Genomic DNA, 57671 nt, shown 5'->3' with positions numbered 1-57671 from the left:
CGCAAAATATCTTGCGCCAAAACGGGAATACTGTAGGGGCCATCCGGTTTGTCAGAGCGGCCAAAGCCGCGTAGATCCAGGGCATGAACCCGAAAGTACTTCGCAAAGACTGGAATTTGGTATTCCCAATCCTGTAGGCTGGATCCCAGTCCATGAATCAGGATCAGGTCCGGGCCGCCCCCGTGAACTTCATAGTAAAGTCCGGGATTCTCTGCTTCCCCCGCCAGAAAGGCCATGTTCTATTGGCGTCGGGGTCTTTGCGAAGGTGCTTTTTGTGAAGGTGCTTTTTGCGAAGGTGCTTTAGGCGCGACAAATTCGGGTTCTTCCGGAAACTCATAGGGTATTACTTTTGCGACCACACTCAGCATGGGGTGATCGTAATAATGAATTTCTTTACTGCGCATACGCCGGGATTCGAACAGATTAAAGTCTTTGAGGACTTCCCGTTCAATGACGTTGGGTGTAGAGCTCTGCATGCCAAAGAAGGACCCAAAGTTACTGTCACCCGATTCACCGTACACCATTTCTTCCTGAAGCATGGGCTGCTTGTAGTGTAAGTTGGCTTCCAGGTGCAAATAGCGAGCGACAGAGAGGCGAAACGTACCGGAGAGTCGGTGGTAATTGGGTCCGACGGGTAGCATTTCCAAGGCCATGTTGGGGTTGTCGGTGTTGCCACCCACCAAACGATCCGGGCTTTGCATGCCATCAAACACAAAGACGGGAACGGAGTCCTTTTTACCATGTGTCGGTTGACGCCATGCAATATGCAGCAACAATTGGTAGTCGCTGGAGTTGTGTATATTTTGTGCAATTCCGCCAAGTTGGTATTGATCCCGACCCAACATGACAAAAGCCCCTTTATTGTAGATGACGGTGCTTGCCTGTTCCGGGCCTAAGTACTCTTCAACCTCATTTTTGCGGTCTCGATGTGACTTTTTCTTGGGTTTTGGCTGCAGTTCCGGCGGTTTTGTCGTGGTGTAGGGAACGTCATTATAAAATGCCAAGTCGATGACATTTTTGAATTTGGTTGCGGGATAGTCCGCCGGCCAAGTTTCGGTGCCCAACCCCAGTTGTTGCTTATTGGCGAATACCACCACTTCCACCTGATACCAGGGCGGGCCTTCATCGGCTTTTTTGGATTGGGATCGGCGCGCCGCCTGGGCATTAAGACTGCTGCACACAAAAATGACGGCTAAAATGATCAGAGTTGCTGCTTTCAGTTTACAATATGGCTTCATGAACGTTCACTTAATTTTTAGATCTTTATAGTATATAGGGCAATTAGCAATCTGAGAACCAAAGCATGGCGGTTAGACGAGTTTTGAGAATGGGTAGCGCTCTATTGCTGGAAAAATCGGCAGAAGTGCGCGAATTTGGCGGTCCGGAGCTGCACAGCCTGGTCGATGACCTATACGATACCATGAAAGCGGAGGAGGGGGCCGGTATCGCCGCACCACAAATCGGGGTATTACTGCGGGTGGTGTTATTTGGTTTTGCACAAAATAAGCGCTACCCGGACCGGGACCCCGTACCGGAAACTGTGTTAATCAACCCCGTGATCGAACCCATGAGCGAAGCAATTCAACTGGGTTGGGAAGGGTGTCTCAGTGTGCCGGGCTTGCGCGGTGAAGTTCCTCGCTATCAACAGATTCGTTATTGGGGCTATGACCTGCAAGGCAATAAAATCGAAAGGGAAGTGGAAGGGTTTCATGCTCGCCTGGTGCAACACGAGTGCGATCATCTGGACGGAATTCTGTATCCCCAACGTATCCAGGATATGACCCAGTTTGGATTTTTAGAGGAAATTGCCGATAAACTGGGATGTTAGATGCAGCGGCTGTCTTGCTGATCGTGCTTTGCACAAATTGGACAAAAATCAGTCAATAATAAGCTAATCAGTCACCTAAAGAGTCCCCTATGTCAAAATCCGTAGATGCCAATGTGGATACCAAAGTTCAGCAACAAGCCGCAACACTGCGTCAGCAACTGGAATATCATAATTATCGTTACTACGTTCTGGACGATCCCGAAGTGCCCGACGCCGAATATGACCGTTTGTTCCGGGAGTTGCAGGCGCTGGAAGCGCAATACCCGGCGTTGGTGACACCTGAATCACCCACGCAGCGTGTCGGCGGTACTGCCTTAAAGGAATTTGGTGAAGTCAAACACGAATTACCTATGCTGTCCTTGTCCAATGCCTTTGCGGAAGAAGAAGTCGGACAGTTTGGCCGCCGCATCAGTGACCGCTTGGAGCAAAGTGACGCCGAACACATAAAATACACCGCAGAACCCAAGCTGGATGGCCTGGCCATCAGCATTTTATATGTTGATGGCAAAATGGTGCGCGCGGCCACTCGCGGTGATGGCAACACGGGTGAAGACGTGACCCTGAATATTCGCACCATTAAATCCATTCCCCTGCAGTTGCGCGGTGATGATTACCCCCGGACTCTGGAAGTGCGTGGCGAAATCTTCATGAGTAAAAAAGGTTTTCAAGCCTTGAACCAGGCGCAAGCTCAAAAAGGTGAGAAAACCTTTGCCAACCCACGTAACGCCGCCGCCGGTAGCTTACGTCAACTGGACCCTAAGATTACCGCCACTCGTCCATTGGAGCTGTATTGTTATGGTGTGGGTAAAGTGGAAGGGGTGCAATTGCCGGATTATCACAGCGCCATTCTGCAACAATTACAGCATTGGGGGCTGCGGGTGTCACCGGAAATAAAATCCGTCACCGGCATTAAAGGCTGCTTACAGTACTTTGAACAAATCAGCAAACGTCGTAACCACTTGCCTTATGAAATCGATGGCGTGGTCTATAAAGTGGACAGCATAGCCCAGCAACAAGAGTTGGGGTTCGTCTCTCGTGCTCCGCGCTGGGCTATTGCCCACAAATTTCCGGCACAGGAAGCGGTGACCGTAGTGGCGGGTATCGACGTGCAAGTGGGGCGTACCGGTATTCTCACGCCGGTTGCGCGCTTGGAGCCGGTGGATGTGGGTGGTGTGACCGTCACCAATGCCACGCTGCATAACGAAGACGAAATTCAGCGTTTGGATGTCAGGGTCGGTGACAAGGTGGTGATCTATCGTGCCGGAGATGTCATACCCAAAGTGGATCGGGTCATTCATACGCAGCGTCAACACAAAAATGCGCCGTTTAAAATGCCCAGCCGCTGTCCTGTGTGCGACTCTGCTGTGGAGAGGGCGCAAGGCGAAGCTGCCACCCGCTGTACCGGCGGTTTGTATTGTCCCGCACAGCGCAAGGAAAGCATCATTCACTTCAATTCCCGTCGTGCCATGAATGTGGACGGCCTGGGAGACAAACTGGTGGAACAATTGGTGGATAAAGACTATATCCACGATGCCGCCGATTTGTATTCTCTCACCAAGGAACAACTGGCGGGTCTGGAGCGTATGGCGGACAAATCCGCAGAAAACATTCTCGCCGCATTGGAAAAAAGTAAATCCACGACCTTGGCACGTTTTCTCTATGCCCTGGGTATAAAAGACGTGGGCGAATCCACCGCGCTCACTCTGGCCAATCACTACGGCTCCCTGGATGCTTTAATGCAGGCCGACCATGAGTCATTACAACAGGTGTCTGATGTGGGACCGGTGGTGGCAACCAGTATCGAGACTTTTTTCAAGCAAGATCACAATCGCGAAGTCATCGATAAAATGCTTAAGGCGGGAATCCACTGGCCCGACCCCGAACCACGCAACGAGGCCGACGCCACCCTGGCAGGAAAAACCTTTGTCATCACCGGTACCCTGGCAGGGATGAAGCGTAACGAACTCAAAGATCTGCTCGTCGCCAAAGGCGCTAAAGTCTCCGGCAGTGTCTCTAAAAAAACCGACTATGTGATCGCGGGTATCGAAGCCGGATCCAAGCTGGATAAGGCGCAGGAATTGGGCATAGAGATATTGGATGAGGACGGGGTGATGCGGCTGTTGGAGGAATAATTTTTATTTATCGTTATTTACTGTCCATTAAAAAATAGGTGCCATCCTTTAAGGAAATCGTTTTGTTTACACAGGCCTTTCAGGGCTGAGTTCTATTCTGCATTTGATCGAAGGCTAAAGCCTCCGGCTTTAGCCGCCGGTATGCGGATAAAAACAAAGAGTCCTGAAGGTGCGGCATATAAAACACGATTTTGCGTGGGGCAAACTCCAGCCACGATAAATAAAAAAGGGTCCTAAAAAGCAGGACCCTTTTTTATTTATGGCGCGCCCGGAGAGATTATTCGGCGCATCCATGCGCCTCACCCCTTCGGGGCCGCCGCTTTGCGGCGTTCAAAATTGTTCCAGACAATTTTGTCGAACTAAGGAGTTCTGCATCAAACCCCAACCACGATAAATAGAAAAGGGGTCCTAAAAAGCAGGACCCCTTTTCTATTTATGGCGCGCCCGGAGAGATTATTCGGCGCATCCATGCGCCTCACCCCTTCGGGGCCGCCGCTTTGCGGCGTTCAAAATTGTTCCAGACAATTTTGTCGAACTAAGGAGTTCTGCATCAAACCCCAACCACGATAAATAGAAAAGGGGTCCTAAAAAGCAGGACCCCTTTTCTATTTATGGCGCGCCCGGAGAGATTCGAACTCCCGACCAACTGGTTCGAAGCCAGTTACTCTATCCAGCTGAGCTACGGGCGCTTTGATATTTTAGTTAAATCAACTGCTTAAACGTTTAGTCTAGCAGTTTCCGCCGGAGGATTATAGCAGGATGCCTGACTAATTCCACCTTGTATTTGTTCGTCTTGCAGAATTGACGTAATCGTAGTGTGGTTATAGGGGTTTTCAAAACCCAGTTCTTTTTTGGTTTTTCAGTATTCGTTATTGTGCCGCTTTCAATCAGCTTTACTTAGAGTTGAGAATCGGTAATACATATTTAGATTGTAGATTGGGGTCTTCGAAGTTTTTTACCTGTTGGAACCACTCATAATCGTTTCCCTGATCCCTGGTATAAGCGGAGTTAGGCAGCCAGTAACCATAGATAAAATCGATGGTTTTTGACAAGTTGTTTTCGGTTCCGGCAAATACATCAAACATGGCGACCGTTTGTTTGGGGAATGAATACAAGACCATGCCTTGTGGAACGGGTTCGGGTGAGTGGATCGCCGCAGCGGCGATATAGTTGACGGTTTCTTCCGTAAAGTTTCCGGATGGGCTATCCATGAGGCCATAGTATTCACCCTCAATTCGGTGCTGTAGTTCGTTTTGTCGTCTCAGTAACGTTGTCCAAGGTTCATAGAGGATGTCGCAGTAGTCTTCATTGGAGACGAAGGGTGAGGGTATATCTGCTTTAAAACCCAGCAAATATCGAGGTGGTAGTTCTGCAATGATGGGTGATTGATCCATACCTTCCGCCAGGTGTTCAAACAATTCGGGGGAGAGTCGGGGTTTTTCTTTGAGATATATATTAGGTCGGTCTTTGCGAAAATTCTTGGGAGACTGTGAAAAATAGGTTTTGAATGAGCGGGTAAATGCCTCATGGGAAGCGAAACCAACCCTAAAAGCAACTTCAATAATACTACGGTCGGTGTTCAGTAATAGCTGTGCCGCGCGGGTTAGTCGACGACCACGTATGTACCCCCCCACTGTGTCGCCAATCAAGCTTTTAAAGGTGCGTTGAAAATGCCACGGGGACATATTGAAGCTATCGGCCAAATTCAAAACATTGATCTCTTCAGCCAGGTTGTTCTCAATCCTGTCTATAAGATTACTGATATGTCTATGATTTATTCGCATATTGTGGATTTGTTCAGAATGATCCGGGCTCGTAAAATTGAGCACAAATAATCAAAAATTTGTTGATAGAACGTCCTACCATCTGGGAAACATCGTAAGTTTAACTTTCCATTGGAGGCGTGTCATGTCAACACAGGTTAAGTCGGGAGCGGATTTCTCAAGGTTGGCCGGAATTGGGGGTGTACTTTATTTATGTATTATTGCCAGTGGTTTGTTTGCCGAGCTTTATGTTCGATCCGGTTTGGTTGTGGCGGACGACATGCAGGCAACCGTATCCAATCTCATGGCAAATGAGTTTTTGTTCCGTTTGGGTTTCGTGAGCGATTTGTTCATGCTGTTGTGCGATTTGGCCCTGGCTTTGGTGTTGTACCAACTGCTTAAGCCGGTGAGCCGAACTCTGGCCTTGGCTGCGGTATGTACTCGGCTGGCCATGGACTGCATATTAGCATTAAATTTACTAAATCATTTCCTTGCTTTGTTGTTGATAAATGACTCTGTAGTGACAACGGTTTTTAACACGGCACAAATACAGGGGTTGCTGGGTTTGGTTTTGCAGGCGCATAGTGTGGGCTATTCCATCGGTTTGGTGTTTTTTGCAGTACATTGTTTGGTATTGGGGTATTTGTTGTTCCATTCCCGGTTGTTTCCAAAAACATTGGCGATGCTAATGAGCTTTGCCGCACTTAGCTATTTAGTGGACAGTTTCGCCAAGTTTTTGGTGGCTGGTTACGCAACGTCAGACTATCCCATCATCATGTTACCGGCATTGATCGCGGAAGTATCTTTTTGTCTTTGGTTGCTGTTCAAGGGTGTATACGTGCCTACCCATGCTTCCATCAACCGTCTCAGAACGGCTGGGTAGTCTGTAGCAAGGTTGGGCCGATTCGATTTCATCTCGGTTTACAATCAGAAAAATGCAAGTGAATCGAGAATGATACGGCACCAAAATAATAGTAAGTTAGGTTGACTAATATGTAAACCAAGTTTACTATATGTGAATGACGACAGACTCAGAGCAAGCAACGGCCCGGCTATTGTTGGACGCGTTCCGAGCATTTGAAAACGAGTTAGCAGGCGTCTTGGTGGCCCATGGGTTTGATGACGTCACTACGGGTAATTTCAACGTATTGCGACACATAGACCCTCAGGGTTTGCGGTTAACCCGGTTGGCAAAAGACGCGCAGATTACTAAGCAGGCCATTGGTAAAATGGTTAGGGAGCTGGAGCATAAAGGCTATGTGGAAGTGCTTGGCGACGAGTCGGATGCCAGAGCCAAGTACGTTCGCTTCAGTAAAAAAGGCGAAAAATTGATAAGTATTGCCATACAAGTGGTCACCGATATGGAGCGGCAATATCAATCTATTCTTGGCACCAAAAACTATAACAGTCTGCGCCGCTCGGTACGCAGGATTTGTGAGTGGCATTTACACAAGGAGACTTAATATGTTGCGACAACTGGCCTCTTCCTTATGGGTCGATGAGGTTTCGTTCCGCATGATCGGAATAGATTTTGGCAACCGTATGACATGTGTGCAGTTGTCGGACGGTTCTTTTTGGTTGCATTCGCCCACTAAATACAATCGTTCCACCCACGACCAAATCACGGCCTTGGGGCCGGTTCGGTATCTGGTTACTCCCAGTTTGATGCACAATCTTTTCATTATGAGTTGGAAAAAGCGCGATAAGGATGCCAGGGTTCTGGCACCTGCCAAAGCGAAAAAAGTGGCAGCGGATATTTCATTAGATGGCATGTCGGCGCAGGAAATCAACCAATTACACAATGGTGAAATCAGTTGTATTCCTATTGAAGGAATGCCGTTATTGCAGGAATATGCGTTTGTGCATCATGCCAGTAAGACTTTGATTTTGACGGATTTGGCCTTTAATTTTCAAGGCCACCTCAGTGGTTGGCCCAAACTGTTTTTAATTCTCTATGGGGCACACAGAAAGTTCGGGCCTACCATTACCATTCGTACCCTGGTTAAGGACAAGCAGGCATTCGGCGAATCCATGCGCCTCGTGATGTCTCATGATTTCGATCGCATTATCGTCTCCCATGGGGAGGTGTTGGACAGCGGAGGGAAAGCCGCGATGGAAAAAGCTTTTAAAAAATATTTGGCACCTGTTACACCTGAGTGATTTTTTCCTGACATCACATGTGGTTTTCCGTTTGTCGGCCTGTGATTCGTTCCTATCTCTGTACAGCTGGTGGTATATTATAGTCCTGCTCAGGGATTATGATTGGAGAGCCCGTGGAACAAAATTGGAAAATTGCCATCCAACGTCAACGCGAGGAACTGTCGCGTTTGTTGCAGCAGCCCTTGACTCGTTTGGCACTGCAGTGTGAAACAGTCTGGCCGCACCGTGACGGCCTGAATCAGGTTTTACTGGATGGTTTCCCTAACATTCCCCATTGTACGTTTCTCTATGTTTTAGACACTAAAGGGATTCAGGTCTGTGATAATGTGGCTCAGGAAGGCTTGTTGCCGGAACACTTTCAACGCGATCGGTCCCAGCGGCCCTACATGAAGGAAGCGGTACCCAGTTGGGGGTTCTTATTGTCCGAGGCCTACGTGAGTATGCGTTCGCACCGGCCGTCGTTGACCGCATTACACCTAATTCGGGTCAACGGCGAAGCGGTGGGTTATTTGGGCGCAGACTTCGACTTGCGAGACCTGCCGGTTACTTCGGTGCTTTACGAAGAACCGACTCATTGGCAGCAAATTAAGGGTGACCCATCCATTCGCAGTACCGTGTTTCAGCAAATGCGCGTGGAAAGTAAGTTGGATAAAAACCGGGAGCAGGCTTTTTCCATTTTGGAGGAATTGTTTACCGAACGTGGTGTTTTTCAGGCGGTGATTCACTTTTCCAGCAGTCGGGCCACCGTGTGGTTTTTTGACGATCCTTATCGTTATCGCATTTTAAATCACGAGGCCTTGGCTGACCCGGATATATGTCTGGCGTATCCTCTGCAAAGCTACCCTGCCGATGCCGTACTGCCCAAAGATTGCATTGAGCCGGTACTGGTGAATATGCAGCGTTTGCGTATGGAAGATGAAACGATCTATTTGCGTTCTGCATCTATCAATATTTTCAATGGTATTGTGAGTCTGACCTTTTCCTGCGATGGTTCCCACTATATGCGGTATGACGAATTTCTGGATAAAGATGCAGAGTTTTGGTTTGGTGCTTAGGTTAAGGGGTTTTAGATTAGCTGTTCGGCCAATAAGGACGACGAAATTGCCGCACAAAAACGGTGCGTAATTCGTTCCATGTCCGGGTGCTGTGGTAAATAGGGCCGCAGGGTATTGACAGTGTTGCTTGGATAGTTTGTTATAGTTTTACGGGAGCGTTAACGTAGGAGGAGCCACCATGTTGGAACTAAGGCCAAGCTGTGAACATTGTAACAAAGCACTACCGCCGGATTCTACGGAGGCCATGATTTGCTCCTTCGAATGTACTTTTTGTCAAAAATGTGTCGACGAGGTGCTGGACAACGTCTGCCCTAACTGCGGTGGAGGGTTTTGCAAGCGGCCAATTCGACCCCGGTCCGACTGGAAGGACGGTAACTGTTTGGGGAACTATCCGGCTTCGGGTACGGTTAAGCACCGACCGGTGGATCCACAAGACCAACAACGCTTTGCGGACCCAATTCGGGCAGTCCCCCCCAGTCAGAGATAACCGACTCATGGGGCACTCCCACGATCAACATCATCACGATCATTTGGGTCAGCACCATCATTCCGCAATCAGCAATCTTAAACTGGCGTTTTTTCTCAATCTGGGTTTTACGGTCATCGAGTTCATTGGTGGTATGTGGACCAACAGTACCGCAATCCTGGCTGATGCGGTTCACGATTTAGGTGATAGCTTTGCCTTGGCTCAGGCTTGGTATTTTGAGTCAGTCTCCGGTAAAGAAGCGACCAAGAAATATACCTATGGTTATCGGCGGTTTACGCTGTTGGGAGCGGTAATCAGTGCTTTAGTATTGTTGTTAAGTTCTTTTTATGTGCTGAGTGAGGCCATTCCCCGAATTGTTACACCAGAGAGCTCCAACGCCCAAGGGATGGTTATGTTGGCCTTACTGGGGGTTGGTGTCAACGGATTTGCTATGTTGCGCTTGGCGAAAGGACAAAGTGAAAACATCAAAGTGGTAGCGCTGCATCTATTGGAGGATGTGTTGGGGTGGGTGGCTATATTGGTGGTGGCCGTGATTCTGTTGTTCAAAGATGTACCGGTTTTGGATCCGATTTTGGCGGTGTTAATTACCGTGTACATTTTAGCTAATGTGGTGAAGCGTTTGAAACAGATTTTGCCGGTGTTTTTACAGGCCACACCTGATTCAGCCAGCATTACTTCCATTGAGCAACAAATCGAAAGTTTAGAGTGGGTGGATTCGGTGCATCATTTACATCTTTGGTCCTTGGATGGCGAGCGAGCGGTGTTGACCGCCCATATAGTAACGGGTAGCGTTTTGACCTCTGAAGAATACGCCAATCTGAAACAACGATTGAGAAGCATTGTGGATACTCACGGAGTTTATCACTCCACTTTCGAAATTGAATGGCCGGATGAGACCTGCCGTTTGGAGCATTTGACATGACTGGCTTGCCCTGTACCGGTTTTGATTTGTATAGGTGGATTGGTTAACGTGTCCTTTTTACAAAAAAACCACGCCGGGATCATTGGATGGAAGATACATTAAGACAATCATTGGCAGCAAAAACGCTGCTGCAGATGGGGTTGCGTGTTGCGATTGTTATCGTGCTGATGACAATGATTTCCTATTATCATGTGAGCCAGGTGATTACCGATCAAGCCTTGGAATATTTGTACCAATACAATGTGGAGCGTGCCAATTACAACAGCGAGCTTTTCAAACAGGCGGGAGAAAATCACCGACTGGTCAAGCAGGATATTTTACAGCAATTGCGGCAACAAACCGGCTTATCCAGTGACGATGAAAAACGATTTTCACAATTATTTGAAAAATTTCCTGATGGTACTGTTAGAAGCCGTAAGCAAGGGTTTAATGGATTTACCGACGCATCCGGGTTTATAGGGAAGGATGTCAAACTTTCTCCTGCATTGCGACAAAAGGCTTTGCTGTTATACGACATGAGTGATAAGTACGGCCCGGTGTGGCATCAACGGTTTCAAAATATATATTTCACCACGCCGGAAAACTTTATTTTACTTTATTGGCCGGAATATCCCAACTGGGCACACGATCTTCCCGGTGACATGGATTTGTTGAAAGAGGAGTACGTGTGGATTGCTGATGAAGAAAACAACCCGGACCGAAAACCGGTATGGACTGGATTATTCTATGATATTGGTTCGGATGTGTGGATGGTGTCGCTGGAAACGCCGGTAGACTACCAAGGAAAACATATTGCCACCATCGGTCACGATATAATGCTCAATGAGCTTATGGAACGGACGATGAAAGTGGATATCGAAGGCGCCTATACCGTTATTTTTAGAGACGATGGGCGCTTGATTGTACACCCTCATAAATTGGAAGAAATTAAAAGGGCAAAAGGAATGTTCGATATTGCCCAATCGGGGGATAAGCATCTGAAAGCGATTTACCATCGGGTGAAAAATGTAAATGCCGCTGAAGAGGTCATAGATAACAGTGACTACGATGAGTATATAGTCAGAAACAAAATTCAAGGGCCTGGCTGGAATCAAGTCACCATTTATCCAAAAAGCTTGGTGAGCAGCAAAGCCTTTGCCACAGCCCGATTGGTTCTATTGATTGGTGCACTCTCTCTAATTCTTGAAGTATTGATACTGTGGCAGGTTATTCGGAAAAATGTGTCTATCCCAATGCAAGGTTTTTTGAATCAAATCAAAGCAGGTACTGGAACAGATCTAAATATAGAGTTGGATGATAGGCGCAACGATGAGCTGGGTCAGTTTGCCAGTGCATTTAATGAACTTATCCGTGCTGTTAACGATAGGAGTCGGGAATTAAAAGAGAGTCAGCATAAACTACAGCAGTCCTTGGATGCGCAAACCGTGGATGCGCGAAATAATCGTATGCTATTTGAAAACTCTCCCATTGGTCTCGCGTTGACTGATATGGAAGGGAATCTTGTGCACGTTAACCAGGCTTACGCGGATATAATAGGCAGGAGTATCGATGAATGTTACTCGCTAAATTGCTGGGATATAACCCCGGAAAAATATACCGAGGACGAAAAGCGGCGATCGGAATCTTTGCGAAAAACCGGAAGTTATGGTCCCTATGAAAAAGAACATATTCACAAAGATGGGCGCTGTGTGGCAGTACGGCTTTCCGGTTTGATTATTCGTCGCGATAATCAGGACTACATTTGGTCAAGCGTTGAAGATATCTCGCAACGCAAGGAAAGCGAACTCAGACTGGAGCAGTATCGTGATCAACTGGAGCAGCGAGTGGAGGAACGCACCGCGGAATTGCAGGATGCCATTGCGAGGCTGGAGGATGAAATACACTTTAGGAGGAAAACTCAGGCGTCTATGCAAGAAGCAAAAGAAGAGGCCGAGGCTGCAACCCGACTGAAGTCTGCGTTTCTGGGGCGTATGAGCCATGAATTGCGTACACCATTAAATGCGATCTTGGGGTTCGGGCAGATCCTGCAGGAAGAGCAACTCGACGAGGAACAAATGGATCATGTTAATGAAATCGTGTCTGCAGGGGGGCATTTATTGGATTTGATTAATGAGGTATTGGACTTAAGTAAGATTGAAGTCGGGAAAATAGATGTCAATTTGCAAGCCCTTCGACCGGGGGATATTATTCGTGATTCTATCGTTATGGTCAGCGCGATGGCAGAGCTCTCGCGTATTTCCATACACAACCATATTGATGAAACGAGTTGCGAGATAATTGCCGACAAACTACGATTGAAGGAAGTTATCGTGAATCTCCTATCTAATGCCATAAAATACAATCACAAAGGCGGAAGAGTGGACATTTATTCAAAAGTCATGCCCGGTGATACGCTGCGTATTGAGATCGTAGATACCGGCAATGGTATTGATCAGAAATCGCTGGAGTGTGTGTTTGAGCCATTCAACCGGCTTGGCGCGGAATACTCGGAAATCGAAGGGACCGGGATCGGCTTGACGATTTGTAAGAGTTTGGTTGAGTTAATGCAAGGAGAAATCGGTGTGGTCAGTGTACCACAGCAAGGCAGCACGTTTTGGTTGGAATTACCATTGGCTGTTGAATCGGGTACAACGCCTTCCCTCGACGTTCAAACGGAGTCTGTAAACAGGCAGACGCCCAACGTAAATACCGCCAGGGTAATGCAAGTTTTGTATATAGAGGATAATCCCGCCAATTTGCGTTTAGTGGAGTCGACGATTCGTAAAATGGATAGTATTGAATTGCTTTGTGCTACCGATGCTGAGTCTGGTATTGAGTTGGCGCGAAAACATAAGCCGGATCTTGTCATATTGGATTTGAATCTTCCGGGCATCAACGGTTACGAGGCCTTGGCTCGCCTGCAGTCCATGCCGGAGACCACAGATCTTAAGTGCATCGCGTTAAGTGCATCTGCTATGCGTGAACACATAGAGAAAGGCCTTAAAGCCGGGTTTCGGCAATATTTGACCAAGCCAATAAACCTGGTGCGGTTTCGTGATGCGCTAGGGCGAGAATTGGGTATAGCAATCGATAAGCAAGACAATGATGATGAAGAAATAGTTATGGCTATTAGGTAGTGTTCCCAGAATCGTGTTGGCGCTCTGTGTACCTACATCACGTTTGCTGTCTCAGCCTTGCTTATTTGTTGCAATAGTTTGTCTGGGTTTTCGCTAAACAGATCAATGCTGTGTTGTACGCCTTTTTTGCGCATATAAGCGAGTGCGTAGGGTAGTAGTAATAGGCGTTGGGCCTGATTTTGAGTAATAAGACGCAAATCCTTTAGGCGAGCCGGGTTGTAATGAGTAAGAAATTCTTTGCTTAATTGTAAAGCTGCGGCTTCGTTGATAGTCTCTGTAAAGCTTCGAGCATTCAACCAGGCTGCATTTGGCGCTAAGCGTCGCTCCAATTGACGTTGGTAAACCCGCGCCGGCTTGTGCAGCGATAAGTGCAATATCTCAGAAAAAGGGGAAATCAGGGAGGTCAGGCCGGGAATGATATATATTAGTCCCCGTGTGGGTGTGAAACTGTTGTCGCTTTCTATGTAATGAATTGCTCTATCTATGGCGGTGGCGCTGACTAAGGATGGCACCTCTAATGATTCAACACCGATGATACGGGCGCGGAGCAAATAGTAGGTAAATCGTCCGATGACCGCGTTGAATGTAACAGACTGGCCTATTTCTTTTTCGTGATTGGATAGCAGACGCCAGGGTAGTTTAACCTTAAACAGGTTTCTGATTCTGTGATGTAAATATTCCTCAACATTACGGCAATATTGTAATAGATCGGCGTTGTGGCGGAATGGATGGGCTAAGCCATAGTGTTGGAACCCCATTTTTATGTGAAAAGCATCGCTCCAGCTGACGCCGTTTTCCCGCAGTAAATCCATTAATAGAGTTTCAATGATGCGAAAATCGTTTTCAGTGTAGGATGTTGTTCTCAGTTTCTGTTCCGGGTGTAAGGGGATGGATATTTCCTCGACTCGCGGTCCATCCAACTCCGGTCCCAGGCCGGATAAATCTGCAAATCTTATCTGTTGATTTGGTTGGTTAAAGGCGGGGTAGGGGTGGAGTTTGGCTTTAAGTGCACCACTGGCTATTATTGCAGCCACGAACGCGATAAAGCGGCGTCGACTCAGTTTGATTGGTGTGTTGTGTGAATGTGGCACTCCACACTCCGTAGTATCGAATTATTTTCAGCGTCACTTATTTCACACTAAGCCAGGATGCCGGTGAGTACCATGATCAGGGTCAACTAAAGCCCCAACGGTAAAGCGGCGCACAATAAAACACCTCATGCGCCGCTTGTGTATAATTTAAGCGGTTTTTTACTGAACTAAGGTTTTAGTGAACTAAGGTTTTAGTGAACTAAGGTTTTAGTGAACTAAGGTTTTAGTGAACTAAGGTTTTAGTGAACTTAAGGTTTTAGTGAGCCGCAGCCGCTTCGGCATCCACCACGCCATGTCCAAAAAATGAGGTGCGGCCACCATCACCGTAACACCGTTCGCGCATATCCAGCGGTCCGAGCGGCTCCCAGTTAGGCGGGCAACTCAGGGCTTGTGCCGTGAGTTCCACCGTGGCTTTGACGGCAGCAGGGCTGTACTCAGGGTGTCGTTGTTTCACCAGTGCAGCAACGCCGGTGGCATGGGGCGCTGCCATGGACGTACCGTTTAGATAAATGTAACGGGCCCCTTGGTCCACGACGGTGATGCCGGGAAACACCGCGTTCAAAGAATCAAAAAAATCCCACAGTCCGTCCTCACTGGTACTGGTCATGGCGGCTAAGATAGCATCCTGGGCTGTGCCAGTGGCTCGAAAATAGTCACCGCCGGGGGCGGCGATATCGACGCGAGACATGCCGACACTGGAGTAGTCGGCAATCCACAGGTCATAACCGGGGTAACCGATAGGGCCGGTGGCTGCGACGGTCATCACTCCGGGCAGTTCTGCCGGCGCCACACGGCAGTTATTGCGCACATAGCGGGTTTCGGCGGTTCCCGGAGGCCAGTCCGGGCTGATGTCGTCAATGAGGGGATGTTGCAAGTCTGCTTGTTCATTTCCTGCAGATGCTACAATCAACACGCCTTTTTGTTGGGCGTAGCGGGCGGCGCCTTCTAACTCAGAGAGAATTTTTCGTTGCTCTGCTTCGGACTTGCAATAATACAAATACGGATCGGCAAATAAACTCAGATTCACCACATCCAGTCCCAAATCACCGGCATAGCGCAGTGCTGCTGCCACCGAGTCGGCAAAACAATAGCCTGCAAAGGTGCATACCTTCAGGGCAACAATGGTAGCTTCCGGTGCCACGCCGGCGATGCCTATATCATTGAGTGGAGCGGCAATCGTGGAGGCTACGTGAGTACCGTGACCGGCCAGATCTTGTACCGCAGCTTTGTTACGGCAGTCTCCGTTAGCGATTTCATTGGGATGGGCTGTTGGCGTGTGATTGTAAATAAAGGAACAGGACTGCTCCAGGTCCAGATTGGCACGAATGTCTGGGTGATTGATGTCTACTCCTGTGTCAATGACGCCGACTCTGACGCCTTTGCCAGTGGCTTGGCTATAACTGGATTCACCTGCTTTAATCAGGCTCATATCCCATTGGCAGGTGCCCAGGGGTTCCTTGTTAGCGGGGTTGAATACTCCGCCGTACAAAGCGGTGCAGGTATTAACAATTTCGTCGGTACCGGCTGCTGCCTTGATGTTGGGACTTATGCCGGCTATAGCGAGTACTGTCAGGCAAAGGGAAACTACGGACAGTAGTGAAAAACGATTCTCCATAATCCATCTCCTTAATGACCGTTATCGAAATGAGGGTAAAAACCCAGGTGCGGGTTGTTGCCACGGATTGATGCCACGGATTGTTGCCTCGAAAACCATGGACAACCAAGGGAGACTAACATAGAACTGAGTAACTCCGGTGTAAGGGGCGCGACATAAGGCCGGTGGAGAAACCTCAATTTGATTGTTATGCGATCAGATTGAATGTTTTGCGCACAATAGGACGATTGTTCTTATTAAAATTTCGTATCTATCGTTCTAATTAGTGATAAAGCACCTAAACTTAAAGCCAGTAACAAAAGCGTGTGGAAGAGTGGATATGAAGCGGTAGAGCAATAGAGGGTGACGGGGATATGAGGAAACGGGCTAATAGCAATACAACAGTTTTTCCGGATCGTGTCTGTGACTGGCTACGGCGCCCCCTATGGCAACGGATTAATATTCTGTTGGGCTTGGCATTGTTTACCTGTGCTTTCGTCTTGTCGTTGCTGTGGAATGTACCCGTCATATCCGGTGTAAAAGGCGGCGATCTGGCGTTTTCCCTGTTTTTTATGGCGGGCGGTATTTTGGGCCTATGGGCTGTGTCCGTAAAAAGTTCTCGATAAGGTAGATAGGTCTGTTTTTTTCCAGTCATATGCATTAAATTGCGTCTTCTTTAGTCATAAAAATGTAGTGCTATGGAAATCCCCCAGATTGAGATTGGTGATATTCCGCTTTGCCCGGTTGCCGATGATGCTCTACAGGGCATTCCCCGCCAACAAACCAATGCGTCACGTTGGAACGGTGCCTCCTGGCAGGCGTTTCTTGGTCAGTTGGTTCAGGCCCAAATTGAGGTTGAACAAAATCCGGAAGGCTTGGGCGTCTATGTGACTGATGCCAGCGGAATTGCTTACGGCAAACCTCATGGTGTCGTTTTGGCTCATAGCGCCGATCAAATCGCGCAAATACTCAAGGCTGCTCAGATTCATGGGGTGCCTGTTACGGTCAGAGGCGGGGGGTTAACCACTGAAGGTGAGTCAGTCGCCTATGGCGGCTTGTTGTTGGATATGACCGGCATGAGTCGGGTCTTGCACATTGATACTCAAGCGCAAACCGTGCGTACGCAGGCGGGTATTTACTGGCATACCCTGGCCGAGTCCTTGCGGCGCCAAAATATGGATTATTTGTCGGCCCCGCTGAATATGACATCGTCCGTAGGAGGTACTTTGGGTGTGGGGGGCATCGATGTGAATTCGGCCCGCTTGGGATGCAGCGCTGATCAGGTCGAGTCTTTACAAGTGGTAACACCGACCGGTGACATAGCCGAGTGTTCGGATTCGCAAAATCCAGAGCTGTTTCAACGGGTGATTCTGGGATACGGTCAATTTGGTGTCATCACAGAAGCCACGCTGAGAATTCGTCCTTATACCCCCTTGCGTATGCACTATTTTTATTACCGTGATTTGCGCACAGCGATAGAGGATTTACAACAGGTCGACCGTGACGGGGTTTGCGATTACACCGGCATACTAACCATGATGGATAAAGCCATCACTTTGCTGGTGGCCTTTGATTCCGATGAGAAACAACAGGTTTTTGAACAAACCTATCGTTCCCGATTGCGTGGTTATGGTGAATTAATGTTTGGACTGCGTTTGTCAGCCTATTACACGCTACGTCCATGGCGTTTTCGTGAAGCATTGTATTTGTTGCAGCGCAAACGAACCTTGTTTCCCGATTTGCAACCAAAACATCACATGCGCAATGGCACCATGCTGGATCGAACCGTGGTGTTTTCCCGCGCCGTTTGGACCCATTGGGGTGGTCGTCAAATGGTGATACCGGACTTGGCGACCAGTACAGAAAAATTTGTCGATGCAGTACTTCGGGGTAACGCAGTATGCAAGAAGTATTTCCCGTTTTATACCTTATATTGTGTGGGCATTAAACTTCGTGACGATCACAAAGCGCATTACGAGCTTTCCAGCATTCCACCCGATGCACAGGGGTGGGCTTACGGTTGTGAGTTTGAACCCATGTTGCATGATGACATATACAGCCGCGATACTCTGCAATCCTTCAAGAATGAGATCTACGATATCGGTGTGGAAATGAAAACCAGCTACTATCGCTTTGGCGGAATGATGAAAGGTTATATTCGTCGCGCCTTGGGGGATGCCGTGGTTGAACGGCATTTACAAATGAAGCGTGAGGCAGACCCGGCAATGATTCTCAATCGGGATGTCATTTTCTAATGAGTCTGGGGATAGATCACGGCGTCTGTCACGGTTGTAGCTTGTGTGTCAGTGTGTGTCCTTCGTGGCAGGACAGTCGCGATATTCGCATGACGCCCAAGTATTGCATTCGACTCATGCAAGCAGGCGCGGTCGTCGCGGAGTCTTTTACACATCCTGCGTTTGCCGTCGCAGCCCGTCATTGCATTTTATGCGGAGCCTGTCATGCGGCTTGCCCGCGCCAAATCGACTTGTATCAAATGATGGTGGATTTGCGCAATGCGGTACTGGAGAATGGTCAAGGGGTTGTGTCATCCAAGCGTGTTTTCGAAGAGGAACCGGTGGCGCAACTATTAATTCCCGGCCCGGCCCTGGCTGCCCATGCGGATTTGTTGCGCTTGGTAACTGACTTACTGAATAGCCAGAGGCAGACACGTTGTGCATCGGATTTGGGCGAGGATATTATTCAGTCTTTGATATTGGGTTTACCGGTAAGCGAGGCCAGAGTGGCCGAATTCAGTACATCATTGCAGCATGCGCGAACCCTGGTGGTGGACAATGGTTTGTTGTATGGTTTTCTAAAGCGGGTTCTACCGGAGCGGGACATCATCAGTTTGGCCGTGGCTTTGGGACGACTGGATAAGCCGGCGACAATCGGAGCCGGAGATTTTTACGTGCTCAATGCACGCATCTATCACGCAGATTATCGCATCTTACGCCCTTACTATGACAACCTGCGTAATCACTACGGGTGCAGGATGAATCTGGATCTGCAAAGGGTAGCCCAACCCACGCGAGCTGGGTTTGCCAATACGGAATTGGCGGCGGCTGATCGAATTGATTATCTACTCCAAGGCTATGACATCAAGAGGATCATCGTCGAGGAGTTGGAAGATATGGCAGAATTTAAAACGGCACAATCGGTGCCGGTGCACCATTTGGCTGAGGTATTCGCGTGACAGAAGCAAAACGCCAAGATCAACAGGCGACGCATAAAGTGGATGTGCTTATCGTGGGAGCCAGTTTGGCAGCCGCGGCGGCAGCTAAACGTTTGGTGGATGCGGGTCTGGAGACTTTAATCGTGGAGAAACGTGAACTGCCACGCCATAAAATCTGCAGTGGTATATTGTCACCGCGAGGATATCGGTTTCTTATCGAAAATTTCGGGCCTTTGCCTCGTCAGGCCTTGCATGATCCTACTTGGTGCCGAGGAGTCACTTTTCATTTCCCCAGCATGGTATCCATGTCCATGGATTTTTTCGGCGGTACGACACCGCACTTGCATCGTAAGTATTCCGATTATTGGGCCATACAGCGCAGTGGTGCCCGGGTAATGGACCAAACTTCCTTTGTCAGCTTGGTGGATTCGGGCGATGGGGTCAGCGTTAAAATTCGGCCCCAAGGTGGTGAGGACCAGTGGGTGCAAGCGCGTTTTGTGATTGGTGCGGATGGCCCCAGTTCGCCGGTATTGCGCTCCGTGTATCCTAATTACCCTAAGCAGATTCCATGGTTTTTTGTGGGGCAGAAGTTTCATGAAATCATCGAGTGTCCTTTGGATGAGGACTACTTTCATTTTTGGTTTCATCCCCAGTTAGGTCATTACACTTGGAGTCATGCCCGTGATGGCAAACAGATTGTAGGTGTAGGTTTTAAGCGTGGCGATAGTTTTCATAAGCGCCACGAATTTGTACAGCAATACCTGGAAGACAAACACGGCGTAAAACTAAAACCGGCGGGAGCGGATCATGAAGGCTGCGCCGAGAACTTCGGTCCATCCTTAATCAATCGCTATGTGTTTGGCCAGGGGAATGTGTTGATTACCGGCCAGGCCACCGGGTTTTTAAATATGATTGGTGAGGGAATGAGTTGTGCGTTGCACTCCGGTGCCATCTCCGGAGAGTCCATCATCGAGGCGTTGCGATTAAATCGTCCGGTGCAGGAGCTTTATCGTAAAATGATTGCCTCGGAAGTTAAGCGAACCACAGATCAATGGAACCCTTTAAAGATTGCGTTTGCCAAGCCCCACGAAGCGGATTTTCCCAAAGCCTTAATGGCTCTGTCCTGGGGGGATCGATATAACGTGCTGCGCGATATTTGGCGATTTGTTGTGTTGTATAAAGAGTTTAAGTGGGGGCGTCAAATCGCTGCTCGCAGTATGGAGCGGTGGCTTTACGGGAACTACCAAGACCATCGTTGGTTGTAACAGTCGGTCGGGCAATGACAACTGCACCAAAACGTTTATTGTATTTCGCAGATCCTATGTGTTCCTGGTGTTGGGGATTTACGTCGGTAATAGAACAAATCCGGAAAGAGTTTGGGGAGGGTGCGCAAAGCACTGAGGAGGGTGCAGTGTTGGAACTCATTACCGGTGGACTCCGACCGGGAGCTGCCGAGCCCTTGGATCCGGGCTTACGGCAGGAGATCCTGCATCATTGGCAGGCGGTGCAACGCCATACCGGACAAGCATTTAACTTTGACAATGCGCTACCGGCGGGTTTTGTCTATGACACAGAACCGGCCAGTCGCGCCGTAGTGCTTATCAAACAGCAGTGTCCGGCATCGGTTTTGGCTTTTTTTTCTTCTGTGCAAGAGGCCTTCTATGTTCATAAACAGGATGTGACCCGGGAGGCTGTGCTGAGTGAGTTGGCAGCGCCGTACCTGGATGCGCAGGAATTTGCGCGTTGTTTTCACTCTCCAGCCCTTACGGAGGCAACCTGGCAGCAGTTTGAGCTGTCTCGACGTTACGGAGTGCGGGGTTTTCCCACTTTATTGCTCGACAACGGCGCTGAAACCCATCTGATTTGTCATGGGTATTTGCCTTACTCAGACGTCAAATCCCGCCTCGATAGCTGTTTGGCCATCGAAAGTTATTAACCACCTGACCGTTGCTGGTCAGTGATGAATTTTTTCAACCAGTTGTTCCAGACGTTGGGCGACGATTTCCCACATGACCATCGGTCCGGCCGTTTGCAGAAACTGCTGCGCGGATTGGTTGCTGAATTGTTGTACATAATCCGCTAATTTATTTTGTTCTTGTTTCAGCGCTTGTAACTCTTCTTGGGCACGCGCATCTCCTGATTTTTCGGCTTTTTGCGCCAACTCATCAATATGTTGAAGGCGGGACATGTGGCTTTTAATGTGTTGTTCCACCAATAGGTTTGTGTGTGTCATGACGGCCTCTCATACAGTGATCCAATAGCCATAAAGGTTATTTAAATATACCTTATTCAGACTGCGAGAGGTCTGATCTGGGTCAATGACAAGGAGTGCGACTAAGTCTAAATATTAAATATAGGGGGTGTCAGCGATTTCACCGCGGAGGGCTTGTTGGTGAAAAATAGTGAAATTGCCTCAAAGCTGAACGAAATTGCGGATTTGTTGCAGCAACAACAGGCAAATCCTTTTCGGATTAGTGCCTATCGCCGCGCTGCTGCGGAAGTCGCGTCTTTGCCGCAGGCAATTACCGATATTGTGCAACAAAAAGGATTTAATGGCCTGTTGGATATTCCTGCGGTGGGTGCAGGTATCGCACGTTCTATTTATGAATATGTGGCTTTGGGGCGAATGAGCCGCTTGGAAAGTTTAAAGGCGGGGCAGGACCCAGTGGCCTTGTTTGAAGAGATTCCCGGCATAGGGCCGAAGCTGGCGCATCAGATTTTGGAAACCTTACATATCCATTCACTGGAAGCCTTGGAGCTTGCAGCACATAACGGTCGCTTAGCCTCCGTTCCCGGCTTTACCCGCAAGAAAGTATTAATGGTACAGGCCTGGCTCAGCCAGGTGTTGGGACGAAGGCGAATTCCGTCACATTTGCCCATGAAGGAGCCGCCGATTGAGTTGTTGTTAGCGGTCGATCGCCGTTATCGGGCCCGGGTGAGTGCAGGAGATTTGCCTCAGATTGCTCCGAAGCGGTTTAATCCCCAGGGCAAGGTCTGGTTGCCTATAATGCACAGCAGTAAAGAAGGCTGGCATTTTACTGCTATGTTTTCCAATACAGCGCTGGCACATCAGCTGCAAAGAAGTAGGGATTGGGTGATTATTTACTTTTACGACAAAGATCACCATGAAGGACAACATACTATTGTTACAGAAACACGGGGAGTCTTGCTTGGTCAGCGAGTGGTACGTGGTCGCGAAAGCGAATGTGTGGATTATTATCTACATAAGAGTGCGTAGCCATAAGACGGTACCAATGCTTTTTGCGCGTTCCGTTCTATAGATGATTCCATCCAAATTTTTACAATCCATGGCGTAGATAGCGTGTTTCTTGCATCGGGGTTCCTATTACCCTGTGTCTGGAATGATTGGAATTTGAACAAGCGTTGAGGTGCAAGCATGGCAAAACTTCCCGATGGTCTGAAGTTGAAGGATCAGCAATTCGAAAAACTGGCCGGGCTTTGGAGTTTGGCCAAAGAAAAGTTAAAAAACTCTGAGGGCAGTTTAAATCACTTTAGTGTGACAGAGTTGGAGACGCAGCGATTGCGAGTGGATGTATTTGGTTTTTCCTATTTGTTGGTTTTTAGCCATAATTTTCAATTCGGTCGAATTTTATATGCGCAATGGGATGATCAAGGTAACTTAGGCGACGGTTTGTTATCGGTTGCTTTTGATCCCAAGGGAAAATTGGGTGAACCCTATAGCAAATATACCGTGAAAGATTTTGCCGAAGTCAATTTTTTGATATTGGATTCTATTACTTCCATCAGCCGCATCAAACGTTAACTGTTATAACAAAGACGCTTATGTTCAAAGCATAACTGCCGTATTGTTTTCAACACGGCAGTTTTCTTTTTGGTAAAGACTCGATTGTTACGGCAGCAATACTCTGGGTGGTTTTTTCACTTTTATCTTTCCAGGCCCGGGTACATACACTCGGGGACCGATGCAAGCGCTGGTAAATGCCACCAACATGAATAGGACGAGAAAATAGCTTAGGGTTTTTTTCATATGACTAGCCTCTGTTTCTTTGAAACAATCTTAAAACGCTGGATTGGAAATAATCCGTCGCGTTCCTGTGAAAATACAGCATCTTGTTTAGGAATGTAGATGAATTTAACAGGAACTTCCAGCGACAGTTTCACTGGAAAAGGCCCGTTGCCGGCAACGGGCCTTTGGTGTTCTTTAATGAGTCGAGATTGTTGCAGTCTGTGTTACTTGAACGCTGAGTTTTTGTAAGGATTGCGCCAGTAGGGCGATGAGTTCGTAACGTTCGGCTTTGCTGATGTAAATGGTTTCCGGTTCCACTGTTTGAAGTTGTAATTTCTTATCGTACATTCCACACCTCCGGTTTTTTGAATATTATCGGGCATGTTGGATACTCTGCCGCAACTTGCGTTGCATGCAAGGATTACACCAGTATGTCTCGATTCATATTCGGTTTGATTTTGAGTGATATTTGTTCAAATCATAGAGGCATGTGTCCAATTTGTGACACGAGCGACAAGAGATTGACGCTGCTTTGGGAGGCAGATCATCAACGTACAAGAGTCCTCAACGTACAAGAGTCCTCAACGTACAAGAGTCCTCAACGTAAGAGCCATCAACTCAGTTGTGGTCTTCAACACAGAAAAGGTCTTCAATTTAAGACTCGCAGGGGGGAGTCAAAATGGCTTATGACGAAGGTGTAGCCCAACGGGTTCGTGAGATTCTACAGGACTATTCGGGGGTAACAGAGAAAAGAATGTTTGGCGGGATCGCATTTATGATTAACGGTAATATGTGCAGCGGGGTGGTGCAAAGCGAGCTCATGTTACGGGTAGGGCCGGATGCCTATGAGCAATGCTTAACACGGCCCCATGCTCGGATCATGGATTTCACCGGCAGACCGATGAAAGGTTTTATTTATGTGGGAGAATCCGGTTTTGAAAATGATGGAGATTTGCTGGCTTGGATCGAAACAGCGGTACAATTTGCGGGGAAGCTACCGCCTAAATAGTTCCTGCTGAGTGGGGGCTGGGATTGGATTTCCCGGGGAAGAGGAGGTTTTGTGGCTAGCATCCTGGTAAGAAACGTTGTAGCGTGGCTTGTCTTGGCGCTGGGTGCATGTGCTTCCGGCCCAAAGGTTATTACGGCTCTTGAGGTGGAGCGTCAGGTTTCTCAACAGCCGCAACTGGCCGCATTGATAGGGACGAAGCCGCGAAAACACAAAATATATTTGACCGGCGTGGGATGGCATACCGGTTTGGTTTTGGACTTGGCGGATATGGACTTACTGGCTCACATGCCTGTATTTCAGCAAGTACCGTCACGTTTTCCCGGAGCCCAATATCTGGAATTCGGCTGGGGAGATAAACGCTTTTATCAGAACCCCGGCCAATCTTTGCGCTTGACGGCCAATGCTCTGTTGGTGCCAAGTCATAGTACTATGCATGTGGTGGCAATGCGTGCTTCACCGCAACGACATTTAGGTGGAGCTGGAGAGGTAATAGAGTTATGTCTGGATGATAAGCAATTCCTCGCTTTGGGATTGTATCTTGACCGAAGTTTTAAAACCGGTCCGTCCGGTGTAGTGGCCACTTTGCCGGGCCCCGGAACCAGTTGGTTTTTTGATGCCGAGGGCGATTACCATTTGCTGAATACGTGTAATACCTGGACAGCCAAAGCCTTGGCCGGAGTGGGTATGCCCCTACAACCCGGCTTATATTGGAGTGCTACTTCGATTTTGGACTATGTAAAGCAAGAATTGAAATCCTTGGACGCTTTTGGCGCACCTTATCCGGGGCGAAAATCGATCTATTCATGCCATTGAGTTTGCGAAAAACAAAGTGCGGTAGGCTTTGTTAACAATCGCGATAGGTTGAGAGGTAGACTATGCGAAATATTATGCGAAATATGTTGTTTTGTTATTGTCTGCCTGCCTCCGCACCTTTATGGGCTCATGAAAAAATTTTTTTGCTTCACTTTCAAAATTCTCCCCTTGGTGTAATCAAGAAGTTCATGACTATTATTTTTCCAAGGGATTGAAACTGTCCAATGTGCACTGAGAATCTCAAACCAAAGACGGTCATTGGCACAGTCAACGTAAGGTGAGACTGGATCTGACGAAGGTAACCTTGCAGTGCTCCGTTCCGCAGAGCGGAAGAGAAAGTGAGGTGTACATTACTTTGACGAATGGCAAAATATTACAGAAAAAAATACACGTTTGGATAGCGATAATGTCCCTGTGACGACGGACAGTCAGCTGGAAACCTGGTGCAGCGAAAAATCCCCTGTGAATTTACAATCCCAAAGTCTTCTTCCTGATCGATGGCGGGTGAAAACAGTGAGGAAAGGCAACAATCTATTAACATGTGGGGTGTGGCGGGCTGGTTTTGAATGAAAAGAATTTGTCTGCTCGGTTACCAAAGGCGGTAGGCTGGAATACGATGAGTTTTTCCCAATAATATTATTTAAAAGTATATAAAAGACAGGTGATATATTATAACGTTATTAGCTGTAGTGGTTATTTATTGTTCAGTTTCTGTTATGGTATGAGTCTGGGTTGGGGACTCTAGCCGTCATTGGTTTTATTCAAAATACAAATCTACATGCGGTTTCCTTACCTCCAAGAACTTGTGATGTAATTCTGAGGTGGTTTCACAATGAAATATATTTCTATAATCTTTCTGCTATTCACGCTTAGTGCCTGTGCCCCTGCCCACCGTTTGGGAACGGTGGTTATTGAAAACAATACGGGAGAGCGAATTTTTGCTCAAACCCGGTTCATGCATGACAATAGCTTGAGTAGTTTTTATTCCTTGCAGCCCAATGCAGGAACGGAAATCGCCACTTTTGATATTGCCCCGGGGACGGAAGCAGATGTGTTGGTTCAATTGGAAGAAATGCAAATTACTAAATCCGGTTGTGATGTGAATTTAGATAAATCCCACATAAAGAAAATGGCACAGCTGGAAAAGCCGGGGTATTTTATTCGCATTACCAAAGATGTGTTCAACCGTTGTAAAAAGACAAACAGTACTTGGGAAATCTACAGCATCTCCGGTTAATTTTATCACCGCGCAATCGCGCAAACCCGGGTGACCCGCCCGGGTGCTCTGCTTTTTTTTATTGGCGTTTTATCCGATACTGTCCCAGGTAGTTTGTAACTTACGCGCTGGAATCGGCGGCTATACTTATCGTTACAAGTAGAAGCGGCTTGTTATTCAAGTTAGGTTACCAATTGACGTTAACAAAAGACGTTACCAGAAGCAGTGGAGATGCCCGTGCAAATTGGGGAAACAGTCAGAGATTATGTGTTGGAAGAGAAAATCGGGGCCGGTGGTGTTGGCGAGGTATGGCGTGCGCGACACCTTGCACTGGATAAAATTGTCGCAGTAAAATTTATGTTTGCGCATTTGGCGCAAGACCCCGATTTTCAGGACAGGTTTTTACGCGAAGCGGTCACGATGGCCAACCTGGATCACCCTAATATCGTTTCTGTTTCTGACTATTTTTCCAGCGAAGGGCAGCACTGTCTGGTGATGTCCCATGTGGATTGTGGTTCCTTACGAGATTGGATTCGGGAAAAGTCGCGTTTCAGCGAAGCCGAAACCTTACAAATCGCCGGCCAAATGCTCAGTGCCTTGGATTTTGCCCATCGGCGCGGTGTGATACACCGAGATGTTAAACCCTCCAATATTCTCATGGATCTCAATGGTAATGCCCACCTAACGGACTTTGGCATAGTCCTGCTTACCAGCGAGCAGCGGTTAACGACCACGGGTACGTTCATGGGAACTGTAGAGTACATGAGTCCTGAGCAAATTCAGGCCGTGAAGGGCGTTACGGGCAGGAGTGATCAATACAGCTGTGCTTGTGTGCTGTATGAGATGTTAACCGGACAACCGCCTTGTGGCAGCCGGGATGGTGGTGATACGGAATTTACCATTATGAAACGCCACACTGATGAAATACCCCCGATAATCAGGGAACTCAATCCGGATGTGAGTGAAGCAACCCAGGCGGCGATTATGCAGGCTTTAGCCAAGGATCCGGCCAACCGTTTTCCGTCTTGTGGGGATATGATCCGGGCGCTGGAGTTGTCCCAGGTGCAACCTCATGTGAGTGGCAGCACGGTACCACCGGGAGTCATTGACCGCGCTGTGTCTGACCAAACTTCGGCTATTGTGGTACCCAAGGCACTTTCAGATAAAGCCATTTCCAATAGAAAGTCCGATATTCACGTCCCTAAACTAACACCTGACAGTGGTGACACGATGGTGTCGGTCCAGAATAAAGCGGTATATCCCACTACGGAAAAGCTCAGCCCCGCTGATGTGGTGCAAGCCCAAACCCAAACCCCATTGGCGCCTACCCAAGTGGTGCAGGCTGAAGCGACAAAAGCGGTGGGCAAGAAAAGTTATGCCTTATGGTTGGTGTTGGCGATTGTTGCCGGCTCGGCCTTGTCCTTCCTCAGTTTAAAAGACACTTTCACCGTTAGGAGTTTGTTAGGTAAAGCTGAGAAAGCCTACGCCATGGGTGAGTATGAGGCGCCGCAAGGTAGCAGTGCTTTGGACTATTACAAAAAAGTACTGCAATTGGAGCCGGATAATAAAAAAGCCATCAACGGTATTCGACGCATGGCTGATTATTATTTAAATTTGTCCAAAAAGGCAGTGGGTGAGCGGCAATATGCCAAGTCCGAGCGTTACGCGGATGATGCGGCCCGCTTGGCTCAATTGCATCCGCAATTAAACGGAATCACCGACCGCGTGGCGGCAGAGCAGAAAATTCGTGTGGCGGAAATGGCGTTGGAGGAAGTGGAATCGGAAAAGCTAAAAATTAAGGCCATGGAGCAAGAACAGCTGGACCAGTTGGAACAGGAAAAGGAAAGACTGGCTTCCGAGAAGGAACGGTTATCCACAGAACGCATTATTATGCAAAACGAGAAACGATTGCTGACTCAAAGCCGGCTTAATACTCAACAACCAGTGCCACAAGCCCGAACGGTTTCCGGTTCCAAAGACGCCGCTGCACGCAGTCCTGCCGCCAAAGAAGCCAAGTTAATCAAACCCATTACGATGAGTGTAGTTAAAAAGAAAGCTACTACAGCGTCTGCGTCCAAGGGTTTGAACACAGCTAAGACCAAAATCCCACAAAGAAACCAGACAGTGGCCACAGCTAAACCTGAACCTAAGCCTGAACCTGTACCGGCATCGGTAAAGACTGAGGCGGAAATTAATGCGGAGCTGAAACAGCATTATAATACCGGCCGAGCAATGTTAAAAAAACGTGATATGACCCTGGCGGATATTCGGGAAGCGCAGGGCTTGCTCAAACAAATGCAGGGCCTGTCGGCAGAGCACAAACTGGTCAAAAGTCTGTCCACCTTAATAGTGAGGGCCTGTTACTTGCTGGGTCGCAATACCTTAAAACAGAAGCAATACGAGACTACACAGGAGTTAATTAAGTTGGGACTAGGATTGGATGCCGACGACAAGCGAATGAAAAAATTGCAAAAGTTACTGGATCGGCAAAGACAGTAGGGTTAGGGCGAATGAGTTCCGCATAGATGAGGATTTCACCTATGCGGATGACATCGAAGAATTTATCGAGTTTTTATTTTGGCTTTTTTTCTTAGGCTATTGATATAAGATTCCACGCTTTTGTTTTGTACCCGCATGCGCAGTTGATCTTCCATATCCTCGAATTTCGGTGTGTCGGTGGCGCGGCTGTCTTCCAGCAGAATGACGTGCCAGCCAAACTGAGTGTTCACGGGGGTCTCTGAGAATGTGCCTTTTTTCATGTTTGCGACGGCATCAGCGAAAGGCTTAACCATCTGTTCCGAGCGAAACCAACCCAGGTCTCCTCCCATGGGACCGCTGGGTCCGGTGGACTTTTCTTTGGCCAGTTTTTGAAAATTACCGCCTTTCTTTAATTCGGCAATCACATCCTCGGCTGTTTTTTTGTCGCTCAGCAAAATGTGGCTGGCTTTGAACTCGCGATTGTTCAGGGTTTTAATGAAGTTTTCGTATTCCGTCTGTAAGGTTTTCTTAGGAATTTCCTCTTCAGTGGTTTTTCTCAACATTTCACCGGCAATTATATTTTGGCGGGCGTTTTCCAATAGCGTGCGAATGTTTTGGGATTTGTCCACTTTCTTTTGTAAGGCATCTTGATAGATGAGTTCACGGTTAATGAGTTCGTTGAGTACCATGTCGCGTTGCGTGGTCGGATCCAGGTCTTTTGGTAAACCCCGTTGCTTAATATACGAATCATAGGTGCTGAGTGTGATTTTCTTGCCGTTAACCACAGCCATGACATCTTTGCCCAGGTCAGCACTGTGAGCCAGTTTACCGCCGATGAATACGCCGGTCGCCACGAAAAAGCTGACCAGATTAATGAAAAGTTTGCGCGAGTCCATATAGGTTCCTTTTGGTTGCCGAACCAGTTACGGCAGTACCAGTTTAAATGGTTTTACAATGACAGATTCATAGACGCCTGCTGTTTTGTACGGGTCCGCATTTGCCCAGGCTTGGGCCTCCTCCAGAGAAGGGAATTGCGCAACAACCAGACTGCCACTGAATCCGGCTTCGCCGGGGTCATCGCTGTCAATGCGCGGATGCGGGCCTGCCAACACCAGTCGGCCTTGGTTTTTCAGTTCTTCAAGGCGTTGTAGATGTGCCGGGCGAGTGGCTTTGCGTTTTTCCAGACTGTCCGCACAGTCTTCGCTGATAATGGCGTATAACATTCTTATTCGGGTTCCGGTTTTAAATGTTTATGCATGTAAATGCCTTGGCCCATGATAAATAACAGCGTTAAGCCGAGATTTCCAAAAGTTTTGAAATCCACCCAAGTATCCGTGTCATAGTTGAACATGACATAAAGATTGGCGAAGCCGAAGGCGATGAAAAAGACTGCCCAGCTGATATTCAGTCGGTTCCAGACAAATTGGGGCAAGGTTATTTGTTTGTCCAACATACGTTGGATCAGGGTTTTGTTACCGATAAAGTGCGAACCCAGAAACACCAGGCCGAAAAGCCAGTTTACGACGGAGAACTTCCATTTTATAAAGGTTTCGTCCTGAAAGAGTATGGTGGCGCCGCCGAAAACGACGACCAGCACCAGAGTGATAACGTGCATCTTTTCCAGGCGTCGGTGTTTGACCCAGAAAAAAATCATTTGCGCGATAGTGGCGATAATCACAGCCCCTGTTGCTACAAAGATGTCATACATTTTGTAAGTGACAAAAAACAGGATTAAAGGGAAAAAATCAAACAGAAATTTCATGTGTCCGCTTACTGTGTATTATTGATGATGAGTCGCATGGGTTACGCCCCGGGCCGAAGGCGCATACTGTATCACATCCCACCAATAATGCGGTAGAAAATGCCGGTTTCGTATGCAGAGCCTGTCTTATTGAGGTATGATTGCGCGCTTATGTCTTTGAAATTTGACCTGCACAGCCATTCCAATGCATCCGACGGTAGCCTGAGTCCAGAATCACTGGTCCAAAGAGCGAGGGAGTGCGGTGTGGACGTATTAGCCTTGACCGATCATGACATTACTGCCGGCTTGGAAGCGGCTTCACGTAGTGCCAGGCAGTGGGATGTTCAGCTGATTCCCGGCGTAGAGATTTCGGTTTCGTGGTCCGGTATAACCATACATATTTTGGGCTTGGGAATAGATCCACAGAACCCGCGTTTGCAGCAAGGTTTACTCGAATTGCGAAAATTCAGAGATTGGCGTGGTGAGGAAATTAGCCGGCGCTTGGAAAAAGCAGGAATACCAGGGGCTTTGGAGGGCGCAAGACGTCACGCTTCAGGTGCAATCATCAGTCGTACCCATTTTGCCCATTTTTTAGTGGAGCAGGGGCGGGCTAAGGATATTCGGGACGTGTTCAAACGCTTTTTGGTAAAGAACAAGCCGGGTTATGTTCCGGGCCAATGGACAGATTTGAATTCAGCGCTGGAATGGATCCACGCGGCCGGTGGTTTGGCTGTTATTGCCCATCCGGCACGTTATAAACTCAGTGCTACCAAGCTGAGATCCCTGTTGGCGGAATTCCGGGATTGTGGAGGGGAAGGTTTGGAAGTGGTTTCCAGCAGTCATAGTGTCGATGAATGCGGTACGATGGCGCGATTAGCGCAGCAATTTGACTTGTTGGCGTCGTGTGGCTCGGATTTTCACGCCCCAGAGCAGCGTTGGGCCGAGTTGGGTCGCATTCCCCCGTTACCGGATCAGTGTGTACCCGTGTGGAGCCGGCTGCCTGGATTGCAGACGTAAACCCATCAATCATCGTTTAATTATCATAGTCCATCAACCAGCATCTTTAGTACTTAACTCCCATGAGCCAATTTTTGCAGATTCACGAAACCGATCCTCAAGCGCGCTTGATCAAACGTGCTGTGGAGATTATTCGGGACGGTGGTGTGGTGGTGTATCCCACTGACTCCGGCTATGCCCTGGGTTGTCACCTGGGTGATAAAAACGCTATGGAACGGATACGACGTATCAGGAAACTTGATGATAAACATAACTTTACCTTGGTTTGTAAGGATTTATCCGAAGTTTCCACCTATGCCAGAGTGGACAATGCGTCTTATCGTTTAATGAAACGATTAACACCCGGACCATATACTTTTATACTCATGGCAACACGCGAGGTTCCACGGCGACTCCAAAACCCCAAAAGAAGAACCATAGGTTTGCGTGTTCCGGATAATGTGATTGCTCACGCCATGTTGGATCAACTGGGTGAACCACTGATGAGCAGTACTCTCATACTTCCCGGTGAAGAAATGCCGGAAACTGACCCCTTGAGCATCCGTGATTTATTGGAACGTCAGGTGGATTTGGTCATCGACGGGGGGTATTGCGGTTTGGGCTCTACGACCGTGGTGGATTTGGTGTCTGAGGAACCGGTGGTGTTGCGTGAAGGCAGCGGGGATGTGGATGCATTGTTTTAGAATAACCACACAAACAGAAATAGAATAGCTGGTTTTCTTGGCCGGTTTGGCTTTTAATAAGAACTGCACGATAAAGAGAAGGGGAAAGAATGAGTTCGGTACCGACACAATACCAAAGGGTATTATCGGGAATGCGCCCAACCGGGCAGCTGCACTTAGGGCATTACCACGGCGTCTTAAAAAACTGGCTGACTTTACAACATGAGTATGAGTGTTTTTTCTTTGTTGCCGATTGGCACGCCTTAACCACTCAATACGACAATACCAGCGTCATTGCTGCCAGTGTTCTGGATAATGTGATTGATTGGTTGGCGGCGGGAGTAGATCCGGGAGCGGCACGAATCTTTATTCAATCTCATGTGCCTGAACATGCGGAATTGCACCTGTTGCTGTCCATGATCACCCCATTGAGTTGGTTGGAGCGGGTACCCAGTTATAAAGATCAACAGGAGTCCCTCAAAGAAAAGGATCTGGCCACCTACGGTTTTTTAGGCTACCCCTTATTACAAAGCGCCGATATATTGATCTATCGAGCCGGAATCGTTCCGGTAGGAGAGGATCAGGTGGCTCATGTGGAGCTGACCCGGGAAATTGCGCGTCGTTTTAACCATCTCTATGGCCGCGAAACCGATTTTGAAGGAAAAGCCGAAGCCGCTATTCGTAAAATGGGAAAGAAAAATTCTAAGCTATACAACGAGTTAAGGAGAAAATACCAGGAACAGGGTGATCATGAGGCGCTGGAAACCGCCAGAGCCTTGTTGGAGACTCAGCAAAATATTACCCTGGGTGATCGCGAAAGACTCTTTGGATATGTGGAAGGGGGCGGTAAAATAATCCTCCCCGAGCCCCAAGCGTTGTTGACAAATGCGTCCAAAATGCCGGGGTTGGATGGTCAAAAAATGTCCAAATCTTATGGCAATACCATTGCCCTGAGGGAGGATCCCAAGGCGATAGAGCAGAAGTTGCGTACCATGCCTACGGACCCAGCCCGTATCCGCAGGGATGATCCCGGTGATCCGGCCAATTGTCCGGTGTGGGAGTTACATCAGGTATATTCCAACGACGATACCCGAGACTGGGTGCAGCAGGGTTGTCGCCAGGCCAGTATTGGCTGTGTGGACTGCAAGCAACCTATTATTGATAGTGTGTTAAAGGAACTGGAGCCTATTCGGGAGCGGGCAGAACAATATATCAACGATCCCAAACTGGTGCAGAACATCATCAGCGAAGGCAGCGAAGCGGCCAGGGATGTTGCCCAGGATACGCTGGACGAAGTACGAGAAGCTATGGGGCTGGAATATAAGTAAACCGGACCAAACCGGCGGGGCACAGATAGCATGAATGAAGACGAGTTAGCGCAACAACAGGAAGCGAGTACTGGTGAGGGGGAGAGTGAGCCATCGCAAACCCAGGCCAATGCCGATACAGCCAATGAGGCGACAGTGACCGAAACTGGGGGCGAGGACTCGGTACAGACTGATATGCAGTCCTTACCCGATAATGTGATTCCAATCGCCAAAGTACGCGGTGCGGCAATGATTGAGATGCCGCAGGATTTGTATATTCCTCCGGATGCTTTAGAGGTTTTCCTCGAAGCCTTCGAAGGGCCGTTGGATTTGTTGCTATACCTGATCAAGCGGCAAAACCTGGATATATTGGACATTCCTATAGCGGAAATCACCTATCAGTACATAGAGTACGTGGAGTTGATGAAAGAGTTTCACTTGGAACTGGCTGCCGATTATTTGGTGATGGCAGCCATGCTGGCGGAAATTAAATCGCGGATGTTGTTGCCACGGCCAATTACAGAGGAAGATGAAGACGATCCCAGGGCGGAGTTGGTTCGGCGACTGCAGGAATACGAACGTTACAAAATTGCTGCTGAAGATCTGGCTGTTTTGCCGCGGCTGTATCGGGATGTATTCCAAGTCGAAGTGCATCCACCTGAGTTGGAGCGAAGCAAACCGCAGCCCCACGTGGAGTTGAAGGATTTGTTGTTCGCGTTTAAGGATGTGTTGAACCGGGCGGATATGTATTCTCATCATCATATCCAGCTGGAACCGTTGTCGGTGCGTGAGCGCATGTCCAGTGTATTGGACAGGGTACGGGGCGGTGGTTTTGTGGAATTTGTGTCCCTGTTCACGCCTGAGGAAGGTCGTTTGGGTGTAGTGGTGAGTTTTCTTGCTATATTGGAATTGATTAAAGAATCATTGATTGAACTGGTGCAGACAGAACCTTTTGAACCCATACACATTAAGGCTGTGGAGTCATGATAGAAATTCAACAATTAAAAAAGGTCATTCAGGCGGCCATGATGGCCTTTGGTCAGCCCCTTACTGTAGAACGTATGGTGGCCCTGTTTGATGAAGATTCAGGCGTAGGCAAAGGCGAGATACGCGAAGCGCTTGTTTTATTGCAGGAAGAATGTGCGGATACCGGAATAGAATTAGTGGAAGTTGCCAGTGGTTTTCGCTATCAAGCCCGGCAGGAGAATGCGCCTTGGGTTGGGCGTTTATGGGAAGAAAAACCACCGAGGTATTCCCGCGCTTTATTGGAAACCCTGGTGCTTATTGCGTATCGTCAACCCATCACCCGTGGTGAGATTGAAAGTATCCGCGGGGTCAGTGTTAGTTCCCAAACCGTTAAGACATTGCTGGAAAGAGATTGGGTGAAAGTGGTCGGACATCGTGACGTTCCCGGGCGTCCGGCTATCTATGCTACCACAAAGGCATTTTTGGACTATTTCAATTTGAAGTCTCTGGACCAATTACCCTCCCTAAGCGAAATCAGAGATCTGGATAAAATCCGAGTGGACGGGGAGACAGACCCAAACAATATCGAAGCCGCCGCGGGCGAAAATTTAGAGACTCCAGTGGATATCCATGCAGAATCCGCTTTGGACGAGCCGGAAGAAGAGGTCTCGAATGAAAAGGAAGTTGTGGCCGAGGGCGAGCTTAAGGACGAAGACGAATCCGATTTGTACACAGACACTGCTGATGACGATGATGTCGTGGAGTCAAAGACGGATGTGGCAGTGATGCAACAAGCACATGAGTCGGATGAGGTTGAAGAAATAGAACCAGCAATGGAACCCGAATTTGCGCAAGCTGCCGATTCGGAGCCTGATGTGGACTCGGATGATGACGATTTCGTCGACTTTTCTTCTGGTGAACCCACTGTCACTATGGTATCTGCGGACTCTGATACCGTAAGTGAAGAGATTCTGTCGGAGTTGCAAGTTGATGATGATGACTTCGTCGATTTTTCCATAGCCTCAGAGACTGATGTTGATGCAGATGACTATGATCCGGAAGCCGAGTATTCCGAAGATCCGCCCATAGACGAGCCGCGCAGGGACTATGAGGAAATGTATGTGGATCATGATGAGTTACACGAAGATGCTGACGTAGTGATGGAAACTGTGGATGACACACAAGAGGATGAAACGGATAACGATACCCTAAGACCGGAAAAACACGCAGCGGCGGAATAGTCTCCGGATAGACTCGGATCCTGACTCCAGGCATCACATGACAGAAAAATTGCAAAAGGTACTGGCGCGTGCCGGTTACGGCTCTCGCCGTTTGATGGAAACCTGGATCGAACAAGGTCGGGTAAGTGTCAATAAAGTAACCGCCAAACTGGGTGATCGCGTTGGTGAAAATGACCTCATTGCTCTGGACGGTCGTCTCATCCCCAAGCGTCTGCTTGACGCAACTCAAAAGACTCTGCTTTACCATAAGAACGTGGGAACCGTGTGTTCCCGCTCGGATCCGGAGGGGCGTTCTACCATTTTTGAAGACATGCCTAAAATCAGTGGCGGTCGCTGGATTTCAGTTGGGCGGCTGGATATTTCTACCAGTGGCCTGCTGATTATGACCAGTGACGGTGAGTTAGCCAATCGTCTCATGCATCCTTCCTACGAGTTGGAACGGGAATATCTGGTGCGGGTTCTGGGTAGTGTCAGTCCAGCTACCATTAATCAGTTGCTCGCCGGCGTGGACTTGGACGATGGTCCGGCGAACTTTGACTCCATTGTGGACATGGGGGGTGAAGGCGCGAATCATTGGTATCGGGTGGTGGTTAAAGAAGGGCGTAATCGGGAAGTTCGACGTTTGTGGGAGTCTCAAGGTGTGGTTGTTAGTCGCTTAACGCGCATACGCTTCGGACCGGTTGAGCTGCCGCGAAGCTTGGCACGGGGGCAGACAGTCCAAATGCCGGATAAGCTGTTGGCGGATTTATATCGCGTTGTGGGCTTGAAACCGCCCGGTGAGCTTTATGAACCGGAGATAAGAAAATCATTGGGGGGGCAACGGGTAAAGGCCGGTGTAAAGCAAAAGCGGGTTAAATCCCAAAGTGTGAAGACGTCGTCTCGTTCTCAATCCAAGCCCAAAAAGGCCTCGGACTCAAAAGCTCAAACCGGATCCAAACGTTCAAGCGGACCCAAGGGTCCAATCGCCCGGACTCGCCGCAAAGATTAGACGCCCGTGGCGATGCGAATGCAATTACGACCTTCGCGTTTGGCTTTGTATAAGGCTTCGTCCGCACGGGCAAACAGGGATTTGTCATCGTCCGTTTCCGCTAATACAGTAATGCCCAGGCTGACGGTCATAGAGATTTGCTGTTTATTCACCTGAGTTTGCAGGCGTTCCACCCGGCGTCGTATGCGTTTTGCCAAGCGAAGCACCCCTTGGATATCGGTTTCCGGTAGGACAATCACAAATTCCTCGCCACCGTAACGAAAAATCATATCGGAAATACGCACGCTTTTTTCCGTGCATTCCACCAAGGACTGCAGGCACAGGTCTCCGGCGGAGTGGCCGTAGGTATCATTAATGGTTTTGAAATGATCCACATCCATCATGATAATACCCAGTGAACGGTTGTGGCGCGAAGCCAACTCTATCTCACGTTGTACGGATGTATTCATGGCCGAACGGTTGCCAATGCCGGTTAATGGATCTTTGTTGGCTGCATTGACAGCATCTTTATACAAAATTGCGTTTCGCAGCGGGTAATGAACTGCGCAAATCAGCTGTTCAATCGTCTCGATTTCCTTGTTGGAAAATTTGCTGTTGCGGGTCAGGCTGAGAAAACCCAAATGTTGTTCATTAATGGACAATTCATAAGTGCAGGAATGGCGCGCTCGGCGTCCCAGCGTGAAGTTCACGCTGAGTTTTTCGTAAACATAGGAAATATTATTGTGCGGTACGATATCGCCCAGTTCTTTGCTGAACTGACTCAACAGTTCTTCAATGTTTAGACTGGTCTGTAAAATGCCGGCGATGTGCAATACTTTTTCGTATTGCTTGGAGTTTTCCGCCAATTGCTCGGCATTATTGATAGCCGCGAGCTTACCACTGCTGTTGACTGGCAGTACCTTGTTTTCCGTTACCTGCGGCAGTGTCGACATTGTGCACCTCGTGGGTTTTATTGTCCGTCTTTTATTCAATGTTCTTAATAGAAAAACAGAAGCGAAAAATATGCCAACCGCATATAATAATGTAAAACAAGGGTTTACAAACACTACTGGAGTTAATGCCAAAATTGTGTCGCCACGAAAATGTCTCGGCGATTACAGATCAGAGGCAATCGCGATACTCAGGACGGGAGTTCGCAACGGCTTTAGAATAGATACTCAAAAAAAGTCTAGTCACTATTGGTTCAATTGAAAGTGTAAATTGTATAATAAATATTTCTGTTTTTAGGAACCCCGTAGGAATTTGTTGGGTCTGAGACTATTATGAGCGTTGCTAAATGCGGCTACGACGGGAGGTCGGTCATGTCAATTACCTTACGTAATCTGGGAATGGGGATTCTCATACTGTGTTTTACTCACAGTGTTTGGGCGAAAAAGGAAGGGGAGCTCAATCCGGATCTGACCAATCCAGGGTTTGTGGAGTTTCCTGCATGGTTTAAGGTGTCGTTTCTGGATTTTAATGAAGACAGCGATGAGGCGAGCCAAGCCAGTAAGTATTTACTGGTATTTTTTTATCAGGACGGCTGTCCGTACTGTCGCAAAACCATAGAAGTGAATTTCGCGCAAAAAGCCATCGAAGACAAAACCCGTGCTCATTTTGACGTAGTCGCGGTGAATATGTGGGGTGACCGGGAGTTGACCTGGCTGGACGGCGAATCCATGACGGAAAAGCAATTGGCGGAAAAAATGCGGGTTATGTTTACGCCCACCTTGATATTTGTGGACAAGGACAAGAAAACCGCGTTACGCATTAACGGTTACTACCATCCGCAAAAGTTTTCTGCAGCGTTGGATTATGTGCGTCAGGGGCAATATCTCAAAACCGGGTTTCGCCAATATTGGAATCAACTGAGTCCCAGTCCCAGCGCCGGTAAGTTACATGCGCAAACTTTTATCGTTAAACCACCCTACGATTTTTCCAAAACCTCAAAAACGCCGCGCTTGGTTTTGTTTGAACAAAAAGATTGCCCCGCCTGCGATGAGTTGCACACCGATGTATTTAAACGCAAGGAAACTCTGCAGCAATTGAAACCCTTTAGCGTAAGTCAACTGGATATGTGGTCTAATACTCCGGTGGTTACGCCCGAGGGTAAGAAAACCACTGCCAAACAATGGGCCAAACAACTGCAGGTCAAATATGCTCCGTCTTTGGTGTTTTTCGATTCCCAGGGCAAAGAAATCATTCGCACCGAAGCCTATTTTAAATCCTTCCACCTGCAATCGGTGATGGAATACGTCTCCTCCGGCAAATACAAAACCATATCCAGCTTTCAACGCTATATCGACGAACGCGCCGATGCCCTGCGGGCCAAAGGCGTCGCTATCGATCTGATGCGCTAGCAGTATTGTGCCGAACCGAAATCGCTGAGTTCGTGCACAATTGCAGGGCGGCTAACCTGAGTAACCCGCGCTGTGCGAAAGGTGGGTTTAAGCCAGGGTGGTCTTTATGTGTTGGCACCTAATCCTGCGCCGCAAAACGTTCTCCGGTTACTCCGGCGCTGGCTTCGTTCATTAAATAAAGATAAATATTGCAAATATCTTCCGGCCCTGGAATTTCATTGGGATCCTGCCCGGGGTAGGCCAGGGCGTTCATGCGGGTGCGTACCGGACCGGGATCGACACAGTTGACGCGTATACTGGTGTTAACTTCCAGCTCTTCCGCCAAGACTTCGGCCAGGTTGGTGACAGCGGCTTTGGATGCGGCATAGGCGCCCCAGTAGGCCTGTCCCTTATAGCCCACATTGGCGGTTGTGAAAATAATGGAGCCGTCTGGTTTCTTATTCAGCAGTGGCAAACAATACTTGGTGAGAAAAAACGTGGCATTTAAATTCACCTGCATAATATGCATCCACAGGCGTGCATCGTAATGTTCGATGGGTGTTAAGGTGCCCAGGGTGGCGGCGTTGTGTAGCAGGCCGTCCAGGTGTCCAAATTCAGACTCTATGGTTTGTGCCAGTGTTTGGTATTCCACCGGCATGGCCGTTTGCAGTTCCATGGGGTAAATCGCCGGTTCCGGGGAGCCTGCCTCGACGATTTCATCATAAATTTTTTCCAGTTTCTTTTGCGTCCGTCCCAATAAAATCACTGTGGCTCCGTATTGGGCGTACACTTTTGCTACGGCGGCACCGATACCGTCGCCGGCTCCTGTTACGACAATGATGCGATCCTTGAGGCAGTTTTGCTCTGCTTGATAGTTTGACATAACATTTCCAATTCAGAACCAGGGTTTGTGTTTTAATTACTGGCGATACAATAGAAAAAGGTTTACTGATAAGACAATTTCGAATGACGCAATTTTTCTGCTCTGGCGGTTTTCCATGCCAGCCATAGCTTTTTGAAAGGACTTATGGAGATCCGACCATTCATCACTTGGTAATCGTGTTTTTCGATAGCATGTAGCAACTCTTCATAGATTGCAGCCATAATTAGACCACTGCGTTGATTGTAACGGTCGGTTTCCGATAAATAGGTGTAGGCCTTTTGATAATACTCTGCCGCCCGCCGGCCCTGAAATTTCATGAGTTCACGCATGGCATCCGTATTACGATAGTTCAATATATCCTGTTCGGATACACCGAAACGTTCCATTTCATCCAGGGGAATGTAAATACGATCGCGTTCTGCATCTTCACGTACATCGCGCAGGATATTGGTTAATTGAAAAGCCAAGCCAAGGTTGTGCGCGTATTTCTGCGCATCCGGTTCTTTGTATCCGAAGATTTCCGCTGCCATCAAACCCACCACACCGGCGGCGCGGTAACAATACAAACTCAGTTCGTTAAAACTGGGATAACGATGGATGGTAAGGTCCATAGCCATACCTTCGATGATTTCCAAGAAATATTTCAGAGGCAGGTCGAATTCTTTAATGATTTCGCATAAGGCGTGCTGCACCGGATGCTCCGGTTGGCCCTGGAACGTTTTTTCCATGGTGTCGCGCCACCATTGTAATTTGGTTTGTGCCACTTCCGGGTTGGTGCACTCATCCACAATATCATCCACTTCGCGGCAAAATGCGTACAAGGCTGTGATGGCTTTACGTTGCTTAGGCGGCAGAAATAGAAAGCTGTAATAGAAACTGGAGCCGCTTTTGGCAGTTTTTTGTTGGCAATATTGTTCCGGTGTCATGGTGATTATGGCATGTGGTTTTAAGTGTTTGGTTACAGGTTGCACAAAAGTGGATATCTGAATTATACCAGTTTTAAATCTGATCTCTATGCTTGGATGTTGTGGCCTTGGTGTCGATGCCCTAAAATTTGTATATTTGGTTCAATCGGATTGGCAGAGCAATTTAAAAAATGGCGAAATTCAGGAAATTTACTGTGGGTGTGGTGGTGGGCAGTTGTCTCGGTTTGTGGGCCGGAGTGAATATTGGCAAAGGTCAGCCTATTTGGGCCAACCCCTTTAAACAGCGTTCTCTGGCGCAACAAGCATCCGATCAGGCCAATAAAATGCTCAAGGATGCCAAACGCGCAGTACGGGAGAGTTTGAAAGAATAGGTTTACGTTTAACAGTACAGGATGAATCCTATTAAGCGTCTTCCAGCTGTTTTTCCTCGGGCTGTACGGTTTCCGGGCTGCTTTCCAAAGCCTTGGGCGCGGCTTCGATTTGTTCCACCCGCTCCAGGGGTTTCTTCTCGCTAATCCCCATTTCCGTGAATTTACGTGCTCCCGGTATGATGCGGCTGTCGAAAGAGGCGACGGCTCTATTAAAATGTTGTACGGAGCCGGACAGGCTTTTACCCAAGCGACCCAAATGCTCTGCGAAGGTTGCCAGGCGTTGATATAGGTCGGCACCAATTTCGCGAATATGCTCGGCGTTTTCCGCCAATGATTCCTGGCGCCAGCCGTATGCGATAGCCCGTAATAATGCCATTAGGCTGGTGGGCGTTGCCAGAATCACTTTTTGTTGCATGGCATCTTCCAGTAACTGGTGGTCTAAATCCAGGGCTGCGCTGAGAAACTGATCTCCCGGAATGAACAGTACGACAAATTCCGGGGAATTTTTAAACTGATTCCAGTAGGATTTTGCAGATAGTTCCTGGATACGTTTGCGTACATTGCGACAATGTCGTTCCAACGCTTTGCTGCGGTCAGTATCATTGTCCGCTTCCACGGCGCTGAGATAGGCATCCAAGGGTGTTTTTACGTCCACCACAATTTCACGTTGTCCCGGCATGCGCACAATCATATCGGGACGCAGGGCGCCGTGTTCCGTGTTTTGATGTTCCTGTTGGAAAAAATCACAATGTTCCACCATGCCTGCCAGTTCCGCCAGACGCTTTAGCGTCAGTTCACCCCATTGTCCCCGAACTTCGGGGCGGCTCAGAGCTTTGACCAGGTTGCGGGTTTCCGATTGCAGTGCCGATTGAGTTTGGGCCATGCTGGTCAGGTGCTGGGTCAAGGCACCGTAGGCCTCTTTGCGTTCGTTTTCAATTTCACGGATTTGTTTTTCGGTTTTATCCAGGGCTTCTTTAATGGGCTTGATCAGGTTTTCGATGGACTTTTCTTTTTGTCCTAACTCGTTTTTCGCTTGGATTTGAAACTGTTTCAGATTTTCCTGGGCCAGTTTCAGGAAGGCTTCATTGTTTTTTTGCAGTGCCTGACTGGATAAGGCGCTGAAGCTGTCTTGTAATTGTTGTTTGGCATTTTCCAGGGTTTGTAGTTTTTCGTTGGCGTTGCTGCGTTCCAGCTCCAGGGTGACCTCAAGGGTTTTGATCTGTTCCCGTGCTTGTTGTAGGGGTTTGTTTAAACGAAAATAGACTATTAAGCCACAAAGTGTGGCTGCCACCGCGGCGCTAATGCCTACCAATAACCAGTGTATGGGTTCCAGATGTATTCCTGTCATCGCTATTTCCGCTGCTTTACTTGTTATTTAATCCAGTGTTCCAAAGTGTAGCGGATTTGTTCCGGATGAGACACACTGGTGTCTGCGCCCCAGCTTTGGGTTTGGCTGAGATCATCGATATAACCGAACAGGGCGGCGATGGTGTGCATGCCGGCGGCGTTGCCTGCTTCTATATCACGGGCGGCATCACCCACATAAACGCTGTGTTGGGCTTCGCAGCCAATGGTTTGGCAGGCATGAAATAAGGGGGCAGGGTGGGGTTTTTTACGTTCCAATGTGTCACCACTGACAATACACGCCGCTCTGGATGTGAGTCGCAATTGTTCCATTAAGGGCAGGGTGAATCGGCTGGGTTTATTGGTGACCACCCCCCAGGGAATTTGGCGGGCCTCAGTATACTGTAGCAGCTCTTCCATGCCTTCAAATAAGCGGGTATGCACGGCAATGTTGTCGGCGTAGATGTTCAGCAAGCGTTGCCGCAGGGGTTCGTGGTTCGGGTGATCCTCGGCAAATCCAAAGCCCAGGGTAATTAATGCACCGGCACCGTTGGATACTTGATTGCGAACTGTTTCCAGCGGCAGTGGGGGTAGGTTTTGCTCTTCACGAACCCGGTTCAAAGCAAAGCTTAAATCCGGCGCAGTATCGGCCAGAGTGCCATCCAGGTCAAACAACAGACTGCTTTTGGAAGCGTGAATTAGAGTCACCGTGAATTTGCGTCACAAAGGTGTTGCAGCCTGAACCCAATCAGTCGCAGCGGCCACAGGCCAGGTAATTTACGCTGACATCCTGGCCTAATGAATATTGCCGTGTCATCGGGTTGTAACTCATGCCGGTGAAATCCGAGATGCGAATACCGGCTTGTAAGGCCCATTGGTTCAGTTCACTGGGACGAATGAACTGTTTGTAATTATGGGTGCCTTTGGGTAACAAATTGAGAATGTACTCGGCTCCGACAATGGCAAACAAATACGCTTTTGGGTTGCGATTTATAGTGGAGAAAAACAGCATGCCGTCCGATTTCACCAGTTGACGGCAGGCCTGCAATGTGGATGCCGGGTCGGGTACGTGTTCCAGCATTTCCATGCAAGTTACGACATCAAAACTTGCCGGGCTTTGCGCTGCCAGTTGTTCGGCGCTGATCTGCCGGTAGTCCACTTGCACACCGGATTCCATTCCGTGCAACCGAGCCACGTTCAATGGAGCCTCACCCATATCAATACCCGTGACTTGGGCGCCGCTCAAAGCCATACTTTCTGCGAGAATGCCTCCGCCACAACCCACATCCAATACTTTTTTTCCACGTAGCGGGCTGAAGGACTGAATATACCCAAGCCGCAGCGGGTTGATGTCGTGCAGGGGTTTGAACTCGCTGCCCGGGTCCCACCAGCGTGAGGCCAGGGCTTCAAATTTGGCAATTTCAGCGGGGTCTACATTTATATTCATACGCTTTTAGGCTCATTCATACTTTCAGTTACATTCGTATTCATACAGCTTAAGACTCATTTTCCGGGTGTTGATCGGCCTGGTAGATTTTTTCCCGCCACAGCTGTGCTTTGTGTTTAATAGCTTGCTCGTCAATAGTGGTGAGTGCCTGCCGGCGCAACAGCTGTTTGCCGGCTACCCACACATCAGTGACCTGTTGTCGGGTGCACGCATAGACAATTTGAGATACGGGATTGTAGACCGGTTGGGTGCCCAGATCGTCCATGTTAATGGCGGTGATGTCCGCGGCTTTGCCGGGCACCAGGGAGCCGATCTTGTGATCCAGCCCCAGCGCTTTGGCGCCGTTTATGGTGGCCATGCGCAGCGCATTTTCTGCAGGTATAGCGCTGGCGTCTTGGCTGACAGCTTTGGCCAGCAGGGCAGCGCTGCGCATTTCTCCCAACATATCCAGGTCGTTATTGCTGGCGGCACCATCGGTGCCAATGGCGATGTTTACCCCGTATAGGCTTAATGCGTGTACCGGACAAAAGCCGCTGGCCAGTTTCAGGTTGGATTCCGGGCAGTGCACCACGTGAGCCCCCGCCTGTGCAAATAAGCTCATTTCCGCATCGTTCAATTGGGTCATATGTACCGCCAGCAGCCGCGGAGAAACCAAGCCCAGCTCCTGTAAGCGTTGAATGGGACGTTTGCCCGAGTCCTGCTGCGCCTGTTGTACTTCAAAAGCAGTTTCATGCACATGCATGTGAATGGGTAGGTCCAGTTCTTCCGCCAGAGTAACCACTTTTTCCAGTGCCGGATCAGATACCGTATAGGGTGCATGGGGTGCGAAGGCGGTGCTTATGAGGGGGTTATGGCGAAAGCGGTCATGAACCTCCAGGCCTTTGTGCAGGTATTCATCGGCATCGGCCGCCCAGACCGTGGGGAAATCGATGAGGATTAAACCAACCGTAGCGCGCATACCGGTCAGATCGGCTATCCTGGCGGTTTCATCGGGGAAAAAATACATATCGTTAAAACAAGTAATGCCGCCGCGAATCATTTCCGCCAGCGCCAATTGGGTGCCGTCATGGACGAACTCGTTGTTGACCCAACGGCCTTCGGCAGGCCAAATATGGTTTTGTAGCCAATCCATTAAGGGTAAATCGTCTGCCAAGCCGCGAAACAGAGACATGGCGGCATGGGTATGGCAGTTAATCAGGCCCGGGATCAGCGCGTGGTGTCTTAGTTCATGAACGGTGTCGGCCTGATACTGTCTGCGCGCCTGCTCCTGGGGCAGAATGCTGAGAATACGTCCCTCGTGTAGGGCCAGTGAATGATCGGTATAAACCGTAGCCGCAGGCTCTACTGGAATTATCCATTTTGCGTGTATGAGTGTATCGATACTGTCCATAGCGGGGTAGGTTACCGTGCTATGGGCAAGTCTGGCAAGTATCGGCCTTTTTTAACGGCCCCGGTTTGATACAATGTATCGTTTTTACCTTTCAACACCCGGCGGAGTCATGAGTATGGCGCAAAGTTTTCAAGCAATACAATGGACGGGAGGCAGTGAGAGTAGGCTGCGTTTATTGGATCAGCGTCTGTTACCCCACCAGGAAACCTATCTGGATTATAACGATAGTGCGATGGTTGCGGATGCAATCCGTGATATGGTGGTGCGCGGCGCTCCCGCGATTGGTATCTGTGCCGCCTATGCGGTAGTTCTGGCAGCCAAACAACGCCTGGAACAAGCCCATTGGCGGGCCGGTTTGCAACAGGATTTGGATTTTCTGCTGCAATCCCGACCTACAGCGGTAAATTTGCAATGGGCGCTGCAACGCCAGAGCCGGGTTATTGAGCAGTATGGGGGTGCCGAGCCGCAACAGTTATTGCGGCAATTGGAGCAGCAGGCCGAACGGATTCATGCGGAAGATCTGGCCGCCAATCTGGCTATGGGGGAACTCGGTGCGGCGCAAATGAAATCGTCCTGCAACGTACTGACGCACTGCAACGCCGGTGCTTTGGCAACGGGGGGGTACGGAACCGCCTTAGGGGTGATTCGCTCCGCGTTCAAGCAGGGGAAAATCAATAAAGTCTATGCCGACGAAACCCGGCCTTGGTTGCAAGGCGCACGGCTGACTGCCTGGGAGCTGCTTAAAGACGGTATTCCGGTGGAATTGCAGATTGAAGGTGCGGCCGCGCATTTGATGCAACAGGGCGTGATTCAATGGGTGATCGTTGGCTCAGACCGGATTGCCGCAAATGGCGATGTCGCCAATAAAATCGGCACTTATTCTCTGGCGGTTTTAGCGCGCTACCATAAGGTGAAATTTATGGTGGTTGCACCCACTTCGACGGTGGATATGTCTTTGGAGCACGGTGGTTTGATACCCATTGAGCAACGCTCGCCCCAGGAAGTGCTGTGCCTGGCAGGCCAAGACGTGGCGGCTACCGGTGCGACTGCCCGCAATCCAGCCTTTGACGTCACTCCAGCAGCGCTGGTGGATTGCATTGTGACGGAAAAAGGAGTGGTGTATGGGCCAAACCGGGAAAACATGATGGCCATGATGCAAAACGATTGAAAATTTTCCTTGGTCCAAGCTCAGAGGCCCTTAAATTCTCTCTGAACCGTTTTTTTCCTGATGCAGTGGGGGGCACGAATATGATACTATAAACAGTCTGAGCTAGGTTAAAAGGTCGAACTACAATAACCACTTAAATCCGGAAAACTGCCCCCTATGACGGAATTTGCCAAAGAAGTTATCTCTGTCGATATCGAAGAGGAGATGAAACAGTCGTACCTGGATTATGCCATGAGCGTAATCGTGGGCCGTGCCCTGCCCGATGTGCGTGACGGACTCAAGCCGGTGCATCGCCGCGTGTTGTTCGCCATGAATACCTTGGGTAATGACTGGAACAAACCCTACAAAAAGTCCGCACGTGTCGTGGGGGATGTCATCGGTAAATATCATCCTCACGGCGACTCCGCTGTATATGACACTATTGTACGCATGGCCCAACCCTTTTCTCTGCGCTACATGCTGGTGGATGGACAGGGTAATTTTGGTTCCGTAGACGGAGATGCGGCCGCTGCCATGCGTTACACCGAAGTGCGCATGTCCCGCATTGCCCACGAACTGTTGGCGGACCTGGAAAAAGAAACCGTCGATTTCGTTCCCAACTACGACGAGAATGAAAAAGAACCCACGGTATTTCCGGCAAAATTTCCGTCCTTACTGATCAACGGCTCGTCCGGTATTGCGGTGGGTATGGCTACCAACATCCCACCTCACAATATCACTGAGGTGATCAATGCCTGTATCGCCATGGTGGATAATCCCGCCATAGAGTTACCGGATATTATGCAACACATTCCCGGACCGGATTTTCCCACGGCAGGGATCATCAACGGCGGCCGAGGCATTCGTGAAGCCTATCGTACCGGCCGTGGCCGTATCTACGTGCGTGCCCGTACTGAAATTGAGAGCACCGATTCCGGCAAACAACGTATTATCGTAACCGAATTGCCTTACCAGGTTAATAAGGCCCGCCTCGTGGAAAAAATCGCCGAATTGGTGAAAGACAAGAAAATTGAGGGCATTACCGAGCTGCGGGATGAATCGGACAAAGATGGAATGCGCATCGTAATTGAAATGCGCCGTGGTGAAGTGGGCGAGGTGTTGCTGAATAATTTGTATCAGCAAACCCAAATGCAGTCGGTTTTTGGGATTAACATGGTGGCGCTGGTCAACGGTCAGCCTCGTTTACTCAATCTGATGCAAATCCTCAGTGCGTTTATTGACCATCGTCGCGAAGTGGTTACCCGACGTACTGTTTTTGACTTGCGCAAAGCTCGTGAACGGGCCCATACCTTGGAAGGTCTGGCCGTTGCGCTGGCGAATATTGACCCCATTATTGCCCTGATCAAAGCGGCGGCCAGCCCGGCCGAAGCTAAAAAGGGTTTATTGGAGCAAGTGTGGTCTCCAGGTGTTGTTATCGACATGCTGCAACGGGCAGGCGCCGCGGCCTCCAGACCTGACGGCGTGGGTGATGAATACGGTCTTAGTGATGCGGGTTATCGACTCACTGAAGTTCAGGCTCAGGCTATTTTGGATTTGCGCTTACACCGTCTTACCGGTTTAGAACAAGACAAAATCATCGATGAATACAAGGAACTGCTGGAAAAAATTCAAGATTTGCAGGAGATTCTTTCCGATCAGAGTCGTTTGATGGCAGTTATTCGCGAGGAACTGGAACAAATCAAAGAACAGTACGGCGACAAACGTCGTACCGAAATTATCGACAGTCAAATCGATCTGAATGTTGAAGATTTGATTAGCGAAGAAGACGTGGTGGTGACTTTATCCCATGAAGGCTACGCCAAAGCACAGCCTTTATCGGATTACCGGGCACAGCGCCGGGGCGGTCGGGGTAAATCCGCCACCTCCATGAAAGACGCGGATTTTGTCGACAAGCTGTTTATTGCCAATACTCATGACACTATTTTGTGTTTTACCAGCCAGGGTAAAGTGTATTGGAAAAAAGTGTATGAACTTCCCGTGGCCAGCCGTATTGCCCGTGGCAAGCCCATTGTGAATCTGTTGCCCCTGGAGCCGGATGAGCGTGTCAATGCCGTCTTACCCATTCGTGAATATGAAGCGGATAAGTTTATCTTTTTTGCCACAGCATCTGGCACGGTGAAGAAAACGCCTTTGGTGGATTTTTCCAGACCCCGGGCCAACGGAATTCGTGCCATTGATTTGCGCGAGGGTGACCAGTTGATCGGCGTGGATATTACCGATGGCAGCAAAGACGTCATGTTGTTTACCAGTGCCGGTAAGTGTATTCGCTTTCAAGAGTCCAATGTACGTCAAATGGGTCGAACCGCCGGTGGTGTGCGTGGTATTAAGATCGGCGACGAGCAAAAAGTCATTTCCCTGATTATCGGTGACGTGGGTACCGTGCTGACGGGGACGGAAAATGGCTATGGAAAACGTACTGCAGTGGATAATTATCCGGTGCAAGGTCGTGGTGGGCAGGGCGTGGTGTCTATTCAAGTGAACGAGCGCAACGGCCAGGTGGTGGGCGCTGTCTTGGTTAATGATGACGATGAAACCATGTTGATTTCCAGCGGCGGCACATTGATTCGAACCCGGGTGGCGGAAATTTCGGTCCAGGGACGCAATACACAGGGAGTACGGTTGATCGGTCTCGGCGAAGGTGAGAAATTGGTTGGGCTGGAACGCATCGTTGACGAACGGGATGAGGAAGGGGATGCTGAGTCAGGCGATACTGTGGCAGATGCGACTGTGGCAGATAATACTGTCGCAGGCGATGCTGCAGGGGAACCCAGTGGTGAGGACGATGCATCAGATTCCTCAGATGAATAATGAATTTTCAGGAGCAGTTAAGTAATGGCTAGAGTGTTTAATTTTAGTGCCGGACCGGCGGTGGTTCCGGAACAGGTGTTGGAGCGAGCTCAAGCGGAAATGCTGGATTGGAACGGATCCGGTATGAGTGTTATGGAAATGAGTCATCGCGGTAAAGAGTTTATGTCCATTGCCGCCAAAGCCGAAGCCGATTTGCGGGAACTGATGGCTATACCCAGTAACTACAAAGTGTTGTTTTTGCAAGGGGGTGCATCCAGCCAGTTTGCCATGGTGCCTTTGAACCTACTGGGTGATAAAAACAGCGCTGATTATATCAATACGGGTGCCTGGTCCAAAAAAGCCATTGCTGAGGCCAAGCGCTATTGTGAGGTCAATGTCGCAGCGACGACGGAAGCGGATAAATTTACTTCAACCCCCTCACAGCAGGAATTGAACTTGAATCCGGATGCGGCCTACGTGCACTACACGCCTAACGAGACCATTGGTGGTGTTGAGTTTCCGTATGTACCCGATACAGGGTCTGTGCCTTTGGTGGCGGATATGTCTTCCACCATATTGTCGCGTCCCATGGATGTGAGCAAATTTGGCGTCATTTACGCCGGCGCGCAGAAAAACATCGGTCCCGCCGGCATGGCGGTGGTGATTGTTCGGGAAGACCTGATGGGAAAAACCACAGCGACTACGCCTGCCATGTTCGATTACAAGATTCATGTAGATAACGAATCTATGTACAACACGCCGCCCACCTATACCTGGTATTTGGCAGGCTTGGTGTTTGATTGGCTTAAGAGTAACGGTGGTTTGACTGCTATGGCTGAAGTCAATCAACGAAAATCCGCCAAATTGTATGCCGCTATTGATGCGTCCGGGTTTTATCACAACCCGGTGGAAGTGGGGTCACGTTCCTGGATGAATGTTCCGTTTACATTGAGCAATGCGGAACTGGACTCCGTATTTTTGGCCGAAGCAAAAGAAGCTGGGCTGGTTACATTGAAAGGTCATCGCTCTGTCGGGGGTATGCGTGCCAGTATTTACAACGCTATGCCGGAAGCCGGTGTAGAGGCCTTAATTGAGTTCATGGCGGATTTTGAAAAACGCAATGGCTAAGTCGCAAAGGTAGGACAGGGGAGTATCATGTACAAAATTTTGACCTTAAATAATATCTCCGTCGCCGGTTTGGAACGTTTGCCGCGGGAAAACTACGAAATCGCTTCCGAGATTCAACATCCCGATGCGGTTTTGTTGCGTTCATTCAAAATGCACGATATGGAAATTCCGGCTACCTTGAAGGCGGTGGGACGCGCCGGTGCCGGGGTTAACAATATTCCCGTGGACAAAATGAGCGCTTTGGGAATACCCGTATTTAATGCGCCCGGCGCTAACGCCAATGCCGTTAAAGAACTGGTGTTGGCTGGTATGTTGCTGGCTTCCCGTAATATTTGTCAGGCTTGGGATTTTGCCCGCAATCTGCAAGGCAGCGATGAAGAAATCAACAAAATGGTTGAAGCCGGTAAGAAAGATTTTGCCGGGTTTGAGCTTCCCGGACGCACACTTGGTGTGGTGGGCTTGGGGGCAATCGGTCGCCTTCTGGCCAATACAGCGGTTTCTATGGGTATGAACGTCATCGGTTATGATCCCAATATTACCGTGGAAGGTGCCTGGAAGTTGTCAGCGACAGTTAAGAAAGCCAACAGCATTGATGAGTTATTGACGGCTGTAGACTACGTGAGTTTTCATGTTCCATTGGTGGATACGACTCGTCATATGATCAATGCGGATCGGGTTAAGCTCATGAAGAAAACTGCGGTGATCCTCAATTTTGCCCGCGGCGGCATCGTGGACGATGAAGCGGTTGCGGCAGCGCTGAAGACCGGAAAATTGCATGCCTACGTATGTGACTTTCCCAGCAACTTACTGAAGCAACATCCGGGAGTGATAGCTTTGCCGCACTTAGGGGCGTCTACCCGCGAGGCGGAAGAGAACTGTGCCATTATGGTCGCCGATCAGGTGCGAGAATATCTGGAAAACGGTACTGTGCGAAATTCTGTAAATTTTCCCGAAGTGCAAATGAGCCGGGGCGAAGGTTATCGGATTGGTATTGTGAATTCCAATGTGCCCAATATGGTAGGTCAGATTTCCACCGCGATGGCCAAGGCGGGATTGAACATTATTGATATGTTAAATAAATCCAGAGGCGATCTGGCGTATACCGTTGCAGATGTGGATCAAGCCATCGACGAATCGGTATTGAGTGAAATCCGCGCCATTGATGGCGTGTTGGCTGTTCGCACAATGTGAGCTGAGTTTTAGTAGCCTATACAACTTATGTCAGATAGTAAAAAATTACAGAGCTTACGCAAGCGTATTAATGCGCTGGATGAACAAATCCAGACCCTGATCAATGAGCGCGGTTCTTTGGCCAAAGACGTTGCCATCGCCAAAATGGAAGCTGGGGAGCAAAACGAGTTCTACCGTGCTGAGCGTGAGGCACAGGTGTTGCGCAATGTCATTGAGCGTAACACCGGTCCGGTTCCGGATAAGGAAATGGCGCGGATTTTTCGCGAAATCATGTCTACCTGTCTGGCCGTGGAACGACCGATTACCGTGGCGTATTTTGGTCCGGAAGGGACTTTCACTCAAGCCGCTGCATTAAAGCATTTTGGTCATTCAGCGAAAACGGTGCCCTTGAGTTCCATTGCAGAGATATTTCGGCAAGTGGAATCGGATTCGGTTGATTTTGGCGTGGTACCGGTAGAGAACTCAACTGAGGGTGTGGTCAGTCACACCTTGGATATGTTCCTGCAATCGTCTCTGAAAATCAGCGGTGAGGTTGAATTGCGCGTACATCACAATTTGTTGTGCCGTGACCCGGATGTGGATCTGCGTAGCGTGAAAAAAATATTTTCTCACCAGCAATCTCTGGCTCAATGTCGACGATGGTTGGATACTCATATGCCGGGTGTTGAACGTGTGGCGGTGAGCAGTAATGCTGAAGCAGCGAAAATGGCTGTTAGTGAAGCCAATACAGCCGCTATTGCCAGTGCCGCAGCGGCTGAAATTTACCAACTGCACCTGGTTAAGCAAAAAATAGAAGACGATACCAATAACACCACACGGTTTCTTGTGATTGGTAAAAAATCAACGCCTGCCAGCGGCAAAGACAAAACCACCTTACTGGTATCGGCCCAAAACCGACCGGGTGCTTTGGCTTCTTTGTTACAACCTTTGGCAGACAATAATATTTCCATGACAAAAATCGAGTCACGACCGTCTCGTTCCGGAATTTGGGAATATGTCTTTTTCATTGATATTGAAGGACATGCTGCGGATACACCCGTGGCCGGTGCTTTAGTCGAATTGGAAAAAGTGTCCGCTATGCTCAAAGTGCTTGGCTCCTACCCAAAAGCCGTGTTTTGATTTGTAGATTCACAGCATAACTTTGGAAACATACATCAGGAAACCCCTATGAGTTGCGATAACGCCTTTGTTGAATTGGCTTTGCCCGGCATTCAGAAACTCTCACCGTATCAACCCGGGAAGCCCATCGGGGAGCTGCAGCGGGAATATGGTTTGAAACAGGTAACCAAGCTGGCATCCAATGAAAATCCTTTGGGGCCCGGCCCAAAAGCTTTGGAGGCTGCGAAAGATGCCTTGCCTGGATTGCATCGTTATCCTGATGGTAACGGTTTCGAGTTAAAGCAGGCTTTGAGTCGGGTTCTAAACGTGCAGAGCAATCAAGTTACCTTAGGTAATGGCTCCAATGATGTTTTAGAGTTAATCGCTCGTGCCTTTGCTGCTCCGTCTGAAGAAATCATTTTTTCTCAATACGCTTTTGCCGTATACCCTTTAGTGACTCAGGCCATTGGCGCAAAAGCAGTAGAGGTGGCAGCAAAGAACTGGGGGCATGATCTGGACGCTATGGCGGCAGCCGTTTCGGAAAAGACCAAAGTCATATTTCTGGCCAATCCCAATAACCCTACCGGTACGTGGTTTGGCGAGGTGGAACTAACTACTTTTATGGACAAAATCCCAGCGTCTGTGCTGGTGGTGCTGGACGAAGCCTATTATGAATACGCCAGCGATCCGCGTACCGGGGCGGATGATTATCCTAATGCATTACCTTTATTAGATCGTTATGCCAATTTGATTCTGTGTCGTACTTTTTCCAAGGCCTACGGTTTGGCCGGTTTGCGGGTGGGATATTGCGTGTCGCATCCTGCCGTGGCAGATGTACTGAACAGGATACGCCAACCTTTCAATGTGAACCACATGGCTCAGTGTATGGCGGTGGCGGCTTTGGAAGATAAAACCTATCTGGATCAGGCAATTCAGTGCAACAGCAACGGGTTGACGCAGTTGAGTAAGGGTTTTTCTGGCTTGGGCTTGGATGCCATTGCTTCAGTGGGCAATTTTATATGCGTACGCGTAGGGGATTCCATGGCGGTTTACGAACGTTTGTTGCATCTGGGAGTGATAGTGCGCCCGGTAATGAACTACCGCATGCCGGAATATCTACGGGTGAGTGTAGGACTGGAGCAGGAAAACGCGGCCTGCCTTACCGCATTGCAGCAATGTTTGGAGTCCTAGCGTGATGGATATGCCAAAGCAAATTACCATTATCGGAGTCGGTTTGATTGGAGGCTCCTTTGCTTTAGGCTTAAAGAAACAAGGTTGTCCTACCCGCATTGTAGGTACAGGACGGGATGCCGGGAGTTTGGAAAAAGCTCTGCACCTGGGGGTTATTGATGCAGCCGAACTGGATCTGCAAAAGGCCATAAAGGATGCGGACGTGGTGGTGCTGGCCATGCCGGTCGGTGCGACGGAGCAGGTGTTACGACAGATTCAACCGTTCATCAGACCTGGGTGCATCATTACTGATGTGGGGAGTTCCAAAGGAGTGGTGGTCCAGGCAGCTCACGCAGTGTTTGGCGAGGTGCCGCCATGTTTGGTTCCCGGACATCCCATTGCGGGAACAGAAAAATCCGGCGTGGAGGCAGCTTTTGCCGAGCTGTTTGAAAATCGCCGGGTGATTTTAACCCCGGCACAAAATGCGGACCCGAAAGCAGTGGAAACGGTGTCGCAATTGTGGCAATGCACGGGTGCAAAGGTCAGTATTACCAGTGTGGAACACCATGATGAAGTGCTGGCAGCTACCAGCCATTTACCTCATATGCTGGCATTTGCCCTGGTAGACACACTGGCAACTATGGACGATAAAGCGGAGATTTTTCAATTTGCCGCGGGTGGGTTTCGAGATTTTACCCGTATCGCTTCCAGCGATGCCCAGATGTGGCACGACATCTGTGTGACCAACGGCGACGCTATTTTGGCAATGCTGGATCGTTTTACTGCCGATCTGGGCTTATTGCGCCAGGCAATTGAGGATAAAAACAGCGATTACATACTTGAGGTTTTTCGCCGCGCCAAGAAAGCGCGTGACCAGTTCTGCGGTCAATAGAGATTCTGGTTCAACTTTATGTTGTTCAATTAGAGCATCCAAAGCATCAATTAATTAAAGAGTATCATTATGAGTCATTCTGATCAGATTCAATTCCGCGTTGAAGCCGGCGGAGCCTTGTGCGGCGACGTGCGGGTACCGGGCGATAAATCCATTTCTCATCGTTCCATTATGTTGGGTTCCTTGGCAAATGGTGTTACCCAGGTTAGCGGGTTTCTTGAGGGTGAGGACAGTATTGCCACCTTGGAAGCGTTTCGTGCCATGGGGGTTAAAATCGAAAGACTCAATCAAGGTGAGTTGCGTATTCATGGTGTGGGTTTGCACGGCTTACAGGCTCCGTCGCAAGCACTGGATTTGGGGAATTCCGGAACCTCCATGCGTTTACTCAGCGGCTTATTGTCGGGCCAGCCTTTCGATACCGAGTTGACCGGTGATGTTTCCCTTTCAGGACGCCCTATGCGGCGTGTTACCGAACCCCTTGCGCAAATGGGGGCTCAGATTGAAACCACCGAAAAAGGTACCGCACCTTTGAAAATTCGTGGTGGCCATAAACTCAAAGGCATTGAGTATCTATCTCCGGTAGCCAGTGCTCAGGTGAAATCCTGTTTACTATTGGCAGGTTTGTACGCCCAGGGTGAGACTTGTGTTACCGAACCGGCTGTGACCCGCGATCATACCGAACGTATGTTGCGCGGTTTTGGTTATACCGTCAGGCGCAACGGTTCCACAGTGTGTCTGCAGGGCGGCGGCGAGTTAACGGCAGCGCAATTGGATATTCCCGCGGATATTTCTTCCGCTGCCTTTTTTATGGTGGGAGCCAGTATAGCGCCGGGATCGGATTTGTTGCTGCGCCATGTGGGCATGAATCCCACCCGAATCGGCGTGATCAATATATTGAGAGCTATGGGAGCTAATATTGAAATACAGTCGCCTCGTGAAGTGAATGGTGAACCGGTGGCGGATATTCGTATAACCTCAGCCGATTTGCACGGCATCGCTATTCCTGAGGATCAGGTGCCTCTGGCCATCGACGAATTCCCTGCATTGTTTGTTGCTGCAGCCTGCGCCGAAGGTGAGACTGTGTTGACCGGAGCCAAGGAGCTGCGAGTCAAAGAAAGTGATCGCATCCAAGCAATGGCAGATGGTTTGGTGGCTTTAGGGGTGGACGCACGTCCGACCGAAGACGGCATGATCATTAATGGCGGACCTATCGGTTCCGGTGAAGTTAATAGTCACGGTGATCATCGTATTGCCATGTCGTTTGCGATGGCTGCTTTACGTGCGGAGGGTGAGATTGTGATCCGTGATTGTGCCAATGTGAACACATCATTTCCGGATTTCGCACACTTGGCCACCCAAACCGGTTTAAAGCTGGCAGTTTCATGACGACCGTCACACCGGTAATCACCATCGACGGGCCCTCCGCGTCCGGCAAGGGTACTTTGAGCGCATTGGTGGCCAATGCCTTGGGGTGGACCATGTTGGACAGTGGCGCCTTGTATCGCCTGGTGGCCTTGGGAGCAATAAAAACCGGCGTGGACGTGGAAAATCAGCAGGAATTGGTGCAATTGGCATCGGATTTGGATGTACAGTTCCTGGTTGTATCCGGGGAAACCCGCATCATGTTAAGCGGTGAGGATGTAACAGCTCAAATTCGAACGGAAAGCTGTGGCAATATGGCTTCTAAAGTGGCGGCGATTCCCGAAGTGCGGCAAGCCCTGTTGCAGCGGCAAAGGGCCTTTCGCTTGCCGCCCGGACTACTGGCGGATGGGCGGGATATGGGTACCGTCGTGTTCCCCGACGCAATTTTGAAGATTTTTTTGACCGCCAGCGCCGAGGAAAGAGCAAAAAGACGCCACAAGCAGTTGAAGGAGCAAGGCATAGATGTTAGTCTTGGCGATCTTTTCGGCGAGATCGCCGAACGCGATAAGCGTGATAGCAGTCGGAGCAGTGCGCCCTTAAAGGCGGCTGCAGATGCGGTAATGTTGGATACGACCCATATTACTGCTGAAGAGGCGGCAAAGCAAATCATCGAACTCTACCAACAACGGATTCATTCCTGATTTTCCGGAGTGGATAAACCGCGTGTAGCTAGTGGTAGTCGTGTTAAGTTGAGTGATTTGTCGAAAAGTAGGATAGGGGTTTGTTCCCCCTTTTACAGGTGCTTGTGTTATCCAAACCGTAAAACGGCTAATACAGGTTTTTTTATTTTCCAGCCTGGTACAGATCACCTGTGCAGGCGAGTCGTTTCCTAACCGTCGAATCTTCGTACGGTAGTCAAAGAGAAACGCCCAGGAAGTTTGATCAAAATGAGCGAAAGCTTTGCCCAATTATTTGAAGAAAGTCTTGCCAATACCCAGATGACACCCGGAACCATCCTCACCGGTACGGTTGTGGAAGTGAATCCGGATGTGGTGGTTGTTAATGCCGGTTTGAAGTCTGAAGGGGTGATTTCGGCATCTGAATTCCTTGAAGCGGGAGAGATGACGGTAAAAGTGGGTGACGAAGTGGAAGTCGCCCTGGAATACGTTGAAGACGGGTTTGGTGAAACCCGCTTATCCCGAGAAAAAGCAGTACGAGCGCGCTCCTGGCGCTTGCTGGAAAAAGCTTACGATGCCGGCGAAAACGTCAAAGGTATCATTAATGGAAAAGTCAAAGGTGGATTCACAGTGGAACTGGGCGAGGTTCGTGCCTTTTTACCCGGTTCTTTGGTGGATGTGCGACCGGTTCGCGATTTGTCTTATTTGGAAGGCAAAGAGCTGGAATTCAAAGTTATTAAGCTGGACCAAAAACGCAACAACGTGGTGGTTTC

Annotated in this window: 56 protein-coding genes and 1 tRNA gene (2 of these 57 cut by a window edge); 38 read left to right on the top strand and 19 right to left on the bottom strand. The window is 49.0% G+C overall.

Annotated features, from left to right (window positions below):
- A protein-coding gene (locus OEY58_10290) for an alpha/beta hydrolase (GenBank protein MDH5325839.1) crosses the window boundary here: on the bottom strand, window positions 1–236 show its start. Its footprint begins 568 nt before the window's first position; 236 of the gene's 804 nt are visible here — the first part of the coding sequence; its start codon is at window positions 234–236; its stop codon lies off the left edge, out of view.
- 3 nt (window positions 237–239) lie between these two features.
- Window positions 240–1238 (bottom strand): peptidoglycan binding protein CsiV, encoded by a 999-nt coding sequence (locus OEY58_10285; protein ID MDH5325838.1) that lies wholly within the window; start codon window positions 1236–1238, stop codon window positions 240–242.
- A 65-nt stretch (window positions 1239–1303) separates the two neighbouring features.
- Between OEY58_10285 and def the strand changes: the two genes are divergently transcribed.
- Window positions 1304–1828, top strand: a complete 525-nt coding sequence (gene def / locus OEY58_10280; GenBank protein MDH5325837.1) for a peptide deformylase — start codon at window positions 1304–1306, stop codon at window positions 1826–1828.
- Window positions 1829–1917: 89 nt separating this feature from the next.
- On the top strand, window positions 1918–3960 hold the full coding sequence (gene ligA / locus OEY58_10275; GenBank protein ID MDH5325836.1) for an NAD-dependent DNA ligase LigA: 2043 nt from the start codon (window positions 1918–1920) through the stop codon (window positions 3958–3960).
- Window positions 3961–4572: 612 nt separating this feature from the next.
- Here the strand turns inward: ligA and OEY58_10270 are convergent.
- Both OEY58_10270 and OEY58_10265 read right to left on the bottom strand, forming a co-directional pair.
- Window positions 4573–4649: transfer RNA gene (locus OEY58_10270), tRNA-Arg, on the bottom strand.
- Window positions 4650–4853: 204 nt separating this feature from the next.
- Window positions 4854–5744 carry an AraC family transcriptional regulator gene (locus OEY58_10265; GenBank protein MDH5325835.1) on the bottom strand — a complete coding sequence of 297 codons (891 nt, stop codon included), beginning with the start codon at window positions 5742–5744 and terminating at the stop codon, window positions 4854–4856.
- A gap of 124 nt (window positions 5745–5868) precedes the next feature.
- On the opposite strand from OEY58_10265, the gene OEY58_10260 reads away from it, so the two are divergent.
- From OEY58_10260 to OEY58_10230, 7 genes are all read left to right on the top strand, one after another.
- Window positions 5869–6606 carry a DUF4386 domain-containing protein gene (locus OEY58_10260; protein ID MDH5325834.1) on the top strand — a complete coding sequence of 246 codons (738 nt, stop codon included), beginning with the start codon at window positions 5869–5871 and terminating at the stop codon, window positions 6604–6606.
- A gap of 136 nt (window positions 6607–6742) precedes the next feature.
- Window positions 6743–7186 (top strand): winged helix DNA-binding protein, encoded by a 444-nt coding sequence (locus OEY58_10255; GenBank protein MDH5325833.1) that lies wholly within the window; start codon window positions 6743–6745, stop codon window positions 7184–7186.
- A 1-nt stretch (window position 7187) separates the two neighbouring features.
- Entirely contained in the window at window positions 7188–7883 is a 696-nt protein-coding gene (locus OEY58_10250; protein MDH5325832.1) for a DUF4336 domain-containing protein, read from the top strand.
- A gap of 98 nt (window positions 7884–7981) precedes the next feature.
- Entirely contained in the window at window positions 7982–8938 is a 957-nt protein-coding gene (locus OEY58_10245; GenBank protein MDH5325831.1) for a PDC sensor domain-containing protein, read from the top strand.
- A 178-nt stretch (window positions 8939–9116) separates the two neighbouring features.
- Complete coding sequence (locus tag OEY58_10240; protein MDH5325830.1) at window positions 9117–9425, top strand: DUF1272 domain-containing protein; 309 nt, start codon at window positions 9117–9119, stop codon at window positions 9423–9425.
- A gap of 7 nt (window positions 9426–9432) precedes the next feature.
- Window positions 9433–10347, top strand: a complete 915-nt coding sequence (locus OEY58_10235) for a cation diffusion facilitator family transporter (GenBank protein MDH5325829.1) — start codon at window positions 9433–9435, stop codon at window positions 10345–10347.
- Between the two features lie 86 nt (window positions 10348–10433).
- Window positions 10434–13463, top strand: a complete 3030-nt coding sequence (locus OEY58_10230; protein ID MDH5325828.1) for an ATP-binding protein — start codon at window positions 10434–10436, stop codon at window positions 13461–13463.
- A 32-nt stretch (window positions 13464–13495) separates the two neighbouring features.
- Here the strand turns inward: OEY58_10230 and OEY58_10225 are convergent, their stop codons facing one another.
- Together OEY58_10225 and OEY58_10220 are read right to left on the bottom strand one after the other, a co-directional pair.
- Entirely contained in the window at window positions 13496–14554 is a 1059-nt protein-coding gene (locus tag OEY58_10225) for a hypothetical protein (GenBank protein MDH5325827.1), read from the bottom strand.
- Window positions 14555–14810: 256 nt separating this feature from the next.
- A complete protein-coding gene (locus OEY58_10220; protein ID MDH5325826.1) occupies window positions 14811–16169 on the bottom strand; it encodes a S8 family serine peptidase in 1359 nt (452 codons plus the stop codon).
- Between the two features lie 353 nt (window positions 16170–16522).
- On the opposite strand from OEY58_10220, the gene OEY58_10215 reads away from it, so the two are divergent.
- The 5 genes from OEY58_10215 to OEY58_10195 all read left to right on the top strand — a co-directional run bounded on the left by OEY58_10215 (window position 16523) and on the right by OEY58_10195 (window position 21256).
- Window positions 16523–16774, top strand: coding sequence for a hypothetical protein (locus tag OEY58_10215; protein MDH5325825.1), 252 nt, complete (start codon window positions 16523–16525; stop codon window positions 16772–16774).
- Between the two features lie 72 nt (window positions 16775–16846).
- Window positions 16847–18403 (top strand): FAD-binding oxidoreductase, encoded by a 1557-nt coding sequence (locus OEY58_10210; GenBank protein MDH5325824.1) that lies wholly within the window; start codon window positions 16847–16849, stop codon window positions 18401–18403.
- Entirely contained in the window at window positions 18403–19341 is a 939-nt protein-coding gene (locus tag OEY58_10205) for a (Fe-S)-binding protein (GenBank protein ID MDH5325823.1), read from the top strand. The genes OEY58_10210 and OEY58_10205 overlap by 1 nt, the downstream gene beginning before the upstream one ends.
- Window positions 19338–20585, top strand: a complete 1248-nt coding sequence (locus OEY58_10200; GenBank protein MDH5325822.1) for an NAD(P)/FAD-dependent oxidoreductase — start codon at window positions 19338–19340, stop codon at window positions 20583–20585. The genes OEY58_10205 and OEY58_10200 overlap by 4 nt, the downstream gene beginning before the upstream one ends.
- Before the next feature lie 14 nt (window positions 20586–20599).
- A complete protein-coding gene (locus tag OEY58_10195; protein MDH5325821.1) occupies window positions 20600–21256 on the top strand; it encodes a DsbA family protein in 657 nt (218 codons plus the stop codon).
- Window positions 21257–21274: 18 nt separating this feature from the next.
- On the opposite strand, the gene OEY58_10190 is transcribed toward OEY58_10195, so the two are convergent.
- Window positions 21275–21553, bottom strand: a complete 279-nt coding sequence (locus tag OEY58_10190; protein ID MDH5325820.1) for a hypothetical protein — start codon at window positions 21551–21553, stop codon at window positions 21275–21277.
- Between the two features lie 159 nt (window positions 21554–21712).
- Between OEY58_10190 and OEY58_10185 the strand changes: the two genes are divergently transcribed.
- Both OEY58_10185 and OEY58_10180 read left to right on the top strand, forming a co-directional pair.
- Window positions 21713–22558 carry a helix-hairpin-helix domain-containing protein gene (locus OEY58_10185; GenBank protein MDH5325819.1) on the top strand — a complete coding sequence of 282 codons (846 nt, stop codon included), beginning with the start codon at window positions 21713–21715 and terminating at the stop codon, window positions 22556–22558.
- Between the two features lie 159 nt (window positions 22559–22717).
- The gene (locus OEY58_10180; protein ID MDH5325818.1) at window positions 22718–23104 is read left to right on the top strand and encodes a hypothetical protein; all 387 of its coding nucleotides are present in this window, start codon (window positions 22718–22720) and stop codon (window positions 23102–23104) included.
- Between the two features lie 87 nt (window positions 23105–23191).
- On the opposite strand, the gene OEY58_10175 is transcribed toward OEY58_10180, so the two are convergent.
- Window positions 23192–23329 (bottom strand): hypothetical protein, encoded by a 138-nt coding sequence (locus tag OEY58_10175; protein MDH5325817.1) that lies wholly within the window; start codon window positions 23327–23329, stop codon window positions 23192–23194.
- A gap of 174 nt (window positions 23330–23503) precedes the next feature.
- A complete protein-coding gene (locus OEY58_10170; protein ID MDH5325816.1) occupies window positions 23504–23656 on the bottom strand; it encodes a hypothetical protein in 153 nt (50 codons plus the stop codon).
- A gap of 331 nt (window positions 23657–23987) precedes the next feature.
- Between OEY58_10170 and OEY58_10165 the strand changes: the two genes are divergently transcribed.
- The 4 genes from OEY58_10165 (at window position 23988) to OEY58_10150 (ending at window position 28845) form a co-directional block, all read left to right on the top strand.
- Window positions 23988–24317: a TfoX/Sxy family protein gene (locus OEY58_10165; protein ID MDH5325815.1), complete on the top strand. Its 330-nt coding sequence runs from the start codon at window positions 23988–23990 to the stop codon at window positions 24315–24317.
- Window positions 24318–24368: 51 nt separating this feature from the next.
- Window positions 24369–25130, top strand: a complete 762-nt coding sequence (locus OEY58_10160) for a DUF2459 domain-containing protein (GenBank protein MDH5325814.1) — start codon at window positions 24369–24371, stop codon at window positions 25128–25130.
- 832 nt (window positions 25131–25962) lie between these two features.
- Window positions 25963–26367 (top strand): hypothetical protein, encoded by a 405-nt coding sequence (locus OEY58_10155; protein MDH5325813.1) that lies wholly within the window; start codon window positions 25963–25965, stop codon window positions 26365–26367.
- A gap of 216 nt (window positions 26368–26583) precedes the next feature.
- Complete coding sequence (locus OEY58_10150; GenBank protein MDH5325812.1) at window positions 26584–28845, top strand: protein kinase; 2262 nt, start codon at window positions 26584–26586, stop codon at window positions 28843–28845.
- 62 nt (window positions 28846–28907) lie between these two features.
- Here OEY58_10150 and OEY58_10145 read toward each other — a convergent pair whose 3' ends face one another.
- Genes OEY58_10145 through OEY58_10135 form a run of 3 tightly spaced genes read right to left on the bottom strand, consistent with a single transcriptional unit; the run spans window position 28908 to window position 30586 of the window.
- A complete protein-coding gene (locus tag OEY58_10145) occupies window positions 28908–29720 on the bottom strand; it encodes a peptidylprolyl isomerase (GenBank protein MDH5325811.1) in 813 nt (270 codons plus the stop codon).
- A gap of 27 nt (window positions 29721–29747) precedes the next feature.
- Window positions 29748–30047, bottom strand: coding sequence for a YciI family protein (locus tag OEY58_10140; GenBank protein MDH5325810.1), 300 nt, complete (start codon window positions 30045–30047; stop codon window positions 29748–29750).
- A gap of 2 nt (window positions 30048–30049) precedes the next feature.
- The gene (locus tag OEY58_10135) at window positions 30050–30586 is read right to left on the bottom strand and encodes a septation protein A (GenBank protein MDH5325809.1); all 537 of its coding nucleotides are present in this window, start codon (window positions 30584–30586) and stop codon (window positions 30050–30052) included.
- A gap of 150 nt (window positions 30587–30736) precedes the next feature.
- On the opposite strand from OEY58_10135, the gene OEY58_10130 reads away from it, so the two are divergent.
- The 6 genes from OEY58_10130 (at window position 30737) to OEY58_10105 (ending at window position 36746) form a co-directional block, all read left to right on the top strand.
- On the top strand, window positions 30737–31582 hold the full coding sequence (locus OEY58_10130) for a PHP domain-containing protein (protein ID MDH5325808.1): 846 nt from the start codon (window positions 30737–30739) through the stop codon (window positions 31580–31582).
- Window positions 31583–31644: 62 nt separating this feature from the next.
- A complete protein-coding gene (locus tag OEY58_10125; protein ID MDH5325807.1) occupies window positions 31645–32265 on the top strand; it encodes an L-threonylcarbamoyladenylate synthase in 621 nt (206 codons plus the stop codon).
- An 89-nt stretch (window positions 32266–32354) separates the two neighbouring features.
- Entirely contained in the window at window positions 32355–33572 is a 1218-nt protein-coding gene (locus OEY58_10120; protein ID MDH5325806.1) for a tryptophan--tRNA ligase, read from the top strand.
- Between the two features lie 174 nt (window positions 33573–33746).
- Window positions 33747–34538: a segregation/condensation protein A gene (locus OEY58_10115; GenBank protein MDH5325805.1), complete on the top strand. Its 792-nt coding sequence runs from the start codon at window positions 33747–33749 to the stop codon at window positions 34536–34538.
- Window positions 34535–35758, top strand: a complete 1224-nt coding sequence (gene scpB, locus OEY58_10110) for an SMC-Scp complex subunit ScpB (GenBank protein ID MDH5325804.1) — start codon at window positions 34535–34537, stop codon at window positions 35756–35758. The genes OEY58_10115 and scpB overlap by 4 nt, the downstream gene beginning before the upstream one ends.
- Window positions 35759–35795: 37 nt before the next feature.
- The gene (locus tag OEY58_10105; protein ID MDH5325803.1) at window positions 35796–36746 is read left to right on the top strand and encodes a pseudouridine synthase; all 951 of its coding nucleotides are present in this window, start codon (window positions 35796–35798) and stop codon (window positions 36744–36746) included.
- On the opposite strand, the gene OEY58_10100 is transcribed toward OEY58_10105, so the two are convergent.
- Window positions 36743–37678: a GGDEF domain-containing protein gene (locus OEY58_10100; protein ID MDH5325802.1), complete on the bottom strand. Its 936-nt coding sequence runs from the start codon at window positions 37676–37678 to the stop codon at window positions 36743–36745. The two genes, OEY58_10105 and OEY58_10100, sit on opposite strands and share 4 nt — an antisense overlap.
- A 369-nt stretch (window positions 37679–38047) precedes the next feature.
- Here OEY58_10100 and OEY58_10095 point away from each other — a divergent pair, with 369 nt between their 5' ends.
- Window positions 38048–39085 carry a thioredoxin fold domain-containing protein gene (locus OEY58_10095; protein MDH5325801.1) on the top strand — a complete coding sequence of 346 codons (1038 nt, stop codon included), beginning with the start codon at window positions 38048–38050 and terminating at the stop codon, window positions 39083–39085.
- A 118-nt stretch (window positions 39086–39203) separates the two neighbouring features.
- On the opposite strand, the gene OEY58_10090 is transcribed toward OEY58_10095, so the two are convergent.
- Complete coding sequence (locus tag OEY58_10090) at window positions 39204–39947, bottom strand: YciK family oxidoreductase (protein ID MDH5325800.1); 744 nt, start codon at window positions 39945–39947, stop codon at window positions 39204–39206.
- A 62-nt stretch (window positions 39948–40009) separates the two neighbouring features.
- Entirely contained in the window at window positions 40010–40873 is an 864-nt protein-coding gene (hpnD, locus tag OEY58_10085) for a presqualene diphosphate synthase HpnD (protein ID MDH5325799.1), read from the bottom strand.
- Between the two features lie 170 nt (window positions 40874–41043).
- On the opposite strand from hpnD, the gene OEY58_10080 reads away from it, so the two are divergent.
- Complete coding sequence (locus tag OEY58_10080) at window positions 41044–41244, top strand: hypothetical protein (GenBank protein ID MDH5325798.1); 201 nt, start codon at window positions 41044–41046, stop codon at window positions 41242–41244.
- Window positions 41245–41275: 31 nt separating this feature from the next.
- Here OEY58_10080 and rmuC read toward each other — a convergent pair whose 3' ends face one another.
- From rmuC to OEY58_10060, 4 genes are read right to left on the bottom strand one after another with little or no spacing between them, the layout of a single operon-like run.
- On the bottom strand, window positions 41276–42592 hold the full coding sequence (gene rmuC, locus OEY58_10075; GenBank protein MDH5325797.1) for a DNA recombination protein RmuC: 1317 nt from the start codon (window positions 42590–42592) through the stop codon (window positions 41276–41278).
- Between the two features lie 23 nt (window positions 42593–42615).
- Window positions 42616–43296: an HAD-IA family hydrolase gene (locus tag OEY58_10070; GenBank protein ID MDH5325796.1), complete on the bottom strand. Its 681-nt coding sequence runs from the start codon at window positions 43294–43296 to the stop codon at window positions 42616–42618.
- Between the two features lie 40 nt (window positions 43297–43336).
- Window positions 43337–44035 carry a bifunctional 2-polyprenyl-6-hydroxyphenol methylase/3-demethylubiquinol 3-O-methyltransferase UbiG gene (gene ubiG / locus OEY58_10065; protein ID MDH5325795.1) on the bottom strand — a complete coding sequence of 233 codons (699 nt, stop codon included), beginning with the start codon at window positions 44033–44035 and terminating at the stop codon, window positions 43337–43339.
- Window positions 44036–44084: 49 nt separating this feature from the next.
- On the bottom strand, window positions 44085–45425 hold the full coding sequence (locus tag OEY58_10060; GenBank protein ID MDH5325794.1) for a TRZ/ATZ family hydrolase: 1341 nt from the start codon (window positions 45423–45425) through the stop codon (window positions 44085–44087).
- Window positions 45426–45540: 115 nt separating this feature from the next.
- Here OEY58_10060 and mtnA point away from each other — a divergent pair, with 115 nt between their 5' ends.
- The 10 genes from mtnA to rpsA all read left to right on the top strand — a co-directional run.
- Window positions 45541–46593: an S-methyl-5-thioribose-1-phosphate isomerase gene (mtnA, locus tag OEY58_10055; protein MDH5325793.1), complete on the top strand. Its 1053-nt coding sequence runs from the start codon at window positions 45541–45543 to the stop codon at window positions 46591–46593.
- Between the two features lie 156 nt (window positions 46594–46749).
- Window positions 46750–49401 (top strand): DNA gyrase subunit A, encoded by a 2652-nt coding sequence (gene gyrA, locus OEY58_10050; protein MDH5325792.1) that lies wholly within the window; start codon window positions 46750–46752, stop codon window positions 49399–49401.
- 24 nt (window positions 49402–49425) lie between these two features.
- The gene (gene serC / locus OEY58_10045; protein MDH5325791.1) at window positions 49426–50508 is read left to right on the top strand and encodes a 3-phosphoserine/phosphohydroxythreonine transaminase; all 1083 of its coding nucleotides are present in this window, start codon (window positions 49426–49428) and stop codon (window positions 50506–50508) included.
- Between the two features lie 27 nt (window positions 50509–50535).
- Window positions 50536–51699, top strand: coding sequence for a phosphoglycerate dehydrogenase (locus OEY58_10040; GenBank protein MDH5325790.1), 1164 nt, complete (start codon window positions 50536–50538; stop codon window positions 51697–51699).
- A 27-nt stretch (window positions 51700–51726) separates the two neighbouring features.
- Window positions 51727–52818, top strand: a complete 1092-nt coding sequence (gene pheA / locus OEY58_10035) for a prephenate dehydratase (protein ID MDH5325789.1) — start codon at window positions 51727–51729, stop codon at window positions 52816–52818.
- Between the two features lie 48 nt (window positions 52819–52866).
- A complete protein-coding gene (gene hisC, locus OEY58_10030) occupies window positions 52867–53988 on the top strand; it encodes a histidinol-phosphate transaminase (protein ID MDH5325788.1) in 1122 nt (373 codons plus the stop codon).
- Between the two features lie 10 nt (window positions 53989–53998).
- Window positions 53999–54859, top strand: coding sequence for a prephenate dehydrogenase/arogenate dehydrogenase family protein (locus OEY58_10025; GenBank protein MDH5325787.1), 861 nt, complete (start codon window positions 53999–54001; stop codon window positions 54857–54859).
- Window positions 54860–54928: 69 nt separating this feature from the next.
- Entirely contained in the window at window positions 54929–56245 is a 1317-nt protein-coding gene (gene aroA, locus OEY58_10020; GenBank protein MDH5325786.1) for a 3-phosphoshikimate 1-carboxyvinyltransferase, read from the top strand.
- Entirely contained in the window at window positions 56242–56922 is a 681-nt protein-coding gene (gene cmk / locus OEY58_10015; GenBank protein MDH5325785.1) for a (d)CMP kinase, read from the top strand. The genes aroA and cmk overlap by 4 nt, the downstream gene beginning before the upstream one ends.
- 246 nt (window positions 56923–57168) lie before the next feature.
- Window positions 57169–57671, top strand: partial view of a 30S ribosomal protein S1 gene (rpsA, locus tag OEY58_10010; GenBank protein MDH5325784.1) — the 5' portion only. 1177 nt of this gene lie beyond the right edge of the window; 503 of the gene's 1680 nt are visible here — the first part of the coding sequence; the start codon lies at window positions 57169–57171; its stop codon lies beyond the right edge, outside the window.

The organism is Gammaproteobacteria bacterium, from assembly GCA_029882975.1.
In the GTDB taxonomy this organism is placed as follows: Bacteria; Pseudomonadota; Gammaproteobacteria; order SZUA-152; family SZUA-152; genus JAJDNG01.
The sequence above is the reverse complement of the archived record's forward strand: the minus strand, read 5'-3'. Positions and strand labels throughout refer to the sequence as shown.

Excerpts from the sequence above, each read along its gene's own strand:
- OEY58_10285 (MDH5325838.1), bottom strand. The coding sequence starts at position 1,238 with ATGAAGCCATATTGTAAACTGAAAGCAGCAACTCTGATCATTTTAGCC.
- def (MDH5325837.1), top strand. The coding sequence starts at position 1,304 with ATGGCGGTTAGACGAGTTTTGAGAATGGGTAGCGCTCTATTGCTGGAA.
- ligA (MDH5325836.1), top strand. The coding sequence starts at position 1,918 with ATGTCAAAATCCGTAGATGCCAATGTGGATACCAAAGTTCAGCAACAA.
- OEY58_10265 (MDH5325835.1), bottom strand. The coding sequence starts at position 5,744 with ATGCGAATAAATCATAGACATATCAGTAATCTTATAGACAGGATTGAG.
- OEY58_10260 (MDH5325834.1), top strand. The coding sequence starts at position 5,869 with ATGTCAACACAGGTTAAGTCGGGAGCGGATTTCTCAAGGTTGGCCGGA.
- OEY58_10255 (MDH5325833.1), top strand. The coding sequence starts at position 6,743 with ATGACGACAGACTCAGAGCAAGCAACGGCCCGGCTATTGTTGGACGCG.
- OEY58_10250 (MDH5325832.1), top strand. The coding sequence starts at position 7,188 with ATGTTGCGACAACTGGCCTCTTCCTTATGGGTCGATGAGGTTTCGTTC.
- OEY58_10245 (MDH5325831.1), top strand. The coding sequence starts at position 7,982 with ATGATTGGAGAGCCCGTGGAACAAAATTGGAAAATTGCCATCCAACGT.
- OEY58_10240 (MDH5325830.1), top strand. The coding sequence starts at position 9,117 with ATGTTGGAACTAAGGCCAAGCTGTGAACATTGTAACAAAGCACTACCG.
- OEY58_10235 (MDH5325829.1), top strand. The coding sequence starts at position 9,433 with ATGGGGCACTCCCACGATCAACATCATCACGATCATTTGGGTCAGCAC.
- OEY58_10230 (MDH5325828.1), top strand. The coding sequence starts at position 10,434 with ATGGAAGATACATTAAGACAATCATTGGCAGCAAAAACGCTGCTGCAG.
- OEY58_10220 (MDH5325826.1), bottom strand. The coding sequence starts at position 16,169 with ATGGAGAATCGTTTTTCACTACTGTCCGTAGTTTCCCTTTGCCTGACA.
- OEY58_10215 (MDH5325825.1), top strand. The coding sequence starts at position 16,523 with ATGAGGAAACGGGCTAATAGCAATACAACAGTTTTTCCGGATCGTGTC.
- OEY58_10210 (MDH5325824.1), top strand. The coding sequence starts at position 16,847 with ATGGAAATCCCCCAGATTGAGATTGGTGATATTCCGCTTTGCCCGGTT.
- OEY58_10205 (MDH5325823.1), top strand. The coding sequence starts at position 18,403 with ATGAGTCTGGGGATAGATCACGGCGTCTGTCACGGTTGTAGCTTGTGT.
- OEY58_10195 (MDH5325821.1), top strand. The coding sequence starts at position 20,600 with ATGACAACTGCACCAAAACGTTTATTGTATTTCGCAGATCCTATGTGT.
- OEY58_10190 (MDH5325820.1), bottom strand. The coding sequence starts at position 21,553 with ATGACACACACAAACCTATTGGTGGAACAACACATTAAAAGCCACATG.
- OEY58_10180 (MDH5325818.1), top strand. The coding sequence starts at position 22,718 with ATGGCAAAACTTCCCGATGGTCTGAAGTTGAAGGATCAGCAATTCGAA.
- OEY58_10175 (MDH5325817.1), bottom strand. The coding sequence starts at position 23,329 with ATGAAAAAAACCCTAAGCTATTTTCTCGTCCTATTCATGTTGGTGGCA.
- OEY58_10170 (MDH5325816.1), bottom strand. The coding sequence starts at position 23,656 with ATGTACGATAAGAAATTACAACTTCAAACAGTGGAACCGGAAACCATT.
- OEY58_10165 (MDH5325815.1), top strand. The coding sequence starts at position 23,988 with ATGGCTTATGACGAAGGTGTAGCCCAACGGGTTCGTGAGATTCTACAG.
- OEY58_10155 (MDH5325813.1), top strand. The coding sequence starts at position 25,963 with ATGAAATATATTTCTATAATCTTTCTGCTATTCACGCTTAGTGCCTGT.
- OEY58_10145 (MDH5325811.1), bottom strand. The coding sequence starts at position 29,720 with ATGGACTCGCGCAAACTTTTCATTAATCTGGTCAGCTTTTTCGTGGCG.
- OEY58_10140 (MDH5325810.1), bottom strand. The coding sequence starts at position 30,047 with ATGTTATACGCCATTATCAGCGAAGACTGTGCGGACAGTCTGGAAAAA.
- OEY58_10135 (MDH5325809.1), bottom strand. The coding sequence starts at position 30,586 with ATGAAATTTCTGTTTGATTTTTTCCCTTTAATCCTGTTTTTTGTCACT.
- OEY58_10130 (MDH5325808.1), top strand. The coding sequence starts at position 30,737 with ATGTCTTTGAAATTTGACCTGCACAGCCATTCCAATGCATCCGACGGT.
- OEY58_10125 (MDH5325807.1), top strand. The coding sequence starts at position 31,645 with ATGAGCCAATTTTTGCAGATTCACGAAACCGATCCTCAAGCGCGCTTG.
- OEY58_10120 (MDH5325806.1), top strand. The coding sequence starts at position 32,355 with ATGAGTTCGGTACCGACACAATACCAAAGGGTATTATCGGGAATGCGC.
- OEY58_10115 (MDH5325805.1), top strand. The coding sequence starts at position 33,747 with ATGCAGTCCTTACCCGATAATGTGATTCCAATCGCCAAAGTACGCGGT.
- scpB (MDH5325804.1), top strand. The coding sequence starts at position 34,535 with ATGATAGAAATTCAACAATTAAAAAAGGTCATTCAGGCGGCCATGATG.
- OEY58_10105 (MDH5325803.1), top strand. The coding sequence starts at position 35,796 with ATGACAGAAAAATTGCAAAAGGTACTGGCGCGTGCCGGTTACGGCTCT.
- OEY58_10100 (MDH5325802.1), bottom strand. The coding sequence starts at position 37,678 with ATGTCGACACTGCCGCAGGTAACGGAAAACAAGGTACTGCCAGTCAAC.
- OEY58_10095 (MDH5325801.1), top strand. The coding sequence starts at position 38,048 with ATGTCAATTACCTTACGTAATCTGGGAATGGGGATTCTCATACTGTGT.
- OEY58_10090 (MDH5325800.1), bottom strand. The coding sequence starts at position 39,947 with ATGTCAAACTATCAAGCAGAGCAAAACTGCCTCAAGGATCGCATCATT.
- hpnD (MDH5325799.1), bottom strand. The coding sequence starts at position 40,873 with ATGACACCGGAACAATATTGCCAACAAAAAACTGCCAAAAGCGGCTCC.
- OEY58_10080 (MDH5325798.1), top strand. The coding sequence starts at position 41,044 with ATGGCGAAATTCAGGAAATTTACTGTGGGTGTGGTGGTGGGCAGTTGT.
- rmuC (MDH5325797.1), bottom strand. The coding sequence starts at position 42,592 with ATGACAGGAATACATCTGGAACCCATACACTGGTTATTGGTAGGCATT.
- ubiG (MDH5325795.1), bottom strand. The coding sequence starts at position 44,035 with ATGAATATAAATGTAGACCCCGCTGAAATTGCCAAATTTGAAGCCCTG.
- OEY58_10060 (MDH5325794.1), bottom strand. The coding sequence starts at position 45,425 with ATGGACAGTATCGATACACTCATACACGCAAAATGGATAATTCCAGTA.
- mtnA (MDH5325793.1), top strand. The coding sequence starts at position 45,541 with ATGGCGCAAAGTTTTCAAGCAATACAATGGACGGGAGGCAGTGAGAGT.
- gyrA (MDH5325792.1), top strand. The coding sequence starts at position 46,750 with ATGACGGAATTTGCCAAAGAAGTTATCTCTGTCGATATCGAAGAGGAG.
- serC (MDH5325791.1), top strand. The coding sequence starts at position 49,426 with ATGGCTAGAGTGTTTAATTTTAGTGCCGGACCGGCGGTGGTTCCGGAA.
- OEY58_10040 (MDH5325790.1), top strand. The coding sequence starts at position 50,536 with ATGTACAAAATTTTGACCTTAAATAATATCTCCGTCGCCGGTTTGGAA.
- pheA (MDH5325789.1), top strand. The coding sequence starts at position 51,727 with ATGTCAGATAGTAAAAAATTACAGAGCTTACGCAAGCGTATTAATGCG.
- hisC (MDH5325788.1), top strand. The coding sequence starts at position 52,867 with ATGAGTTGCGATAACGCCTTTGTTGAATTGGCTTTGCCCGGCATTCAG.
- OEY58_10025 (MDH5325787.1), top strand. The coding sequence starts at position 53,999 with ATGCCAAAGCAAATTACCATTATCGGAGTCGGTTTGATTGGAGGCTCC.
- aroA (MDH5325786.1), top strand. The coding sequence starts at position 54,929 with ATGAGTCATTCTGATCAGATTCAATTCCGCGTTGAAGCCGGCGGAGCC.
- cmk (MDH5325785.1), top strand. The coding sequence starts at position 56,242 with ATGACGACCGTCACACCGGTAATCACCATCGACGGGCCCTCCGCGTCC.